The organism is Nostoc sp. (assembly GCF_036917435.1).
Taxonomy (GTDB): Bacteria; Cyanobacteriota; Cyanobacteriia; order Cyanobacteriales; family Nostocaceae; genus Nostoc.
Map to the genome: position 1 here is coordinate 1 of NZ_JBALDM010000039.1, position 57,119 is coordinate 57,119.

Here is a 57,119-nt window from a genome sequence, read left to right on the forward strand (position 1 = left end):
AATGGAGTTCAAAGGTTCATTAATGGAGTTCAAAGGTTCATTAATGGAGTTCAAAGGCTCATTAATGGAGTTCAAAGGCTCATTAATGGAGTTCAAAGGCTCATTAATGGAGTTCAGAGGTTCATTAATGGAGTTCAAAGGCTCATTAATGGAGTTCAAAGGCTCATTAATGGAGTTCAAAGGCTCAATGAGATTTACTCCTAACTATTTCTGCGGCCAACGCCAGTTATAGCGATTCCATTCGTACATTCCTTGAATTTCATACTCAGCGCCGTTAAAGAAGCGGACAACGCAGTTAGTAGAAGAATCATCATCATTGCTAATTTTATTGACTTTAATCACCATACAAGGAAACCATTCACGCTTACAAGGGCCATCTTCTTGCACCCATTCCCAAAGTGCATTAGAAACTTCAATGCGATCGCCTACTCTTAACTTTAGTGCATCCTCAAAATAAGAATACTTATCAAAATGGCATGACTCAACCCGATTCAGCCACTGTAAACCATAACGTTGCCGAATAAACTGTACTGTTCCAGAGTCATTATCTAGCAACCAGTCGTTGAGCAATTGCACTTTCCAAGTGCGGTTAAGTTGTTCTTCGTCTTTAACAAACTGTAAAAATGCTTCTAATTCCTCTGGGTTAAGTTCATCTAAGGGGTTAGCAATATCTGACACCCCGAAAGCACAACTTCCCTGAATTTGCTCGATTACTTGCAGTAATATCTGCTTCTGCGTGTCAGTGAGAGGACAGCTTGCTGCATCACAATCATTAAAGGCTGCGAGCATAGATGCTTCAATCTCATCTGGAGTCATAAGTTAATAGCAATTGAGGGTTTATTTCCCTAATTATTACAAAGGTTAAATTAAAGTCTTCAATCCCTTGTAGTTAAATTCAGGTAAGCTGAGATTATAAGTTACATATTCTTGGATTTAGTAACGAGGTCTTCTATGCGGTTGCGCTCACTTACGGTTGTTTTGATTTCCTGTGTCATCGTGTTTCTATCATGGGTGATAGCTCCCCCTGCTGTAGCGTTGACACAGATTAAATTATTTGATGTTAGTTATAAGGATTGTCCACCAGAACTAGCACAAGGGGCTGTGATCAGTAGTGGTAGCGCAGCTGCTAATTGTTTTATTGTCATTGGCAAGGCAGAAAATAGCACTAATAAAACAGTCTACGACGCAGATATTTTTGGACGTATCTATGATGCCAATAACGACTCGGTGATGCAAAACCGTACTCGTTTAGGTTCTATTGCTGAAGTACCAACAGGTATTAGCGATTTTGAGTTGAGAATTTCTGTACCTGCAAATCAGCCTACTCCGTTGAAGCTGAAGCAGTTTAAAGCAGCTGGATTTAGCGGTCAAGTGCGTAGGTAGGCTTGACTTCACATATTATATTTATTTACGGCGAGCTATTTATCCGCAAAAATCTTTAGTGTACTTTAGTAGACTTTAGCTATTAGTCTTAAACTAAAGTTCAAGGCTGGTTATGAAGTTAGCGGTGTATACACAAGTGCTATCTGCAAAGGTTTCAAGCCTTCTAGACCCAATAAATTGTCATTACGAGTGCAGCGCTAGCGAAGTCCTCAAGAAAGGGCACAGCAGTGCTGTGCCCCTACGAAAGATGTGGTTTTTGAATAATCCATGTTTGGTATTTCCTCTAAATGCGTAATACATTTCACGAAAACCTTGATACAGATAGATTTGATAGATTTCTCGTAGGGGCACGGCACTGCCGTGCCCTTACTAACTTGTGTATACACGCCTTAATAAGAGGAGGAGAGGTTTTGCTTCAGCAAAGCCGGGGTGAGGTAACGCGGATCGTGATGGGAAGTGAGTCAACTCAAGATCGTTTCTTCACAAGGCTTTCATGTTAAGTTGACACCAATGGCAAGATGCCTACCCCACAAAATGGGATAATTTAAGTAGGTGGGCAAGAATAAATCAAACTATGTTAGGCAATGTAAAATTAATTAAATTGGCTTGTAGTAAGGGCTTTAGCCTTGAGAATAGGGCTAAAGCCCTTACTACAAACCTTTAATTATTTACGCCCACTTACTTATTTCTTGGATAATTCTTTAACATTAAAAAATTCTCGGTAAGCGTCACTCAATCTAGAGGTTTTTTATATGATGAAACAGAGATGGGCAAGCATATACAAATGCACTCAGCTACTTTGGAGTGTTTTGTTGGTGTTGGTAATTTGGAATCTACCCCAATCTGCTTTGGCAGATGTCAACCCACAGGAGATAAATGCAATTATTCGCACACGAGATATTGCTCTGCAAGCCCTAAACACTCGTGATTTTGCCAAAATACAGCCTTACTTGCACCCAAATTTCACAATTACAACACTTGATAACCAGATTTTTCACACAGTTGCTGAGTTTGACAAGTACTGGAATCAGCAGTTTTCCAGTACGATTACAGATATCAAAATGCAACTAAAGGGAGATACGGTTAGAACATTTCTCACTCCAGAGATAGATGTTGCGTCTGGAGAAGCGATCGCATCTTTCTCTTTTAAAGATGGCAAAGCGGCTGATATGGTGTTGCGCTGGACAGCAGTGCTGCAAAAGCTCCAAGATAAATGGATGATTCAATCACTACATTTTTCCTCCAATATGCTGGATAACCCGGTGTTGAATGCTGCTCAACAATTGGGGCGGATTCTAGCAATTGCAGCCGGGGTAGGCGGTTTCCTGCTGGGGGCAGTGACGATGTTATTATTACGACGCAGGAATAAGCCACAAACCGAAAGAATATAACAAATAAAGTGGGAAGAAGCACCATTAGCTTTCATCGCCGTCTCAAAGCAACCCTAGTAGTTTTATTAGTCTGGGGTGGCGTGAGTTTACTGCACTGGCTACCAAAAACACAATGGTTGATGTTGGGATTAACGGTAATCCTAACTGTGCAAACGTTACGGATGCTGTTAGCGAAACCAGAGGCGGCGGTGATGGAAAATGAGATTTATTTACCGCCAGTCTCAATTTTAGTTCCGGCTAAAAATGAAAGTCCAGTCTTGGCTAATCTAATTTACAGCCTATACCAATTGAATTATCCCAGTGATTCCCTAGATATCTGGATTGTTGATGATGGCAGTACCGATGCAACCCCCCAGATATTGAGGGAATTACAAACTCAATTTCCAGCTTTACAAGTTCATCGACGGGAATCAAAAGGTGGTAAATCAGGGGCGTTGAATGCGGTTTTTCCCTTTACGGAAGGGGAGATTATTCTAGTCTGTGATGCGGATGCTAAATTACCTGCCAACTTTCTCCAGCAAACAGTACCTTTGTTTCAGAAGCAAGCGATCGGTGCAGTGCAAGTCAGAAAAGCGATTTCTAATGCTAATACTAACTTCTTAACCCGTTGTCAGCAGATGGAAATGTGCTGTGATAGCTTTCTACAAACCCATCGCATTGCTATCGGTGGAATGTCTGAACTACGCGGTAATGGGATGTTAGTTCGGCGGGAATTGTTAGAAAAGTGTCAAGGTTGGAATGAAAACACTGTCACCGATGATTTGGATCTTTGCTTCAAACTCTATTTAGCAGGTGCAGAAATTGAGTTTGTGACAGTTCCATCAATTCAGGAAGAAGGTGTCACTACTTGGGAAAAACTTTGGTATCAACGCTGTCGTTGGGCTGAAGGTGGCTATCAGCGTTACCTAGATTATTTCCCTCAAATTCTGACTTTAGGTTGGGCAAAAGAAATTGATTTATTATTGTTTTTTTTATTACAATTTCTGCTGCCAATTGGATTAATCCCCGATTTACTTTGGACAATATTTTATAGCCATCATCCCGTTCTGTTTTCATTGCAAACACTACTCAGTATTATTCTGACAATTGCTTTTATTGCTGGACTTTGCCAATTTCAAAATTTACGAGGATGGTCTTTAGTTTGGGCAACAATTCAAGGGTCATTATACATGGTGCATTGGATTCCTGTGATGATTGTAACCACTTTCAAGATGTGTGTGCAAAAAGAGCGATCGCGCTGGGTGAAAACTGAACATCGGGGACGAACAGTTTAAGCAAGTAGTATATTTAACATTTGTAAACTTAGATAACCTGGCAACTTTAGTTCCTGTGTCACAAATAGTTTCCAAGACAGAGAAAGATGAGATAGTTATCTTTGGTTATGACCATGCGTTAGGTTTTTTCTTTGACAAGTATGAGAAGGATGATTATCTTTTCCCGGTTCTTGAACTTGATCTCCAGCCTATAATGGCAATAAATTCCCATTTTAGAGTAACAGTATGCCACTAAATGAACTGCTTCCTGCTGTTAGTCAACTATCACACCAAGACAAATTACGCCTTATACATTTTCTATTGCGAGAGGTTGCTAGAGAAGATGGTTGCGAGTTAGAACCAACCGATGAACAAGATCGAGAAAACTTACTCCTAAAGCAACTAGCTTCTACTGAAGCAGTTGTCTGGTCTCCCTACGAGGCTTATGAAGCTGCTGAAACATTGTCTGAACTTCTTAAGGCGGCAAAGCAGGAAGGAAATGCTTAATAGTAATAGCAAAAGATTTCCTTTTATTGAGCGGAAGAATAGTTTCGGTATATCCAGCATAATGCCCTATTTGCCACTAATGTTGACCTTCAGAAACCGGTCTTTGGAAGTTATGGCGTTACTGGATACAGGTGCAAGTGTCAATGTTTTACCTTATGAAATTGGTCTGCAACTAGGGGTAGTTTGGGAAGAGCAAACAGTTCCAGTCCAGTTAACTGGTAATCTGGCTCAAATGGAAGCACGCGGTTTAGTGCTATCAGCTACAGTTGCCGAGTTTTCACCCGTTCTTTTGGCATTTGCTTGGACAGAATTTAGGGAAGTACCTCTGATAGTCGGACATACAAATTTTTTTGCAGAGTTTGATGTATGTTTTTACCGCACAGATTTAGCTTTTGAAGTACATCCAAGAAAATCATAGCGGTTAGAAAAAACAAACAATTATGTTAGATTTGCTGATTCAAAACGGGTTAATTTTCGATGGCTTAGGCTCTCCACCTATGCGCGGAGATATCGGCATTCAAAACGGCCGGATTGTCACCATTGCACCCTCCTTAGCTACCCCAGCGCGGGAAGTGGTTGATGCTTCTGGGTTATGGGTGACACCTGGATTTATAGATATTCATACTCATTACGATTTAGAGTTAGAAATTGCACCGGGATTGAGCGAATCAGTGCGTCATGGTGTTACCAGCGTGGTTATTGGTAACTGTAGCTTGTCTGTGGCGATCGCAGAACCCCAAATCCTAGCTGATATTTTTCAGAGGGTAGAGACACTTTCCCATCGGCTGATTGAAAAATGGTTGAAAAAGTCGGTTTCCTGGCAGACACCAGCAGAATATTTACAGCACTTGCAACAGTTATCCCTTGGCCCCAATGTTGCCCCCATGTTTGGACACAGTGCCTTACGCGCTCATGTAATGGGATTAGAACGCAGCTTAACCGTTCAGCCGACAAAATTTGAACTAAAAGTTATGCAGCGCATAGCCACAGATGCAATAGATGCTGGCTTTATTGGCATTTCTATTGATATGTTTCCCTGGCATCGGATGAGTGGACAATGGCAAGGTTGTACAATTCCCTCTCAACACGCCAAATTTAAAGAATATGCAATGTTAGCAGACTTGTGTAGGCGGTGCGATCGCGTTTTTCAAGTCACACCCAATTTACAAAAGCTATCTTCCTTTGCAGAGATTCTGCGGATGGGTTCAGGGATTGGACAAAAACCACTGCGCCTAACAGTTCTCTCAGCCTTAGATGCGGTACACGATCGCAACCTATGGCGAATATTTTCCCCCTTACTTTTTATTTGGAATCGGCTTCTAAATGGGAATGTGCGCTTTCAAACCCTAACGGAACCCTTCACCATTTATTCTGATGGATCTGTGACTCCCTTATTTGAAGAATTCTCCACAGGCGCACAACTCAATGGCTGTAAGTCACGAAACGAAAGGCAACAACTATGGGCATCAGAAATTTTTCGTCGTCAGTTTCGCCAAGAATGGCTGAGTAAATGGCGTAAATCATTCCATCGTCAGTTAGATTTGATGGAAGTTATTGATTGTCCCGAAGTAAGTTGGCAAGGGTTAAGTTTTGCCCAAATTGCTCGTCAAAAGCAACAAGAACCAGTGAATTTATTTATCTATGCATTACAAAAATACGATACAGATTTACGCTGGGTGGCCACAGGAGCGAACGATCGCTTAAAACCCCGTTTAGCGATGATGAAGCATCCCTATATTTTGCCTGGTTTTACCGATGCTGGCGCTCACGTCCGTAATCTGGGCTACTATGATGGGGCATTGTCTTTGCTCAAACAAGCAGTTACAACGAAGTTCCTTTCACCGGAAGCTGCAATTCACCGCGTTACCGGAGAACCTGCTGGTTGGTTTCGTCTGGATACGGGAGTTCTGAAAGTTGGTGCGAAAGCAGATATAGTTTTACTCGATCCCAATGCTTTAAATCAGCCAATTAGCCCGCAGGTGCAGATATCAGATCCCGTTTTAGATGGTGAACCTCGGATGGTTAAACGTGGTTCGGATGAGATTGTGCAAGGGGTTTATATTAATGGGGTTCGGGTTGTTTGCGGGGGTGAAGTGAGCGATCGCTTGGGGCGGGAAAAGTTGGGAAATGTTTTGTTTCCTTGTTGAATTATGTCACGCTCCAGACGCAGAGAAAAGTTGCTTTTATTTCACATCAGCAATGACTTGCCCAATATCTTGAGGGGTTGCACCTGTTGCTAACATTGCCCGGATCAACAATTCAATTGATACTGAAGCATCGCCATTTTCAGCTTTAGCAATACGAGGTTGACTGGAACTAATCTTAGCAGCGAGTTCACTTTGAGTCATCAGTTTTTGCCGACGCTCTTTCAAGTTTTGGCTGAGAGCGAGCTTAATTTCAACAAATATAGTTTCTTCGGGTGTTAACTCCAAAAAATCTGAAACTGTGCCAATTTTCCACCCTTTAGATTCTAAACGTTCTCTTTTATATTGATCCATCACATTACTCCTGTTGATCGTTATCGTATTTGCTCAGACGCTTTTTGCAAACCTCAATTATCTTCTTGGATGTTGTTCTCGTTGTTTTATTAAAGACTTCAACAATCAAGATTGCATCGTCATCAATTCGATAAATAATCCTCCAGTTTTTATCTACATCTCGAATACGTAATTCATGACAGTGAATTCCTATACTTGGCATAGGGCGTAAATGTGGCAACCCAAGGGATTCACCTTCCTGTAATTGCCTGAGCAGAACACCCGCTTCGATGCGTGCTTCTTGACTGAAAGGTGGGGTTTTAACTTCACCATGCAGCCAAACTAAAGGCTTACTTTGATCTCCCATGCTGTATTTATATCATATCTGATATATCGCTCCATTAAGTTAGAGATTAGATTATGGGCAAACTACATTGATGTTGTATTGGTCATAGCTTCTAAATTTATGTCAGATTACTTATTTTCCCAATTTAAAGCCAACGAATTTGAAGCCTTGCATAAGGAGTTATCTAAAGTTCTGGATATTTCACAAGATAAATTACAAAATCTCTATGAGAAGATGCTGCAAGAATTTGAATTAGAGGGCTATCCCAAGGATCAGAGGCTTCCCAGAAATATTTTTCACTCTCACGATGAAAGTTTTCAGAAATGCTACGAAGAAGCTTTAGTTATTGGAGTAGATATTCCAAGTGTCCTTGAAAAGAACAATAATATTTCAAATAAGAAAACAGTTGTTCTCGTCGGACAAGATCCTTTAAGAAAAAGTGATAAAAAAGTAGAGGAAATTAGTATTGGAACACCCTACGCTCTGCATTTGAAAAATTGTCGTGAGGATTTGCCTAATACAAGGCTATATTTTGATTTGATCAAAGTCTTACTAGATGCAGGATACCGAGTCTACCTCACAGACATTTTCAAAGTATGGGTAAGTGAGGCTAGTTGTGATGACGGTATTCATCTGAGTAAGAAAGATCGGACTCGCTTCATTCAAGTTCTGAAGGCAGAGTTAGAAATTTTTGAGCCGCTTGCGATCGTTACCTGGGGACGAGAAGCAAGTAGCGCCATTAGAAGTATAAAATTAGGAGTTAAACACCTTGAGTTTCCTCATCCTAGTGGTGCGGCAAATGGTGCTTGGGGTAGACTAATGGGTAAATCACCAACACGAGAAAACCGGATTAATTACTGGCATAAAAAAATTTTTGCCCACTTATCAGGGTTGTAGATAAGGTTAGTTGCCAGTGCGATCGCTCTTCCTGCACGCTATCTCAACAAAATATGACGCACTATTTTTGTGAGAGCGATGCCTACAGGGGGCGTAAAGCGATCGCTTTATTCAGAACAGGTATCACTTTGCTATATTAGATTGTGCCTCACCAATAATCATTGCTAAATAACTTGTAAAATTTAAACAGCGAATAATTCCTCGATTCTTATGAGTGAAAAACTTAAGACCGAAAAAGGCAAGCTACAGGCAAGCACTAGTATAGAGACAAATCAAGAAACAGAAAACGAAAAAGTTCTATGTTCTCATTGTCAGCGTACTGCGACGAATGGGATTAAATGTAAAGGTATTTGTGTGGCTGACAATGACTATTAAGGCATAAATATATTTCTTTTTCACACTCCATCTTATGAGTAATATCAATTCTAATACTCAACAAAGTTTGAGAAATCGTATTAATAATCAAATTCTGGATCATCCTTTTACAGATTACTGGGATATTTTTATTCTTAAACATCAACATCCAATTAATATTGCTCTACACATTCTAGGAATATTCTTTTTTTACATTTTACTTTTTTATACTTGGAAATTGAAAAACTTTTGGTTACTATTGGGATTACCATTAACTCAATTGTTAGGATTAACCGGACATTTTTTATTTGAGCGTAGCCATATTGATTTACAAGATGCTCTATTCTCTTGGCGAGCTTCTTATTGTTTGGGTAAAATGTTAATCAGGATTTTAATGGGCAAATATCAAGATGATATTCGCCAACGGCAAGAAATATTGAATAATTATCTATCAAACAATTATGCAAGTATTTAACAACTGGAATGTAATTGCTAAGGGTTGGTATATTGCCTGTCCTAGTCATGAAATCCCTAAAAAAACAGCAAAATCTGTAGAATTATGCGGTCAAAAAATTGCCATTTTTAGAGGTGAAGATGGGCAAGTACGGGCTTTGGATGCTTACTGCCCTCATTTGGGGACAGATTTAGGAATTGGCAAAGTTGATGGTAATTGGATTCGTTGTACATTTCATCATTGGGCATTTGATGAAACAGGGGTTTGTCAAAATATTCCCTGTCAATCAGAAATTCCTAGTCAAGCTAAATTACAAAGTTATGCAACAGAAGAGAAGTATGGATTTATCTGGATTTATCCAGATGCTAAAGCCCCGGAAGGAGTAGTTTATTTTGATGAATTGAAGGGCAAAGAAATTGTTACACAAGCAGATATTCCGTTTGAAAGAAATTGCCATCACCATATATGTATGATGAATGGAATTGATGCTCAACATTTAAAAACAATTCATCATTTAGACATCAAAATGGATCTGTCGCTACATCGCAGCGAATTAGGGACGCAAATTGACTTTACAATGCAGGGACAATTCCCAAAAACTACATTTCGAGAAAAGTTAGGTCAAAGATTTCTAGGTTCTACATATCAGTATTCAATGCGTTATGCTCATGGTTGCATTGGGTTGTTAACAATGATGAAGGATGTTAGGCTTTTTCCGCCACTGTATATGATATATGCTTATACTCCCATTGCACCTGAAAAAACGAGAATTCAACCGATTTATGTAACTGAAAAGCGTCAAGGTATTGTGGGATATCTGCTAAGTCAGTTTTTGCTATTCTGTACTCGGTTGGCTTACTATATGCTCAGAGATGAAGATGGTAAGATTTACGACAATATTCGCTTTAATCCGAAGTTGCTCCTTAGTATTGATCAGCCATTAGCTCAATATATGGAATATGTGAACCAGCTAAAACCGTCTCGATGGTCAAAAACTAATAGTAAGCTGGGGTAAGATCCCAGATCCCCGACTTCTTTAAGAAGTCGGGGATCTGAGGAGTCTGGGGATTTGAGTATTATAAATAACCATTCTGGAATCTGTCACATTACACAGTAAATTTACTAGTTGGGTCTATAAAGTGTAAATTACAAACATCATACAAACCGAGTTTAGGTAATTTCCGAATAATGAAGAGTTTGCTGATTCCGGTTCAAAAGTTGCAATTAAGCGATCGCACTGCCATGTATGCGTTGCTGCAAAATCACTTCCAAGGTATAACCTGGGATGGGTTTCTAGTCGATCTAGAGCGCAAAAACTGGGTTTTGTTGTTGAGAGATGAAACATCCAACGCACTCAAAGGATTTTCAACTCTGATATTATGTCAAAAGACTTTTTTGGGAGAAAAAATTAGTGTGGTGTATTCTGGCGACACTATTGTTGATCCTAGTGCTTGGTCAAGTACAACACTACCACGCAGTTGGATTGCCGCTATCAATTTTCTGCGTCAACACTATGCAGAAAATAAACTTTACTGGCTGCTAATTTGCTCTGGTTTTCGCACCTATCGTTTTCTCCCTACTTTTTGGCAAGATTTCTACCCCCGTTATGATGTCACAACACCTGCCGATGTTAAGAATCTAATGGGGAATTTAGCACGCGAATACTATGGTAGTTTATACCAAGAAGTAACTGGTATTGTCCATTTTCAGCATCCCCAAATTCTGCGTGAGGGGTTGATTGAAATCCCCACAGGAAGACAAACTAACCCCCATATCCAATTTTTTGAAGAAAAAAACCCAGGTTATCGATTAGGTGATGAATTGGTTTGTTTAACTGAAATTAACTATGACAATCTCACTCGTGCTGGAAAACGGATGTGGGAGTCAGAACCATCGTTAAAACTTGTGCAAGATTGTGTTTTAATTTAAATTTTATGCCATCTACAAACATACAATCAAACTTTAACAATTCAACTCAATTTATAGAGGGATGGTACTGGGCATTACCATCGAAAAAATTAAAAATTGGTAAGATAAAAGCTATAAGTTTGCTAGGTAGAAATCTGGCAATTTATCGCGGAGTTAGTAGTCAGGTAGTAGCTGTAGATGCTTATTGTCCACACATGGGCGCACATTTAGCAGAAGGGAAGGTAGAAGGTGATGGAATTCGCTGCTTTTTTCATAATTGGAAGTATGACAGTCGCGGAATTTGTGTAGATGTTCCTTCTCTCGGAAAACCGCTACCTGTGTGTATTAAAACTTGGCACACGGCGGAAAAATATGGCATGATTTGGGTTTGGGTGGGAGAAGAAAAGCCAAGTTCGCTGCCCTTTGTACCAGAATTAGAACAGGTAGATTGCGATTACATATTGGGCGCTCGGTTTGTCAAAAACTGCCATCCCAATGTCTTACTAATTAATGCGATTGATGCTCACCACTTTAATACAGTACACAATCTGCCTTTAGAGATTGTATTTGATTCTCAAGACGTAAATAACAACGCTATTACTTTTAGCAACACTACACGGGGAGGTGATGATTCTTGGTTAATTCGCCTGATTCGTCCTCTATATCGCAACGAAGTTACTTATAGTATGTGTTACTGGTATGGCAGCACTGGCACTGTGACGCTAGGGCCAGATTTCCTGCACTTCTATATTATATTTACGCTGCGAATGATAGAAGGTGGTAAAACTGAAGGGCAAACAATTCTTGTGACTCCTAAGCGTTCGGGGTTTTGGGGATGGGTTTTAAATCGTGGTTTGTTAAGCTTAACTCAGCAGGTTGGTAATTATTTTGCAAAAGGGGATACGCAGGTATTTCAGACAATTCAGTTTGATTTGAAGACTCCGACTAAAGCAGATCAATCTATTCTGGAATTTATTCAGCACGTTAATTACCAGAAAGCTTTAAGCTGGGGAACTTGGGATACTGTTAATCGCTATGAAGATGCAGTTAATTATTGAACGAACCGCCAAGTACGCCAAGTACGCCAAGAGAGGAGGAGTAATCATTCAGCGCAAACTCATGGACAATTGGTATAGCAGTCCTTAATGGTTCGTAAAATTTTTTCCTTCTTCTCTTGGTGTACTTGGCGGCTTGGCGGTTCGATAATGTTTATACTCAAATAGAATTGCTATATAACCTTGAATTCACTTTAATTTAACAGGAAAAAAATGGATTTTAAATACAATATTGTCGGTTTTGATCTACCACATACAAATTCTCATGACAGTTTACAACGGATATTAACAGCAGCGTTACCCAATCAGAATCATTATGTTAATTACCCACAGTTAAATTATTGGAATGCTGATTTTTTCAAGTTACATCAAGTCAAAATTTTTCAAGAATCTAATATTACTGAACAATCTGCTATTCTGGATCTTGCGAACCGCAGTTTGTTAGAAGAATCATATTTCATTGAGAAAGCAGGCGTTGGCTATATGGCAAAAATGGTACTGTTAGCAGAAACAGTTGAAGAACGAATGCTTTATGGACTGTTTACGGCTGATGAAGCTACCCACCTTCACCAAATTAGCCATTTTTTACCAGAAATGGAAGTAACTCGCATGAACGATCCGTTTTTGCGCTTACTATCAGAAGTGGTTGAAAGTGCAGATAAAACAGTTTTATTGTTTCTGTTGCAAGTGATTTTAGAAGGATGGGGTTTAAGCCATTATCGGCGTTTAGCGAAGGAATGCCGCCATCCAGTTTTAGCAGAACTTTTTGCCAGTTTTTTACAATCGGAATCCCGTCATCACGCTACGGGAACCACCTTGTTTAATCAAATTTCAGTTTCAGCATTGAGTCAAACAACAATTCTTGATGTCTTGTCACAATTTTTGTTTATGGTACAGGTGGGGCCGCAAAGCGTACTAGCAGCAGTCGAACAAGTAAAAGGACATCTGACGCGATCGCAAAAAATCCAAGTTCTAGAAGAACTGGATACCGAAAATCATAGTGGAACGCGATTACAAATATTGCGATCGCTCATGGGGATAAAATCAGCCCAGTCTATCCTGCAAAATTTAGAAGAACGGGGAGCCTTTCAACCCCTTCCCGCCCATCAATGTGTGTAATCAATATTAATCTTATCTCTGCGTTAAATTAAAACGGATATGGAAAAAACTATTCATCGCAAGTTACAAATTAATCATACCCGCAACAAACAGCAAGACCATACTGCTTTAATGGATGAAGCTGTTACCAAGTTTTGCTATGAAGATTGTCAAAACGAGTATTGGAACCCAGAAGAGTTTTCCCTACTATATGGTACACCTTTATGGGAACAGTCCAGCCAACATCAGCGTATAATTTTAAACCAACTTTACTGGGTAGCTTACTACTCACAAATTGTTTCTGCTGAAATTGCCACTATCTTTTTCAATCAAACCAGTGCAGCCGGACTTTACGCACAAGAGGATTTTCGCTTAATCTGCGACACATTAGACTTGGAATCTGCCCAAGAGCGATCGCACATTAACGCCTTCCGCACAATTGCCAAGCAGACTGAACAAGCTTTGTTTGGGGAACTTATATTTACCTACCACATGCGCGGCCCTTTTACAGAAACGATGGTTTATGCTGACACCAATGCCCTAAAAACTTGGTGGAAAAAAATTCAACTTCAATACTTTGGGCTGATTTCTGCAAATAATACTTTTTTGGCTTGTCAGTATTTCACAGTCCGGGGAGTGCGGACACTAAACGGCAAATTGGTACAGCACAAACTCAGCAATTATTATCAAAAACATCCTCATCCTGAAGCTGCGCCAATTCCGGCTAAAGTCTCTTATTATCACTTTATGGATGAAAGTTTTCACTTCAATAGTTCGACAATTATATCTCACGATGTTGTTACTTGCCTGAAGCCACCAACTGCATTTGAGCGACTAGTAGCTAACTTGGGCTTATGGGGATGTCAGCGCGATCATTTTCATTTTTCGGCTGCAATTAACGGGATTTTCTGGTACGATCCGGCGCTGTATGGCAAGATTTATCAAGTGCTGCGATCGCCAATTTTTGAGATGAGTGATAGGGATGCTAAAGAAATGATGCGGCGTTGTTTTACAGAAGAGTCAGAAGGGTTACAGCGCAGTTTTTCAACTCATCAAGAGGCGATGAAATCTTATCAGGTGTATGTTGAAAAGCTTGATTATCTTTGGCAACGTAATCGGAATATGTCACTGATGGGTACTAATTCAGTTTCTCGATATTTGGTAACTCAAAAAAAGGCATTTCAAGGGTTTGAACAGTATTCCACTGATAATTGGCAAAGACTTGTTGCAAATGAATAGAATATTAAAAATAGGGTAAATTCAGTTTGTGTAAATTAAGAGTATAATAGATTACTCTGATTTTATTTGCATTTCGTTAAGAGAATAATTGATATATAATAATATCCAAAAAAAGATAAGGTTCAAATGCTCCAAAGACTGTATATACACAACTTCAGATGCCTAGAAAACTTTGAACTGACCATAAAGGGGATGCCATCTGCTCTCTTGATTGGAAAAAACGGTTCAGGTAAATCAACTACTGCTTATGCATTAGAGGTACTTCAGAAAATTAGTCGAGGTACAAATAGAGTTGGCGAACTTGTCAAGCAGAAGGATTTCACTCGTGGAAGGTCTGATGTTCCGATCCGGTTTGAAATAGAAGTATTACTTCACGAGAAATTATATAAATATATCCTTGCCTTAGAGTTGCCGGAAAAATTTAAAGAACTTCGAGTTTTTCAAGAACAACTGCTAGTTTCAGGAGATCCAATTTACTCTCGAAAAGAAGCTCAAGTCACTCTTCACACTAGCTCACAAAATCGTGAGGCTCAGTTCCTGGTGGATTGGCATCTTGTTGCTCTTCCAGTCATTCAGGAGCAATCAGAAACAGATCCGCTTCGGATTTTCAAGACTTGGCTTGCTCGTATGATCATTTTAGCCCCGATCCCAAGCTTAATGACAGGAGAGTCAAACGGCGATACTTTAGAGCCAAAACGGGATGGTTCAAACTTCGGAGAGTGGTTTTCTGGGTTACTCAGTCGCTATCCTGCCGCCTACACACAGATTGTTCAATATCTCCTTAAAGTTATGCCTGATATTAAGGATTTTCTGAATGAATTAATCGGCAAAGACTCCAAAAGCATGATTGTTCGGTTTCAAGAAAATAATGCGAATTTGAGTGTTGACTTTGAAGCCTTGTCTGACGGTGAAAAATGCTTTTTTCTTTGTGCTGTTGTCTTAGCTGCAAACGAATCATACGGCCCACTTTTTTGCTTTTGGGACGAGCCTGACAACTATCTCGCTATATCAGAGATTGGACATTTTATAACATCACTGCGAGGCTCATTTAGGAATGTTGGCCAAATTTTGGTGACATCTCATAATCCTGAAGCAATCCGAAAATTTTCAAATGAAAATACCTTTGTACTTGATCGAAAAAGCCACTTAGAGCCAACTTTGGTCAGATTGCTCAGTGATCTATCAATTCAAGGCGATCTTGTAGATGCCTTGATTCGTGGCGATATAGAACTATGAGCATAAATCACTATCAGCCACACGTTTTTGTCTTGCCTGAAGATGATGCTAATCGCCAGATTGTGAACGGATTTATTCTTGATCTAAACCTCAATAGCCGCGCTATTCAAGTCCTGCCGCCTGCTGGTGGTTGGAAAAAAGTGGTGGAGAAATTCACGAATGATTATGCCTCTACAATGCGGCAATATCCACAAAGAATGATAATTTTGCTGATTGATTTTGATGAAGATAAAGATAGATTAACTTATGTAAAACATCAGATTCCAGATGATTTAAAAAATAGAGTATTTGTTCTTGGAGTGTTGTCTGAACCAGAGAGTTTAAGGAGAGATATTAACAAGAGTTTTGAAAAGATTGGAGAAGCCCTTGCCAAGGATTGCTCTGATAAAACGAATGAATTATGGGAACACGATCTTCTCATACATAATAATACTGAGTTAGATCGTCTGATTTCATCTGTCAAACCATTTCTGTTTAATTTAAAATAATGTTGGTGAATGGTAGATACCCGCTACAAAATTAATATTTCCAAAAGTCGTGAGTCCACTAATATTTATATATGTCTAACTTTTGTAAGATATCTTTTCCAGGAACTGATTACCCTCCCCTGACTCTGCAACTATATCAAAATTTGTCTGAACATCTCACGATTCAGAATTCACCTGTTTTGTTTGGTTGTCGGACTGGTATTTGTGGCACTTGTTTGGTTGAGGTTGTTGGTAATATTCCTCCTCCTAAACCTGATGAGCAGGAAATGTTGGAGATGTTAGCAGCTAATCATCCTCATGCGCGGTTAGCTTGTCAGGTTGATGTTACAGATAATGTTGAAATTCGCAGGTGCTGTATTGGCTTCTGAGGTTGCCATAATTTAAATACGATCGCTCCCACCCACTATGCAATTTGCAGACTTTTGGTATATTGTCGCACTCAGCAAGCAATTACAACCTAACAAGGTATTATCACGTAGCATTTTAGGAGAATGGTTAGCCATATTTCGCGGTGAAGATGGACAACCCGTAGCTTTGCGCGATCGCTGTTTACACCGCAATAGCCGTCTATCATCAGGTAAAATCTGTAAGGGTACTTTACAATGTCCCTATCATGGTTGGGTATATGACGGCGTTGGAAACGTTATTGCAGTTCCAGCCGAAGGAGATGATTTCAAACCTTCCTCACAGCGTCGAGCCAAGTGTTACGCTACCAAAGAACAAGATGGCTATGTTTATGTGCGGTTAGCCGATACGCCAAGCGTTGCCCCAAGTATTGAGACTGAACCCTTTTCTATGCCTCACTACGGACAAACCGGATGGGAAACGGTGCGGGTAATTAACCGTTTTGCTAACAATGTGACTAATTGTGCAGAGAACTTTATTGATATTCCCCATACGGCTTTTGTTCATCCTGGGGTTTTCCGTACTTCCCGCCAGCAAAAGTTAGAGATGACTGTAGAACGCTGCAATGGCTCGGTTTTGGTGGAGTATCGCAACGAAAATAGTAATTTGGGATGGTACAGCCGTTTTCTGAATTTGCAGAATGCAGAGATTAAACATAGCGATCGCTTTTATATGCCAAACATTACTTCTGTAGAGTATAAGATGGCACATAATCGCCATTTGTTCATTACCAGTCAATCTATTCCAGAAAACGATAATTCAACTCTAGTTTATACAGATGTCACCTATAACTACGGTATTTGGAATAAGTTAGCACGTCCCTTTGTGCGGTGGACTGCTCAACACATTATCCGCCAAGACGTGGAAATTTTGGGTATTCAAGGGGAAGCGATCGCTAAATACGGGACACAATTTTATAATACCCCTGCGGACACAATTCATATATTTGTAGAGTCAATCATAGCGGCTATATCTCGTGGAGAAGATCCGCGTTTATTGCCAAATCAATCAGTAGAAGTTACATTTTGGGTTTAAGAATAATTTGTAATTACCCCCCTTAATCCCCCCTTGTAAAGGGGGGAGATCAGAAAATCCAGTTCCCTCCCCTTATAAAGGGGAGATCGGAAAATCCAGTTCCCTCCCCTTTATAAGGGGAGGGTTAGGGTGGGGTAAAACCCCTTTTCAATATCAGTATGAGCAATCACAAGTGGAAATACAAAACTTTGCACAACTACTAATTTTTGGTTCTTTTATCGCATTAATTGGTTGGACTATTAGCAATCACCTTGGACGAACTGAACTTAAAAGAAAAACTCGTGAAGATTGGTTGCTAGATGGTACAGGATTAACGATTCAAGGAATTTTAATTCCCTTACTACAAGCTACTTTAGTTTATTCGCTATATCAACATTTATTCCCTGTGCAACAAGGAAATTTAAAACTATCATTAATACCGACTTTTATCATCAGTTTTGTTGTAGTTGATTATTTATATTACTGGAATCATCGTTTATTACATACTAAATCGTTGTGGAAAGTTCATCAAGTCCATCATACTGTTACTCAGATGGATGTATTAGGAACTTCTCGCAATACAGTTTGGACAAGTTTGTTAATTGTTTATTTATGGATACACACTTTATTTGTATATCTGTTAGCCGATCCCACAGGTTATTTACTTGGAGTCAGTCTAACTTCTGCCTTAGATTTATGGCGACATAGCCGCTTGATGATTCCTGCAAATACCAGGCTATATCAACTTTTATCTACTTGGTTAATCTTACCACAGAATCATGCTTGGCATCATTGCCGCGAAATCCACAATTATAACTATGGGGCTAATCTGAAAATTTGGGATAAGTTACATGGCACATATTATGAAAGCGAAAAGTTGCCATCTATAATTGGAATTCCTATCTCATTGAACTTGTTCCAAAAACTTTTATTGCCATTTTCATGACAGTTATAAGTAAAATTCTTTCGTTTTTTCCCACCTTTATATTATTGCTAACTGGTGCAGCAATAATCTACCTCGCTTATTCACCCAATATCTTCAGTATTCTGGCGGTGTTGCTTTCTATTTATGGGCTACCAGTGCTAGTTTACCGCTTGCATGAATGGGTTTATCCTGTGCGTGAGGGTATTAGTTATCTACTAGGTAAAGAATATAGTCCCTGGTGGGGTAGTCATCAAATCCAGGTAATTTATATTGCAATTCCGGTGTTAGAAGCAGTGCTGCGACTGATTCCAGGGGTATTTTCCTGTTGGTTGCGATTGTGGGGTGCTAAAGTGGGGCGAGATGTATACTGGACAACAAGATTGGAGATTGCCGATCGCAGTTTATTAGAAATTGGCGATCGCGTCGTTGTCGGGCATGGTGTCGGTATCTATTGCCACATCATTAAACCCCGCAAGCAAAATTTAATGCTGTATGTTAAAAAAGTCCAGATTGGCAGCAATGTTTTTGTGGGAGCAGGATCTAATCTTGCTCCCGGTGTAGTCGTTGCTGATGGTTCTTATTTACCAGCAGCCACCAAGCTTTATCCTAATCAAAAGGTGCAATAATGCGTCCGATTATTCAGCTTTTTGGGCAAATCCTCGCGCCAACTGCGAGGCGATTTTATCGAGCTTTGGATAACCCAGAGTTAATGCAGACATCTGTAAAAAGGGAAATTTGCGATCGCCTAATTAAAAGCGAATATGGTAAAACTCTAGGGATTCATTCTCTAGACGATTGGCAGCGTGTACCAATTGTAGATTATGATGCACTCGAACCCTGGTTAAATCAGAAAAATCAGCAAATTGCCCTCACTCCCGAACCCATTTTGTTCTATGAAAAAACCTCTGGTAGTAGTGGGGCTGTAAAATTGATTCCTTATACTCAATCTTTGCGGCGATCGTTTAATCAGATGTTCTGTGTATGGGCGCACGATTTGATTGTACATGGCCCGAAATTTTCCACAGGCAAGATTTATGCTTGTATCTCGCCACAATTAGATGTAGCTGATAATCAAAGTTTACAGAACGATTTAGATTATTTAGATGGCTGGTTGCGTTGGTTTTTGCGTCCTTGGTTGGTGATGCCAAATAAACTTAATCGGCTGCATGACGCGAACTTATTTAAACATCAACTAGCTTTAGCATTATTAGAGACTGAAAAACTAGAAATTATTTCTATTTGGAGTCCTAGTTTTCTGCAAGTACATTTAAAATATATTCAAGAAAATCAGGATTTATTGCAAACGGAATTACACAACCGGATTTCACATCAACGGCTGCAACTCCTCACCAAAAGTAATATTCCCTGGATGCAACTCTGGCCAAATTTGAAGCTGATTTCTTGCTGGGATAGCGCCAATGCAGCAGATCAAGCTCAGGGATTACGTTTGCAATTTCCAGGCGTATTAATTCAAGGTAAGGGACTACTAGCAACCGAAGCCCCAATAACGATTCCCTTGATTGTCGCTGGGGGATGTGTGCCGGTTCTTGATGAAGTTTTTTTCGAGTTTGAGGATGATACTGGTTGCCTGTATGCTTTGCATGAACTCAACACTGGCAAGGAATACACAGTTATTTTATCGCAGAAAGGGGGATTGTATCGTTATCGCATTGGCGATCGCATTCGGGTAACTCATTACTATCGCCACACTCCCTGTTTAGAGTTTCTGGGACGACATCAAGCCATTAGTGATTTGGTGGGCGAAAAGTTGCAAGAAACCTTTGTAAATAATGCTCTAACTCTGTTGAACTTGCAAGAAACTAATTTTAAAAGCTTGATGCCAATTGCCGATCCTCCCCACTACATTTTATTATTAGATTCGGCAAAAGAAACTCCAGAAATTATTGCAGAACAATTGGATCTGGCTCTATCAAAATCATATCAATACCAGAGAGCTAGAGCCATCGGTCAACTTGCACCACCACAGGTTTTAATCTCTAATCAAATTCCTGAAGTGTTAGTTTCCCATCGTATCCGCACTGGAAGTATTTGGGGAGGTATTAAGCATCCAATTCTGGCAACATCACCTATTAGCAATGAACTTTTACAAGAATTGAAATTGCAAATTACCCAAAAATAGCTAATTCACAACGAACTATTAAGTAGATAGGCGTAATTAAATACAACAGCAAACCTCACCGTCAATCCCTCTCCAAAACATGGGCTACGGTGTACACACAAATCATCGAATTACCCAAAACAAAAGAAAAACCTCACCCTGTCCTCTCCTTATCCTTAATCCCTCTCCTTAATAAGGAGAGGGACAGATTTTGCACAGCAAAATCAGGGTGAGGTATCTCCAGGGCTCCGCGATAAATCTTAAAACGCCGTCAACAAACACTTGTGTGTACACCGCCTTATTAAAGAGAGGGAAACCGGAGGCAGGATGAGGTTTTATAACAAATGCGATCTGAAGTATGAGAATTATTAAATGCTCTTAGCGTAGTCGTATTTGCCGCCACGTTCAAGAGCGCGTTCATAAGCAGGTCGTGCATGGATGCTATCGATAAATTGCTTAATCTGAGGTCGGCTTGAAATGAGTTCGGCTTGCGTAGAGACTATTTCTAGAGGAAAGCTCATTTGGATATCGGCGGCGGTGAATTCTTCGCCTACAAACCACGTACTCTTGCCAAGTTCAGCTTCGATATAATCAAAGTGAAGTTTGATTTGGGGTGCAATAAATGCATCTTTTACGCTGCTGTCTCCTATACCAAAATTGCTAAAAACAAGGTTCATCACCAGAGGAGGCATTGCTGAACCTTCAGCGTAATGTAGCCAATAGGTGTAACGCAGACGTTCTGGCGTACCAGATGGCGGGATTAGCCGACCATTGCCGTAGCGATTTACTATGTATTCAATGATAGCTCCCGACTCAGCAACAGTATCTTCTCCATCCGTAATCACTGGTGATTTGCCGAGTGGATGAACTTCGCGCAGTGATGCTGGTGCTAGCATCGTTTTTTGGTCGCGTTCGTAGAACTTAATTTCATAATCGACACCTAATTCTTCAAGCAGCCATAGCACACGCTGCGATCGCGAGTTGTTAAGATGATGAACAATAATCATAAGAGCTACTTTTTTACAATTGGGTTGACAAAAGTTTTTGCTTATCTTAACCATGACTTACGCAAAAAATAACCCAAACCTTAAGTTTCCGGTAGGGGCAATTCATGAATTACCCCTACCGCGTCTAGTTTTACGTAAGTCCTAATTAACTTATCATCATTTCCTCAACTCTTCATCTATCTGGTGGTTTAGGGCTTTTGCCAAAAAGTGATCGATAATTCAGATTTTTATTGGCTACAAACCCACAATCATAAACAGGGGTTGCTACTGCATTTCCTGATGATTCCAGCTTTAACTTGCAAAAATTAGCTGGCATCAGCTTTGTTGCGAACAACATTAGAAAGTTTGATGGTGTAGATGAATATAGGAATAATCGAGTCTTACAGTAACGGGTTTTTAGAAGTTGTACCAGAAAGCGATTATTGGCAAATTGTAGCTATACACATCAATGGCCAAGCCTATTGCCCTACTGCTCGACTTTATCGTTCAGAAAAAGTAGCATTAGCAAAAGCTGCACAAATTTATGATTGGCTAGCTAACCACGAAGGAGAAATTAGTGATGGGGCTTGTAACTGCTCTGAATTGAAACTCATTTTATGGCAGCAACCAAAAGTATCTTAATTTTTTAATTTTGTAGAAGATGCAACAGTCAGACTCAGAGAAATTCAATTTAATTAATAAAATCACGACTTTCATTCACAAAATTACGACTTTCATTCATAAAATCACGACTTTCATTCATAAAATCACGACTTTCATTCATAAAATCACGACTTTCATTCATAAAATCACGATTTTCATTCACAAAATCACGATTTTCATTCATAAAATCATAATTTTTGCGATAAATACTGAGTTCCACATTTTATTAGATACTAATTTATGAGGATTTTACTGGACTAAAATACGGCTTTAGTAAGCCAAACTAGCTCTAAAGCAGATTGAAACCAATACATTTATGACTCGTCAAAAACGTACATACCGGGTTCTAGAAAAAGCTGAATTAAGAGCGGCGGGACTTAAAGCAATTGATCCCAGCATCGATTTTGGAGATACACGCAACTTGCAGAATATGATACAGCTAATTGAGCAATATCGTACCAAGATAGATGCTTATAATACTGCTCTAGCTGTGATTGACTCTTCTAAAACTCAGATGGATGAATTGGATAAAAGCTTAGGCGATCTAACTGAGAAAATGCTGATTGGAGTTGCTTTTAAATATGGCAAAGATAGCAGTGAATATGAAATGGCGGGTGGTGTTCGTAAAAGCGATCGCATTCGTAAAAGCAGAGCAACGCGTTTAAAGGGCGCAGACGAATCAAGCACTGAAAACACTAAAACTGCATAGTATTAGGTGCAAAATTTTATTTACAGCAGTTTTTGTGTATTTGAATCACATCTATTGTAAAGGCACAGCATTGCTCATAGGTGTAAAGGTACAGCATTGCTTATAGGTGTGAACTTAAGAGGATGTTTTAAAAGTGATTTGCTGTAATTTTAGGCACTTTTAGATCCCTCCTAACCCCCTTTAAAAAGCTACCGTGTATACACAAATCGAATTACCCCCCTTAATCCCCCCTTATAAAGGGGGGAAACCGGAAAATCCAGTTCCCTCACCTTTATAAGGGGAGGGTTAGGGTGGGGTAATTTGACTATTACCCTACTTTTTTCCACGGAAGTTTGACTGTAAATCGACTACCTTTCCCTAACTGACTTTCAGCATGGACAGTACCACCGTGCAACTCGACAATTTTTTGCACCATCACTAATCCTAAACCCATACCTGCGGAACGACGAGTTGAGGCATTTTCAACCTGCACAAAAGGCTGAAATAATTTAAACAGGTCATCGGAAAGCATACCAATACCTGTATCTACCACACTAAAAAAGATATACTCATTTGTAGAAGTTGGCTGGACTTCAATCCAAACTTTGCCGCCGTCGTGAGTAAACTTGATAGCATTGCTCAACAGGTTGATAAATACTTGACGGATGCGGCGCTCATCAACTTGGATTGGTTCGAGTTCTTCAGGGATTTGTACACGCAGTTGGATATTTTTTTGTAACGCTAAATTTTTGACGAAACTGAGACTAGAGTCACATAATTCTGGAATCGAAGTAGCAGTTAGTTGCAGTTGTATCTTGCTGGATTCAATATCGGTAAGTTCAAGAATTTGGTTGATCAATTCTAGTAAATTCTTCCCGCTAGATTCGAGAGTATTTAGAAACTGGCGCTGTTCTGCGGTTACAGTACCGTAGACTTCATTTTGGAGTGCTTCTGCAATTTCAATAATAGAACTTAAGGGAGTCCTCAGTTCATGGCTCATGTTTCCTAAAAAAGTTTTTTTGGCACGATTTGCAACTTCAGCAGCTTCTTCAGCTTCACGTAGAGCGGATTCTGCACTTTTGCGATCGCACACTTCTATACTCAAAGCGACAAATTCTGCAATTGAGCTAACAAAGTTTTGCTCGCTCAGTTCCCATATTCGAGGATTATCAATCTGTTCGTACAAAACTATTCCCACCACTTCGCCCCCAACCCAAATGGAGGTATTAATTAGGGATACAATATTTTTCGGTTCTAGCTGTTCATCCCATAATTCTTGTATCCGTAAATCGGTGCTAGCATCGGTAACGGCGATGATTCGGGCAGATGTCAAAGATTTAAAATAGATGGGATAATCTGCGCGATCGCGTTCTACACCCGCCGAATGTTTCTGATTGCTACGTTCGTAGAGACTTAGACATTGTAGTTTGGTGCGTTCTCTATTAAATAACCACACACCCACTCGCTCTACTTCTAAAGCATTTGCGGCTTTCTCCGTGATAATTTTAAATACCGTTTCTAGATTTCCTTCTGAAATTGCCTTGTGATTTGCCAGTTCCGCCAATGCTCGATTATGCTGTCCTAGTTTTTGCTCGCTGTTAATCCGTACTTGAATCTCTTGCTGTAATTCTTGAGTTCGCTGTTTAACTTGCAATTCCAACTCTTCATTTTTAACAATCTGTGCAGTAAAGGTTTTTCGTAAATGTTGCATCATCTCGTTGAAAGATTCACCCAGCACTTCTACTTCTTTAATGCCTTGGATCACTAATGAGTCTTCACCGTTGGCAAAATCAGCTAAATCTTTTGTCGCTGTGGTGAAGTAGATAATTGGCACAGTTATCCAACGAGCGGCGATAATTCCTAGTAAAGTGGCTAATCCTAATGCTCCCAGACACACAAAAATTGTAGTTTGAGTGTTGCGATCGATTTGTCCCATAAAGTCTACTTCTGGGACAGCTACTACAATTAACCAGTTAACATTTGGTTCGCCTTGTAACGGTCTAATTTCTAAAAATTGTCGTTTGCCGTCAAAAGAGAAATCTAGGTGCTGTAAACTCTGAATTTCGTCAAAGTTACTAAATTTAGTTTCTAAATATTTCGCGCTGGCTTGAGTCAAAGCATTCCCGCTTTGGGAAGCTGCTAACCGAATCGGTTTACCATTTTGGAGGCGGAATGGTTCTTCCGTTGTGGAACTTGCGACTAATAGCCCCGATCGCTCGATAATAAAAACTTGCCCAGACTTGCCAACTTTAATATTTTGTAGCAAATCCCCAATTTGTGATACATGAGTTAGGGTGCTATTGACTCCGAGTAACTCACCTTGGGAGTCATATATAGGTTGAGATGCGCTAATTAAAAGGGTTGGTTCGGTAATGGAAGTAAAAATCGGACTAAAGCTGAATTGTTTGGCAGTAACTCCTGCTTGATAACTAGGACGCGATCGCGCATCATAGTTTTTGATGACTTCTGGTAGTTGAGTACGTTGACCTTGAGAGTCTATTTTGTAGGTGTAAAGGTCGTAACCAGTTGACTTATCGGCTTTTCTGAGTAAATATTGGCGATCGTTGAGCTTTTCTACCCCTAAGTGTTCTTGCTGTTCGTTACTTGCCGTTAAAACAACAGCATTAGGAAAAATCTCTAACTGCTTGATTAAATATGACTCCCAGGTTGCCAGATTTTCCATCTTCAGCAACCCGATATCAATGACATTTTGATTACCGCGCAGTACTTGACGCGGGGTTGAGAGATAAGCCTGTAAATTTTGCTCTACTCCATTAGCGACTTCATAACGCAATTCGCTAGCTACCTCATTGACTGCCTTTTGCTCATTGCGGATTGATAAGTATGCAGTAAATCCCACAGCTAGGAAGATTTGCAGCACAAACAACGCTACGAGGATGCGACGTAGGGGCACACCTTTAAATAGGGAAAAAACACCACTTTGCCCAGCATTTTTGTTCATAAGCCCACTCTCCCTTCCTGTCCTTTAGTAGTGAGTACAACACCTCGACTTCTCTGGCCTGCGGGCTTATGCATAGTTTGTACTCGGTCAGATCAAGTGCCAATATACCACTTCTGGTAAAAGAACTAAACGTTAAGGACTTAGATTTACTCATCTAGACGGAGTGCGATCGCATTCAGTAATCCCTTAAAGTCTGATTTGCTGTGAATATCAGGGGTGAGAGTGTTCATATCTTTGAGCAGATTGGTGAGTTCTGCGATCGCGGCAAACATCTAACTTTTTGTATTTAACTTTAATATTGTTATGTAATCTTATGTAACTTGATAGCTATAGCTTTCCATATTACCCAGCCTTTATCCCAGATTCTTGTGTATAAATATGCCAGAAACTAAATCAAGTCCTCATACACATACAAACACATCAACCAAAGCTGATACCTTAGCTGCATCTGCGATCGCCTCTTCTACTTCTCAAGAAATCTACGACGTTGTAGTGGTTGGCGCTGGGCCTATTGGGTTAGCAACTGCCATTGGCTTACGTAAACGTGGAATTGAAAATATTCTTGTCATCGATCAAACTCGCGCCTTTCGTCAAATTGGGCAAGTATTGGATCTTCTCCCCAATGGATTAAAAGCTCTCAAATATTTAGATCCTAACGCTTACGAAGAAGTCAAAAAAGCTGGACTTGGTTTATTGAATTCCAAGCAGTCTAATGACCAGAAAACTGTCGAACCTACTCAAGAGCAACAACCTCCAAAGACTTCACCAAAATGGATTTACAAAAACTTAAATGGAGAAATAATTCGGTCAACTTCGCTTAGTTTCGATGACTGGTTTAAAGATTATGGTGAGGGTCGAGTGTCAATTTCTTGGTACAATTTGCAGACAACCCTCAGACAGCTACTTCCAGAAGACCAAGTTAAAGCTAATCACCGTTGTATTAATGTTGTGAATGAGCCGGAAAAAGATTGTGTCCGTATAGATTGTGTAGGCAATACACAAATAGAAACTAACCCCTATGCCTATTGGACAGATGGGCAGAAGCATAACGCTCCACAGCCCCAAAACTTAGATATTTCCCACCAAGAATTAGCAACAAAATCAATTAGAGCTAAACTAGTTGTTGCCGCCGATGGAATTAATTCTACAGTTCGTAGGCTGCTTTACACAGATGGTCAATATCATGATTTTGCCCAACCTGAATATTCTGGATTTGCAGCTATATTCTGTATGGAGATAACTGACGCAACAAAGGAATTATGCACGAGGCTAGAAGAAGATTTCTTTCAAAAATCACCAGTTGTCACAATCACTAATGATGAAATATCTGGAAATTCTGTTTGTATAAATAACATTAGGCTAATTTTATTTCACAGACAAACTGGTGAACTAGGGTACATAATACATCTTGCTTTGCCTTTAGAATCGTTGCAAAGAAAATCTGAAAGTTCTTTAATTGACTTAGCTTTGCAGGAGTTGGAGAAAGCAGGTTTCCCTGATACACTCAAGCAATTAGTGCGTATATCTCCCCCTGACAAAATGCAGCAGCGTCCATACTACATTCACCGCGCTAGCATTTCAGATTCTTTACAAGTTTCTAACCCAACTGACCTCAATATAGAAGCAAATCCTGCTACAATTCCACCAGCCTGGAGTGTAGGGCGAATCGTCTTAGTTGGCGATGCCGCACATGGAATGCCTCCCTTCATGGCTCAAGGAGCTAATCAAGGATTAGAAGACGCACTAATAGTTACAACACTCATCGCTAAAATTGCTGAGAAAAATAACTGGAACGATCTGCAAGCTATAGCCAAAGCCTTCGATAAATACGAACATCTTCGTCGCCCATTGATAGCATACGTCCAAAAAGCAACATTGCAGCGATCGCCCTACTCGTCAGATAAAGAGTGGCAGGAGTACAGCCAACAGGTGTATCGCCGCAATTTCGACCAAATAATAGAAGCGTTGTAGTTAACCGTCAGTGAAAAATTTTGATTACAATGCAGATGTCCACTAGGCGGCGTGCTGTCTATCCACGTAAATCCAGAAGATAATCGATGAGTAATCAACTACAAGACTACAATCCTAGCGGCGTAGGTGAAATAAATGGCAACCTCTTGGGTTTGCCTTGTGATTATGAATCTGCAAACCTGATTGTCTTTGGTGTGCCGTGGGAAGTCACTGTTTCCTATGGTGCAGGTACTGCTAACGGCCCTCAGCGAATTCTCGATGCTTCAACTCAACTAGATTTGTTCGATTTCGATAACCCCAATGGTTGGAAGCAGGGAATTTTCATGGTGGAAATTCCCCAAGATATCTTAGAGAAGAATACATACTACCGCGCCTTGGCAGCAAAAATTATTGAACGATTAGCCCAAGGCAAAGAACTTTCAGATGCACCAGATTTAACACCTGTCCTCACAGAAATTAATCAGGCTGGGCAACAGGTTAATCAATGGCTGTTTGAAAATTGCCAAGAAGCAATTAACAAGGGTAAGGGAGTTGCAGTTATTGGAGGAGATCACAGTTCGCCGTTGGGTTATTTCCAAGCATTAGCGGCTAACTACACCAACTATGGCATTTTGCATATTGATGCCCACGCAGATTTACGCGATGCTTATGAGGGATTTGAGTTTTCCCATGCGTCGATTATGTTTAATGCGATGAAAATACCGCAAATTTCCAAGCTAGTGCAAGTGGGTTTGCGTGATATTAGTCATGATGAAGTGCAAATGATAGACCAATCTGAGAGTCGCATCATTGCATATTACGATCCAGCCATTAAACAAAAGCTTTACTCTGGAACAACTTGGCTTGATTTATGCCGAGAAATTATCAGTCATTTACCTGAGTTTGTTTACATTAGCTTTGATGTCGATGGTTTAGATCCCAAACTCTGTCCCAGTACAGGTACTCCTGTTCCAGGTGGGCTAGAATTAGAGCAAACATTTTTTCTATTTCGGGAATTAGTCAATAGTGGTAGAAAAATTATTGGCTTTGATATCTGTGAAGTTGGTGATGCCGAGTGGGATGGTAATGTTGGAGCGCGAGTAGTTTATAAGCTGGCAAACTTGATGGATTTGTCAAAACAGAATTCGTAATTGGAACAAGAATTTTCGAGTTAAAAGCCTGAAAATTGGAGTTCATAAATCGATAGTTCTACCTTTTAATGACGATTTGCCAATTGCTTTAATCTAGCCCTACTTAATCATTCGTGAGAGATACAGCAGATTACAACTTGGTGAGGTACAGATCATCGTAGGGGCACAACATGTTGTGCCCCTACCCGTGTACTTCATTTACCTGCAATACCCTGTAACATCCCCGACTTTTTTAAGAAGTCGGGGATGTGTGATTTTAATCCAGGGTATTAATCATAATTCTTTCTTTAGGCTTTTATCATTGAAGAGTTAACTGTATATTCATATACAGTTAAAAAATTTCAGGAATAATTAAACGCTCATCAATATCAAATAGGGCACAATATACGGCGTATTGCGGGTAAATAAAGTATACGGGTAGGGTGTTATGTCCCTACGATAATCTGTACCTCACCAAGTTGCAATCTGCTGTACAACTAACTCTTTAGAAGTCTTGACATCTTCACTTTTTAAACTATTCATCTTGCATATTCTGAAAGAAAGTTATAAATTATTATAATGTAGGGGAATAACCTGACCTCTTAGTGTCAAAAACTAATCCTGATCAAGTAAATATACTGCGCTAGTTTTAACTTCATGCAAACCCTAAACAGCACTGAAGATATGTTTTTATTTGGTAAAGCAAAGATTCCGGGCATGAAACGGAACAATAAATAAGTAAGTGGGTCAAATTAAATATAAAATATCACCCTGCCTCCGGCTTTCCTCTCCTTACTAAGGAGAGGGATTGAGAGTGAGGTTTGATCTTATATTTAATTACGCCTACCTACTTAATCTAAAAATATATCTTATGTGACTTTTTTGAATAATCATGTTACTGCTTGCGGTGAAGAACAAGAACTATAACTCACCAAAAGAGTAATTGATTATAGCGGTTCCCATTCAGATGCAGTACAACATTAATCCCTAAGTGTAAGGGCACAGCAGTGCTGTGCCCCTACGGGTGTATCTCACTCAATCGAGAACCGCTATATAAACAAATTAACAATAAATAAAGCTGTATAAATGTCAGCAGATTTATTCATTGTTGGTTGTTTGAGTAATTTTCTTCAAAATTATATTTGCTATTCAAAGAATTGTTTTTGTTATGCTGAGAATAGCAAAAATCATAAATGAAGACGCATCTACCACAAATTCACAACCTAAATGGAGCTATTCTGGCGATGCACCTTAACGAATTAGAAACTACTGAAAATTTAAAAGAAGTGGAAGAAGCGTGGCAAACACTAGAAAAATCAATTCTCTATTATCAAGGTCGCCCTGTTGGTACTGTAGCCGCTTATGATTCGTCTGTAGAGGCGCTCAATTATGACCAGTGCTTTGTTCGGGATTTTGTCTCTGCTGCTCTAATTTTTCTAATCAAAGGTAGAACAGAGATTGTTCGCAATTTCTTAGAAGAAACCTTAAAGTTACAGCCTAAAGAAAGGGCATTAGATGCCTATAAACCGGGAAGAGGATTAATACCAGCTAGCTTCAAAGTTGTATCAGAAAATGGACAAGAATATTTAGAAGCAGACTTTGGCGAACATGCGATCGCTAGAGTTACACCTGTTGATTCTTGTTTATGGTGGATTATTTTATTGCGTGCTTATGTAATCGCCACAGAAGATTTTTCTCTGGCTTATGAACCTGAATTCCAAAATGGTATCAGGTTAATCATGGAAATCTGCTTGGCAAATCGCTTTGATATGTACCCAACGCTGTTGGTTCCAGATGGTGCTTGTATGATCGATCGTCGTATGGGCATTTATGGGCATCCTTTAGAACTGCAAGTTCTTTTTTACACAGCATTGCGTGCATCTCGTGAACTGCTAATTTGTCAAGGGAATTCTGATATTGTTGCAGCCATTGATAACCGATTGCCTCTTTTATGTGCCCATATTCGCCAGCATTATTGGATAGATATTAATCGCCTGAATGAAATTTATCGCTTCAAAAGTGAAGAATATGGCAAGGGTGCTGTGAATTTGTTCAATATATATGTAGACTCTGTTCCTTATTATGAATTAGATAAGTGGCTACCAAAAAAAGGGGGTTATTTAGCCGGTAATGTTGGGCCATCACAACTAGACACTCGCTTCTTTTCACTCGGCAACTTAATGGCGATTATTTCAGACTTAGCTACCGAACAACAGTCACAAGCGATTATGACTCTCATTGAGAAACGATGGGATGATTTGGTGGGAGATATGCCGATGAAAATTTGTTTCCCAGCTTTGGAACATGAAGAATACAGAATTGTAACTGGATGTGACCCCAAAAATATCCCCTGGTCGTATCATAATGCTGGTAGTTGGCCAGTTTTAATGTGGATGTTAGCAGCTGCGGCTGTGAAAACTAACAAAATAAGTCTTGGACAAAAGGCTATTGAAATTGCCCAAGGACGGCTGAGTACAGATCAGTGGCCAGAATATTATGACGGTAAGAAAGGGCGACTGATTGGGAAACAAGCTAGAAAATATCAAACTTGGACAATTACTGGATTCTTATTGGCAAAAGAACTAATGGCAAACCCCACTTATTTACCATTAATTAGCTTTGGTAAATTACCAGCAGAACAGGTTTCTAGAGCATGTGAGCTTGAGATTGCTAGTCTAGAGGGTTATATGCAATAATTCGTAATTCGTAATTAAAGACAATTCCAAACAGGAATTTTGACTAAACAAAGGTGATTCAACCCAAAAATTACGAATTACGAATTAATGGGGAGTTAGAATACAAAAGCCTCCTGACTCCTGATTCATGTTTCCATGACAAACCCCCGTCAACTAGCTTTTATCGCCCTGCGAGATGTTCATAAGGGGGCTTATGCTGATGTTGCCCTAGATAGAGTACTGCAAAAATTTAATTTGGCTGATTGCGATCGCCGCTTACTGACAGAATTAGTTTATGGCAGCGTCAGAAGGCAGCGCACTCTTGATACTCTCATCGATCAATTCGCTAAAAAGAAATCTCACCAACAACCCCCAGAACTCCGCACCATCTTACATCTAGGTTTTTACCAGCTGCGCTATCAAGAACGTATTCCCGCTTCAGCTGCTGTTAATACTACCGTCCAACTCGCTAAAGAAAACGGTTTTGCGGGACTCACAGGTTTTGTCAACGGTCTATTACGCCAGTATCTCAGAAGAGTAGGGGGAGCAGAGGAGGAGGGGAGCAGGGGAGCAGGGGAGACAGGGGGACAAGGGGACAAGGGGACACAGCAAATAATCAATCCCCAGTCCCCAGCCCCCAATCCCCAATCCCCAATCCCCCATTTTGATCCGTTACAACTTCCAGAAAACCCAGTGGAACGCTTGGCTATTTTACACAGCTTTCCTGACTGGATTATTCAAGTCTGGTTAGAACAATTGGGTTTTGAAGAGACAGAACAACTGTGTGAATGGATGAACCAATCACCAACAATTGATTTGCGTATCAACCCACTTTGCACTTCCATTGACGAAGTTGAGGCGGCTTTGCAGTCTGTTGATATTTTGGTGAGACGGATTCCTCATTTACCCCAAGCTTTACGATTTATTGGTAATACTGGCTCAATTCAAAAACTACCTGGTTTTAAAGAAGGTTGGTGGACTGTACAAGATAGTAGCGCCCAATTGGTAAGTCATTTGCTCGACCCCCAACCAGGTGAGGTAATAATTGATGTCTGTGCTGCACCAGGGGGTAAAACAACCCATATCGCTGAGTTGATGGCAGATAACGGGAAAATTTGGGCTTGCGATCGCACTTCTTCTCGTCTTCGTAAACTCCAAGAAAATTCTCAACGTCTAAATTTACAATCTATTCAAATTTACACTGGCGACAGCCGTCATTTTAACCAATTTTACAACACCGCAGACCGGGTATTATTAGATGCTCCATGTTCTGGATTAGGAACCATGCACCGTCATGCTGATGCTCGTTGGCGACAGACACCAGAATCTGTCCGGGAACTTTCGGTGCTGCAAGAAGAATTATTAACACATACATCTAGTTTTGTCAAAGCTGGGGGTGTACTAGTTTATGCCACTTGTACATTGCATCCAGCAGAAAACGAAGAAGTGATTTCGGCATTTTTAGCTAAGTCACCTGACTGGCAAATTGAGTCTCCAAGAGGCGTTGAGTTGCCTGTTTCTGCATATAGCACCCCTCAAGGTTGGTTTAAAGTCTGGCCTCATCGACAGGACATGGACGGCTTTTTTATGGTTCGCTTAAGAAAAACCAATAATTCCGAATGAATACTGTTTAGGATTGTACTATTTGGTGGAGGTCTTAATCTACCAGAGGAGGCAGCAATGGTTAGCCCTTCCAATGTCAAAAACTTAGTTAAAATCCTGATTGGAGCCGCCTGGATTGATGGCAGAATCCAGCCGGAAGAACGGCAATATCTCCGCGAAATCGCTCAAGCAAAAGGTTTAGCTAACGACCCAGAAATTAAACCTTGGCTATACGAATTAGTTCCCGTACAGCCAAAAGAATGCTATGACTGGGTGCGGGAGTATTTAGGCGATCGCCCCAGTCTCGAAGATTGTGAAAATCTGATTGAAGCGATCAGTGGCTTAATTTATAGCGATGGTGAAGTTGCCGTCGAAGAAGCTAGACTCTTGACGGAATTGCAAGATATAGCGAAGCCGAATGATTCAACTCAACCGACTCAGGCTAAAATTCTCAAACAAATTCAAAAGCTTTACCGTCGTTGGGTTGATGTGCAAAACTAACAGGGAGTTATGAGTTGCCAAAACCCGAAAAATCGGGTCTTTAGATGATTTTTAAGTTTGGCAATTAGACTCATCACTCCTCACTGCTTATGACTTCGGTTCATCCAGAGAGATATAATTAATCGCTGAACTCTTTATAAAATAATATGTTTAGCGATTTTTGTTTTCTTTATGTCAGTTTTATGGAAGAACGAAAGACCATATAAACAATAGTTCAGTAAAATTACTCAAGGTACTACCAAATAAATAAACTATATTTCATACTTAGTAGTTGTATGTTATTTTTATGCGTAGATACTTAATATTACTATTACTATTATTAGTTAGTTGTTCTCCAAAGAAGAAACTAGATACATTTGAATCGGTTGTAGAATTTCTAATAAATATTTCAGATTATAAAACGAAAGAAGTCTATAGTCAGTTATATACAATAGATAGTGCAAAGCAACAAGGTAAAGAGTATTGTGCAAAATTAGATAGTGGATTAACGCGATCGCAAATAGACGATGAAAAAACTTCTAAATTAGTAGAGAATAAAAAACTAACTCGCGATCAACAAGTAGAAATATTACAAATAGATGACATTATTCATGATACTGCTATTGAATTTTATTGTCCTAAATATGAAAAAAAAAGTTTAAAAGATAGGATCGGTAAATAATAGCAAGAAAAAATATAGCGGTTCTCAGTTGAGTAGGTACTGAACCCCACCCCCAACCCCCTCCCCGCAAGCGATGAGGGCATTGATATTTTTTATGTCAGTTGAAAACATAAAAAAGTTCCAAGTGATTTTAGATCGCCGGAACTTTTAATATGTAAAGATTTTATTGACTAATGACTAAATTATGACTTCGGATCACCCAGACCCGGAGTTTCTTCTTTATCAACTTTAGGCACAAAATTAGGACGCTCTTTGCTTTCCCAACCTGCGGGGCGTTTAGAGTTGTACCAAGCTATTGAACCAATGGTTACAGCAGCAATAAAACCGACGACATACACCAAAGTGAAAGCATAAGGAAACTGTCCACCACCTGTTGCGACTGAATCTGCTGCCTGCATCAATATATGCATGAGTATATTCTCCAATATTAAGTAACACTACTTGACACACTATAGAATTAGCGTATCACTTGACATCCTCCCCTAGTTTAGTTTGAGTAACTTCATATTGCATAGAAAAGGGCAGGGAGATGAGGGAGATAGGGGAGATGAGGGAGATGAGGGAGATGAGGGAGAAGTTACAGTAAGTCTTTTCCCAATTCCCAATTCCCAATTCCCAATTCCCAATTCCCAATTCCCAATTCCCAATTCCCAATTCCCAATTCCCAATTCCCAATTCCCAATGCCCAATGCCCAATTCCCACTAATCATTAATTAGAAGGTCTAAGTCTCTCGCGCCAGGATGGTTGTGGTGATGAAGAACCTGAACTACTGTCGGGAGAGGAAGAACGCCGACTTCTTCGAGGCGCGGAAGAATCAGATTCTACTCTTCTAGAACGCCGTCGGGAAGTAGATGATTCTGAAGAAGAGTTGCTGGAACTTGATTTTTCGGTGCGCTCGCGCCTTCTCCGTTTTGAGGTAGAATTGCTCGATTGCTGTTCTTCTTGAGAATAGCTCCTCCTCCTCCGTCTTTTAGATGAACCGCTATCCTCAGAATTTCTAGCACTTTCTCCTTCTGAATCATCATTAGAGTCAAGAGAACGATTCAGCACTTGTTTCGGCTTGATGGACTCAGCTTTGATAGTACCTTTACGACCTTCTAACTTGGGGCGTTTGGGAAATTTTTCTACAGGCATCCCCTCTACGGCTTTTTCCATAAATTCGTGCCAGGTGTAAGCAGCGCTGCCACTGCTGCCGTCTGTGGGACGGTTATTATCATTACCTAACCACACCCCTGTTACTATCTGGGGAATATAGCCAATAAACCACAAATCACGGGCTTCATCGGAGGTGCCGGTTTTGCCAGCAACTGGTCTATTATCTAATTGAGCAGCAGCACCAGTCCCTTCTTCTACGACGTTCCGTAGCATCCAAGTCATGATGGCGGAACTTTCAGCGTCAAGGGCGCGTTCAGACTTGAAATTAGCTGACCAAATCACCTTACCTTGGCGGTTGAGGATGCGGGTAATACCATGAGGCTCTGTGTGTAATCCCTGAGTTGCAAAACTGCCGTATGCGCTGGTTAATTCCAGCAAATTTACTTCATTTGAACCGAGAGCCAAAGAATAAGTGGGTTTAAGTTCAGATTTTATTCCCATATCATGGGCAAGTTTAATCGTTGGCGTAAATCCCACATCAATCAACACCTTCACCGCAATGATATTGACAGAACGAGTGAGAGCATCTCGGATGCTCATTGAACCGTGGAACTTTTCACTATAGTTTTTCGGTTCGTAGCCATCTACAACAAAGGGTGCATCCTGGTAGCTATCGTAGGGGCTTTTACCGCTAGCGATCGCAGTGGCATAGACAAACCCTTTAAATGTCGATCCTGGTTGGCGTTGTGCCTGTGTAACCCGATTAAACTGGTTTTTACCAAAGTCTTTCCCCCCAACCATCGCCTTAATTTCACCGTTCCGGGGGTCAATGGCAACCATTGATGCTTGTTTAAAGTTCTCCCAGCGTCCTTGATTTCGCAGTGTTTTCGCCACCGCTTCCTCTGCGGCTTTTTGCCAAGCCGGGTTCAGCGTAGTTTCCACTACTAATCCGTCACTTGCCAGCACCTTAGCAGAAACGTATTTCGGCAATTCTTTTTGAATGTAGCTGGTAAAGTAGGGTGATTCTACTTGGACTCGCTTAGGTAAACTGCTTTTGAGGGTTAATTGCTCCTGAAGGGCTGCTTGCCTTTGCTCTGGTGTAATAACTCCATCCTCTTGCATCCGTTGCAATACCAGATTTCTCCGCCGGATTGCCGCTTGGGGATTCTTGTCTGGGGCGTATAAGCTAGGTGCAGGAGCTAATCCGGCAATCGTTGCCATTTCTGCAAGAGAAAGCTGATCTGGTGATTTACTAAAGTATACCCACGCGGCATCTGCCACACCATAAGCTCCACCTCCCAAATAAACCAGGTTCAGGTAACGCTCTAGAATCTGATCTTTGGTTAATTCATGCTCCATTTTTTGAGCTAGGCGGACTTCCTTGAGTTTGCGCCAAATTGTCTGTTCTTGTTTCAAAAAGAGAATCCGCGTTAGCTGTTGGGTGATGGTGCTACCACCTTCTACCACACCTTGCGATCGCAAATTATTCAAACTCGCTCTCACAATTCCCTGCGGATCAAATCCATTGTGTTGTTTAAATCTTCTATCTTCTGAGGCGATGAAAGCTTTTTTTAAATTATCTGGTATTTGTTCTAGCTTTAGCTGTTCTCTAGTCGCTTCACCTTGTTGTTGTAATATGGTGCCATCAGCAGCTTTAATGGTCAGTGTTTGCTCTCTCAATACAGCGTTTAGTTCGGTCTGACTTGGCAAAGTGCGGTCTATTAGATTGATGCCGTAGATAAAGGCAACTATCCCACCACCTACACCCAAGCCCGCCCAAAACCATAAGCGACGATAGAGTGGTTTACCGCCCGTTGCCCGATTGGCCTTCATCCTAGATGGTAAAATTTTCATTTGCTCAGTAACTGCCTCGCCTGCGCCAGATGTGCCGGTGGTAAGCTCTCATTTGTTCCTCCTCATTCAGAGTCACTCAAGTTAGTTGGTCTTCGCTTGAACCAGGAGGTAAGCTTCCCCACGTCAGTTCCTCGCTCAAAGTAGTAAATATATATAACCACCATCAATTAGCTTTTGGGTTATAGCACCACCATTGTGTTAGTATAATATCCCATAAATAATTAACTATATTCACCATAAAATAATGTTTTTTAAATTTGGTTAATTTAGTTTTGTAAAAATATTGCAATTTTGCTAATTATTCGGAATATAAAGCTATTGGCATTTGCTGGAACAGTGCAGAAGAGCATCGGCAAAAACAGCCAAAAAACAGGTCATTTCAGGAGAGTACGATGCCTGGGTTGGACTACACCTACACTAAGCCCAGAAGAAGCGCTATTGCCCTTGGTAGTAATATCGGCGATTCCCTGACAATTTTAGAAGCAGCGATCGAAACTTTACTCAAAACGCCAGGTATTCTTTTAGAAGCCAGATCCAATTGGTACAAAACTAAAGCTGTAGGGCCACCACAGCCGGATTATCTAAATGGCTGCGTCACATTGGTGGTAGAGATGCTACCCCAGCAACTATTAGAAATTCTGTTAGGAATTGAACAACAATTTGGGCGTGTGCGTCAAGAACGCTGGGGTCCACGAATCCTGGATTTAGATTTGTTATTATTTGATGACTTTATAGTGGATACACCAAATCTCCAAATCCCCCATCCACGAATGCGGGATCGGGCGTTTGTGTTAGTACCACTGGCAGAAATTGCCGCAGATTGGCTAGAACCACTATCCGGGTGTGTTATTAAAGAACTGCTGAAAGAGGTAGACTGTTCTGATGTGCATTTATTGATGGGCAATTAAAATTACCATTCTTAAAAGCAAGAGAACGCTGATTTCACTTCTGTATTCTCAGATAATCAGATTTTACTATGCCATTAGGTAGAGAATTACCACAACTACTAAGACAACGCCTGTTTCATAAAGGGCGCAAGTTTGATTTTGAAGTTAATCGCTTGCGTTTGCCGAATAAATCGGAGGGAGAATGGGAATGTATTCGTCACCCTGGTGGTGCCCTAGCTGTGCCGGTGACACCAGAAGGCAAACTTGTATTGGTGCGCCAGTATCGTTTTGCAATTCAGGGACGGATATTAGAATTTCCGGCAGGAACTTTAGAAGCGAATGAACAGCCTTTAGAGACAATACAGCGCGAAATCGAAGAAGAAACTGGCTATACTGCTAAAAAATGGGACAAATTAGGCGAATTTTTCCTAGCGCCTGGTTATTCTGATGAGATTATCTATGCTTTTCTGGCGCGAGATTTAGAAAAGCTGGAGACACCACCAGCACAAGATGGAGACGAGGATATCGAAACTGTATTTTTGACTCCCGAAGAATTAGAGAAAGCTATTCTGGAGGGAGAAGCGGTAGATGCTAAATCAATTGCTAGCTTTTTTCTGGCGCGTCCATTTTTAGCTTAAGGGACTTCCAAATAAAAAAATATCCAACTATTTATTGTGGGGTGGGCATCTTGCCCGCCTTAGATTAGGGGCGGGCAAGATGCCCGCCCCACAAGATTGAATAATTTATTTATTGGAGTTCTCTAACTATCTGCTGCTTGCATAACTCTACTATCAATAGGTAGTGAAAAGTCACGTGACCATTCATTCCAAGAGCCAAAATAATTTCTGGCAGAAATTCCTGCTTCTTCTAGAGCTATCAATGTATTAGCAGCCCTTGAACCCTTAAAGCAGTAAATATATACAATAGACTCTGAAGTAATACCTAGAGACTGACAAATTTCTAGAATTTCATTTGGCGAACGGAACGTGGGGATTTCCGATTCCGAATTCATCAGCCGATGCCATTCTAACCAGACTGAGTTAGGGATTCTGCCTTTACGAGGACAAAAATCAGGATGGTAGGGAGAAGAACTCAGCCCTAGCCATTCATTGCGATCGCGCACATCTAATTTTATAATTGCTGGATTGGTAATTGCTTGCAACATCTCGGCAGTAGTCACCATTATGTCAGCATTAGGATGCAATCTAAATATGCTGCTTTCAGGTAAGGGTACTTCATCGGTAGTAGGTAATCCTTCTCTCAGCCATGCTCTATACCCTCCCTGTAAAATAGATACCTCAGTGCAACCCAAATACTTTAGCAAGAAAGCTGCTCGACAAGATTGACCATAACCTTTATTTAGAGCATCTTCATACACAATTAATCGTTCTATACCCGATATTCCCAACTTGCTCATAATTTCTGCAAAATACTCTTGTAATTCCTTTAAACCTGCTGGTTCAGAATTCTCTAAAAGATAGGTGAAAAAATCTCTAATATTTATGGATGTAGGAATATGAGAAATAGCATAATCTTCAGGAGTTCGTGTATCGATAATGACAGCCCGTGATGACTTTTCTGCCAAGAGGGACGTGACTTCTTGAGGAGAAATGAGGAGTTTTGTATTCACGCTTTCATGCTTCTGTTATCGTCCTATTAGGCATTATCGCCCTCGATAGATTTGCATTTTGGAATACAAATCACAGAAGAGTGAATGTTGAATGTTACGAGATAACTTTTGTGGTTGTGTTGTTTTAAAAACAAAGTAAGATTAGCATCCTATAAAATAATACCTCCTTGTCAAATTCCCTACATTTATGGTGATTATCCTTTTACTCGTTAAATGGGATATCTTAGTGATTCCTATGTCAATCAATCCGGATCTCATTAACTTATTCGGAAAATCTCTGTAAATAAATCCAACACTATCCTCACAACACTCCATGAAACTACGCTGGTTGTTACTTAGCCTTACAAGTATTCTTTTACTGTCGTCCCCAGCAAAAGCGAATCCCAACATAAATCAAGTTGACAATATAAATGACTGGCGTGCAAATCAATCTAATTTACAACTCCCAAAACTTAAATTTATTCCTCCGGTTCCTCTAGACGAGCCTGTAAAGCCAATAAATAATTCTAAATTCACAGGTATAGTTCCTCTAGGGCGCGAGATATCAGAACTGAAAACTCCTATTAAAGCATTAATGGCTCGCTATAGATTCCTCACTCCCGGAATCTTTTTTATGGACTTACAAACAGGAGATTATTTTAGTTTTAATGGTGATAAAGCTTTTTCCGCCGCTAGCACAATTAAGTATCCGATTTTGATTGCTTTGTTTCAGGAAGTAGATGCAGGAAGAATCAAACTAAATGAAACTTTGGTAATGCGACAGAAAGAAGTCACTGGTGGTTCTGGAGATATGCAGTATCAACGAGTGGGAACTAAGCTGAGTCTCTTGCAAACTGCAACCAAAATGATGACTATTAGCGATAACACCGCTACAAATATGATTATCGATCGATTAGGTGGTGCATCTAAATTAAATCAAAAGTTTCGTACTTGGGGTTTGCAAAGTACTGTAATTCACAATATGCTCGGAGACTTTAAAGGAACTAATAAAACTAGTGCAAAAGACTTAGTAAGATTGTCAGCTTTGGTTACAAATAATCAGTTAATTTCTGATACAAGTCAATCTCAAGTTTTAGGCATTATGGTTCGTTGTCACAATAAAAGCTTGCTACCATCAGGCTTAGGTTATGGTGCAAATATTGCTCATAAAACAGGGACTCTGCGGTTTGTACTAGGCGATGCAGGTATCATTGAAACCCCATCAGGTAAGCGTTATTTAGCAGGGATTTTCGTGCGTAGACCGAATAATGACAATAGAGCTAAGGATTTTATTCGCCAAGTTTCTCAGGTGATGTATGGCTACTTCGATCAACCAAAAGTTACTTATTTACCTTAATTATTTGTTGGGTATGAAGCAGAAATTCTAAATTTTTACTTTAGTTATAGAATTGCTTATACAAACATCAATCCTGAAGACTGGCAATATTTAAAACTGGGATGTTGAATAGCCCGTTATAGACATCGCTTTTTGAACTGCCAAGGTATTATGTAGTCGAATACCGTGCAGTATACAGTTTGAGGTTTTGCATGAAAGTAGCAGTCTTCAGTACAAAAGTCTACGATCGCAAGTTTTTGTCAACTGTAAATTCTCCCACACAACACGAATTAGTGTTTTTTGAACCCCGTTTAAATCGGGATACAGCTATCCTCGCCGCCGGATTTCCGGCGGTTTGCGTATTTGTACACGATCAGGTTGATGCCGCAACTTTAGAACTTCTCGCCTCACGGGGAACTCGGCTGGTTGTGCTTCGTTGTGCAGGGTTTAACAATGTAGATTTACAAGCCGCAGCAGATTTAGGAATTACCGTTGTACGTGTTCCTGCCTATTCGCCTTATGGAGTAGCAGAACATGCTGTGGGATTGATTTTAAGCCTGAATCGCAAAATTCATCGGGCTTATAACCGTGTCCGAGAAGGCAATTTTTCCCTAGATGGACTGTTGGGATTTAATTTACACGATCGCACAGTGGGGATTGTCGGTACTGGCAAAATCGGTCTGATTTTAGGACAGATTATGAAGGGGTTTGGTTGTAACTTACTCGCTTACGACGTTTATCGCAATCCAGAATTAGAGGCGCTAGGTGGAAAGTATGTAGAATTACCTGAGCTATTTGCCAACTCTGATATTATCTCTCTACATTGCCCTTTAACTCCCGAAACGCATCACTTGATTAATGCTGAGGCTATAGAACAGATTAAGTCAGGCGTGATGTTAATTAATACTAGCCGAGGTGCGCTGATTGATACCCAAGCAGTGATTGAGGGATTGAAGTCTGGCAAGATTGGCTATCTTGGTGTGGATGTTTACGAACAAGAATCGGAATTGTTCTTTGAAGATTTATCTGGCGAAATTATTCAAGATGATATCTTCCAACGTCTGACAACGTTTCCCAATGTACTCATTACCGGACATCAAGCCTTTTTTACAGCAGAAGCACTCCACAATATTGCAGAAACAACTTTTGCTAATATTGCTGATGTTGAAAATGGTCGTCCTTGTGCTAATGAAATTCGCGCTCAACCGTCAGCTTAGGCAATGATTGGCGATCGCAAATACTTTAACCTAAAATCACCAGTCAATCCCGATCATCAGGCAAATTCTCCATTTCCTCAACAATTAGCATCTGAAAATCTTCATCACAATGATTATGCAGATGAACCGCAGCAGCTAGGAGTTCTGCGAGAATTTCAGCTTGTTGGTTAGCAGTTAAACTAGGTAACTGTAACTGGTTAACTAAGGCTTGTACTTTCAGGCACTCTGTACTTAATTCAGCAATCAAGGTGCTGAGGGTTGAATTCGTGACTGCAAGAGAGCGATCGCTAATCTGCATATTCATTGTCCTAATCTTTTACGCGCTTGTTGGATTGCCTTATCAAAAGCACGAATCTCTTTTTCCCAATGCTTAATTAAACCTTCATCAGGAAAACTCTTCTCTGATTCCAGTCTAATCTTTTCTTGATGTTCAGTAATTCTTTGATCTAAAGATTCAATCGCCTTTTGATGGTGTTTCTTACTCATCACTCCGAACGATAGGCAACGCGGAGACTTTGGACTAGAATCACCAAAGATGCGATCGCCATCAACCCACCCCAAAACCAGTAAGGTAAAAGCAAATATCGCTGCATTTGCGCTGTGTCAGAGAGTCCAAGGGGGCCAGCAGAAGTACTAAATAGATAATCAAGCTGATGGTAGGTACTCACACAAGCTTGTACACCCAAGAATTGAATAGCAAATCCTTGCGCCCAACGAGGTGCTTTCAGGGCGATACCCAAGATTATTAAACCCAGTAAGGGTATTGCTATCAATCCAAACCAGGAACGTACCCAAATTAATGTAGAAAATAGCAAAAAACTTCCTAAAATTTTTAAACTTAAAGAAGCTGCTGTAAAACTGCGGGAAGCCAGAATTAAAGCTGCACCGGCAAGAGGTGGCCCCATTGGGCCTGCTGCTGCGATTATTGCCGAGCCAATTGGCCCCAATAACGACCGGATGCCATAAGTTGCAACACCAGAACCATTGCTAAAAATCTGTAATTTCTGAAACTGTCCCCCTAGTAGGAGTGCCATTAAGCCGTGACCCATTTCATGGAACCAGGTTGCCAGAATTGTAAATGGGTATAAGATATAATCACCTCCTGGTACTTGCCAGAGTAAAGCAGTTGCGATCGCTGCTGCAATTAGCCAGGTTAGACCCATGCGTTCTACAACTGGCGGGGCTTCTTTGGTAAGTAAGGGTTCAAAATTCTTGCTCGGTTCCCTCATAAATCACTCTATTTTGGATTTTAGATTTTAGATTTTAGATTTTCTAGAAAATTCAAAATCTAAAATTGACAGTCTATTTTATCTATCCTAATGCACTTAAACTTATAAGCATTTAAATTACATATAGTCAATAGCTAAAATACTTGCTGCGCTTGGATTTATTTATTTTTTAATCCAAGCCAATATCAGCAAGCAAGGTGAGAAGTTGCTATGCGGTAAACTCTTGAATAAAATCATGAACCTGTTGTTCCAGGAATTGTGTAAAATGTTCTCTTGACCAGATATTAAAACTCTTCTTACAAATGAAGGGTTTTAGAATGCCCCGAAAACTTTCAGTTAATCTGAAGATGATAGGGTTATATCTCTTGCCAAAGTACTAGCACATCTGAATATCGCTTCGTTTTCTTTCTTTTCCCTGATTTTGGGGTAAAACGTAAGGTGGGAGCGATAAACATTAACACGGCAAAACTTGTAAAAGTATGCACGGATTGCTAAGACGTGCCTGGACGCAGAGGGTTAAATGCGCCGTCGTACCCCTGTGAAGCGTCAAGAAATAGCTGATTAAATCGAATTTTAAGCGATTTAATCATATATTTTGTAGCAGATACTTGTGGAAAAGAAAATGCTAGGTGTAAGTGTTGTTATGAAAGTTGGCGATCGCGTCCGCGTTAAAGATTCGGTAGTAGTGTATCATCATCCTGAACACCGGAATCAGGCTTTTGACATCAAAAGTACAGAAGGTGATGTAGTAGGTATTGCCACCCAATGGCGAGACAGACCCGTAAGCGCTAATTTCCCGATTGTAGTCCAGTTTAGTAAAAAGTTTAAAGCCCATTTACGTGAAAACGAGTTAGAAATCATCTAAATCACTTATCGCCGGCGAAACCACTGAAAAATATTCAGTTCGCCGCGCATTCTTTTCAGTTCTTGGCGGTTCTGTTCTGCTATTGCGTAATACCATTCACAATAACGCTGGAACTCTGACCGTGACCGAACTTCATGGTAGAATTGGTGGGTTGTTTTGTAACCAGCAAAACCTTCCTCAACTTGGTGTTGAGGGGATGGCATAATATAGGGTAAGTTTTTAGTCATTAGTCATTAGTCATTATTAAAGCCAACCGCGTAAGCGATAAACTAAAGAACCAATGTACTCTTTTAAAGCAGTGGTAAATTGGTGCAAGTTGTCGGTATCAGGTAATAAATTCAGTATAGCGGCTTTGGGACTGGAACCAAGTTCTTGCAAGTCACCCTGAGTAACTAAAAAGTCAGTGGGTGCAGGAATGACATTAATTCCTTGACGCTGGAAAATGTTAAGCGATCGCGGCATGTGCATTGCCGAAGTAACTAATAATACCTGCTTTATGTGACGAGATTCTAAAATTTTTCGGACATTTACAGCATTTTGATAAGTATTGAGAGATTCAGGTTCCTGAACGATCGCGTCAGATGGAATACCAATAGATGTGAGTATTGTTGCCATATCTGCCGATTCTGGTGAACCGCTACCACGCCAATCAATGCGCCCCCCGCTAAGAATGATTATAGGCGCTTTTTTTTGGCGATATAGTTGTGCGGCATAAATCACGCGATCGCCTGATTCACTCAAATCAACGGTAGGTCTTGGGAAAAAAGCTGGTTTAGTTGCACCACCCAAAACCACAATTGCTTCTGCATTTGGTATTTGGGCGAGTGGAAGATTTTGCCATTCTAGCGATCGCACTAACGATTTAGCGATCCAAGCATTACTACAAAATAGCAATAAAGTTAGAGCAAAAGCAATTGCGATCGCCGCAGTACGCGGTCGTTTCCACAAGGTTACTAATGCTATCACCAAACTGACACAGGCTAATCCTAGTGGATAAAAAAATAGCGGTAGTAATTTCGATAGATATAAAAACATATTATTGGGGAATTGGGAATGGGGCATAGGGCATGGGGCATGGGGCATAGGGCATGGTAACTGAGAAATAAGCAGGGGAAAGATAACTATTGATTATTGATTATTGCCCAATGCCCAATTACCAATTACCAATTCCCAATTACCAATTCCCAATGCCCAATTCCCAATTCCCAATTCCCAAATTACTACCTTTGCCAAAACCTGAAATTGAAACTACTTCCAGGAGGGCGACGGTAACGGCGGGCCGTTTTTCTTGTTTGCCGTTTGTTGATCCTTTCATTCGTTGGTTCAACTTCACCCTCTTCTGATTCTTCAACTTGCAACTGAGTTCTAGTTTCTTCCTTACTTCCCCACCAAGCAGTAATCCAGCCTCCAGCTAAACCACCTATTCCACCTAGCAAAATACTCATGGGTGGTGGATATCCCAAATACACAAAGCCCAGCATAAAAAATAACCAGTATTTAAGTCCGGCATCAACACCATCAGAGGAGGCTACATTTGGTGCTTGGGGACTATTATCAGTTACATTCGTGATCCAGCTGAGGATGAAACCGCCCATGATTCCTAAGAAGATGCTCAGGGCTGGTGCGGAGCCTGTCATTATTAATATAAATGTTAAAAATGCCCCAAATAACAACTGAGAAAAGAAGCTGGGAGAAATACTCAAAAAATCGTTCTTTTTGTCTGCCATATAGTAAAAAAGGCTATTAACTACTAGTCTGTCAAGCTAGTAATGAAAAGTTTGTAGTAAGCACTTTAGTGCTTATAAAATAAGGACTGAAGTCTTTACTACCAACTTTGTTACCCATCAATTTAAACTTGACAGACTACTACATACTAATTCGTAGTTCGTAATTTTCGATTCAATTACGAATTACTTGAGTTGTATCAAAAATCTTTACGTAGGCTTGTTCCTCTTCAGTGAAAGGTTCAGCTTGTTTGACTTGTGAGGCTAATAAATCGGCGGTGGCATCAGCAATATCACCAGTGCGGTTGTTCAGCCGCTCTGTTAGAACTTCTAGCGGTGCTGTGCATTGGATAATCTGAAGGGGAATTTCGTGTTTTGTAGCTTTAGCGATCGCTTCTTGCCGCAACTGCTGTTTATCATACTTGGCATCCAAAATCACCGAAAACCCTTGTTGAGCCAGGATAATACCCAATTCCAACAACCGTGTGTAAGTTTTTTCGGTCATCTCAGGCGTATATAAATCATCGCCACCTTTTTCCCACAGAGGAATTCCGCCTAAATGTTTCCGCACTGCATCAGAACGCAGATGAATCGCTCCCTGTTGACGGGCTAAATGCCTTGCTGTGGTACTTTTACCAGAACCCGACAACCCCGACATCAAAATTAGCTCTCCAACCTTTGGTTTAGTATACTCCCAAGCCTGTTTGTAATACTCACTAGCGGTTTTTGTCGCCTCTTCCTTTACCGTCGCGGGTACACTCGGATCGCCTAGCAAAAATGATGTCACCTTTGCCCGGACATAAGCCTGACGACTTAAATATAAAGGCAGCACCTGTAAACCTTCCCAGTCTCCAGTTTGCTCTATATAGGCATTCAAAAACGCATTACCCAAGTCTTTGCGTTGCCGCGCTTCCAAATCCATCACCGTGAACGCCACATCATACATCACATCGACAAAGCGAAATGGCTCATTAAACTCAATGCAATCGAACAGCAAAATTTTATCGTGCCACAGAGCAATATTTCTCAGGTGTAAATCCCCGTGACATTCACGAATATGATTGTTCTGAATTCTGCTAGCAAATAATTCTGGACGTTCGGCAAAAAAATTATCTGTATATTGCTTTGTTTCTGTAAATTGTTCCTGAGTCTGGGGGCCACCAATATAATTCTCAGTTTGCTGATAATTCTCATCAAATGCAGCCCGGACATTTGGCACTTCACCAAAACTGCGAATATAATCATTCGTCTGTGATTCGGCATGATATTGAGCCACCACCCGTCCCAACTCATCTAGGAGTGTCTCATTTAACTTACCCTGTTCAAAAAATGTACTCAATAGCGACTCTTGAGGAAACTGCCGCATTTTCAGCGCATATTCTACAGCTTCGGTAGTTCCCCCTAACTGATATTGCTCATTTACCAGAGTTATGGGCAAAACTTCTAAATATAGTTCACCAGCACCCCTCTGATTTAACCGCAACTCTTCGTGACAAAAATGCTGCCGCTTCTCTAAGGTGGAAAAATCCAAAAAGCCAAAATTCATCGGTTTTTTCAGCTTATAAGCGTAATCCCCAGTCAGCAGCACATAAGAAATGTGAGTTTGAATTAGTTCAATGGGTTCCGTTACCGCATGGGGATAAAAACCAGGCTGCAACATTTGCTGAATTAAGACTGGAAGAGTCGCTTCTGTCATTTCTATTCCTCTGCGCTCTCTGCGCCTCTGCGGTTCAAATACAAAAAAACCAGGAGTCGCCCCCTGGTATCATCAAAAATTATTACATAGTTTACCTAGCTTAAGAAGCCGTTTCAGTTGCAGTTGCTGTCCCAGCATCATCAGCGCTAATTTGCGGTGGCAAAACGCTCACAACAAGTCTTTCCAATTCAGCTAGAGGTGTCACACCTTCAGGAAAGGCTATATCACTAATACTCAAACTGTCTCCAATTTGCAGGTTAGTAACATCGATTTCGATTACATCCGGGATGTTTTCTGGCGCACAACTAACTTGCAATTCGGAGATAACGGTGTCTAACACACCACCATCTTGTTTAACACCAATAGCATTGCCCACAAAACGCAGCCGAACGCCTACAGTGGTATCGCCGTGGCCAGCAACCGCGAAAAAGCTGAGGTGGTAAGGTGTACCTTTTGCTGGATGGATCTGAAGTTCTCTCAGCAGGGTTTTGCCGCGCCAAGGTGCATCAGCAATGTTTAATTCAATCAATGTATTGTTGACTGAAACTCTTTTGAGCAAACGCTCAACAGTTTTAGCATCAATAGTCAAAGAAATGGACTCTGTACCCTTATGGCCGTACAAATTGGCAGGTATCAATCCAGAACGGCGCAAAGCTCTTGGCTTGCTGCCTTCTGGACGTTTTTGAGATTCGACTGTAATAGCCATACAAGTTGTCCTTTATCATTTGTCATTTGTCAGTTGTCATTAGTCATTTGTCATTTGCTAATGACTAATGACCAATGACTAATTTACGCACTCAGCAGGGTAGCAGGTGTGCCGTCAGCGTGCAATAAAGCGCGTTTGGGGCCGTGGATGGGGTCTTCTACGATTATGGTTTGATCGCGGCTTGCTCCTAGTGAGACGATCGCGATCGGGACTTCCATTAATTCGGCGAGGAATTTTAGATAGTCCAGTGCTTGCTGTGGCAAGTCTTCCAGGCTGCGGCATTCGGTTGTTGACACTTTCCAGCCTGGTAAGGTTTTGTAGATGGGGCGACATCTAGCAAATTGACGGGAACTGGTGGGGAAGTTTTCGCTGCGTTGGCCATCAATGTCATAAGCTACACAAACTTGGATTTCCTCTAATTCATCGAGGACATCCAGCTTGGTAAGCGCCATGCAATCCATGCCGTTAATCCGCACTGCATAGCGACCAATGACCGCATCAAACCAACCACAGCGACGTTTGCGTCCGGTGGTTGTGCCAAATTCGGCCCCGCGATCGCACAACAATTCACCCAACTCTCCATGCAATTCTGTGGGAAATGGCCCCTCTCCCACCCGTGTCGTGTAAGCTTTCGACACGCCAATTACCCGGTCAATCATTGTCGGGCCTACCCCTGTACCAACGCAAGCCCCCCCTGCCACAGGGTTAGAGGAGGTTACATAAGGATAAGTTCCATGATCTAAATCAAGGAGCGTACCTTGTGCGCCTTCAAACAAAATATTGCGTCGTCGCCCAATTGCATCGGATATTTTTAACGATGTATCAACAACGTGAGGCCGCAAACGTTCTGCATACCCCAAATACTGTTCAATTACCTCTTGTGCATCTAGAGGCGGCAAGTTGTAAAGCTTTTCTAAAATGACGTTTTTATAATTAATCGTCCACGCCAACTGCTCACGCAGTTCATCCGGGTTCATCAAGTCTAAAACTCGGATGCCTATACGTTCAGATTTATCAGCATAAGTCGGCCCAATGCCCCGACCTGTTGTGCCGATCTTATGGCTTCCCCGTCGTTCTTCAGATGCCTGGTCAATCAACCGATGATAAGGCATTGTGACGTGGGCTGTCTCAGATATCAGCAGGTGGTCAGTGGAAATATTTAGTTCTTTTAATTGGTCGAGTTCTGCAATCAAAATCTGTGGATCGATTACTGTTCCACAGCCGATAATGCAATCGGTATTTGGATACAAAATACCAGAGGGAATCAGGTGCAGCTTAAAGGTTTGGCCTTTAACTACAATCGTGTGTCCAGCGTTGACACCCCCTTGGTAACGAACCACAACATCTGCGGAACGACTGAGTAAGTCAGTTATTTTACCTTTTCCTTCATCGCCCCATTGGGCACCTATGACAATGACGTTAGCCAAGAGCTTATATTAAGAAGTAAAGTTTCCACAAACTATAATTATTAACATATTGCTTTAACCATGTCAAGCTGATTGCAGAGGAACCCGGCAAATTCCATTGTAAATTTATCGTGTAACCTGACTTATGACAGCGATTAGCATCAATATCACATCGCAAGGTGTGAGGGCACGGCACTGCCCATCGGTGTCAACTTAAGCTCAAAACTTTGTCCCACAGACGTTTTCCCCCCTTAATCCCCCCTTATAAAGGGGGGAAACAGGAAATCCGGTTCCCTCCCCTTTATAAGGGGAGGGTTAGGGTGGGGTAACGCGGATCGTCATAGGAAGTGAGTGAACTCAAGATCGTTTCTTCACAAGGGTTTTACGTTAAGTTGACACCAGTGGGCACTGCCGTGCCCCTACGGGTGTGTCTCACTCAACTGAGAACCGCCATAACTGCATTGATCGCATGAATGCTCAAAATGAATTTATATTAAAAATTAGCGGATTTATTTGTGAGTATTATGTATAAATCATTATCCCAAGAAATCCATAAATTTACAACTACAACAGATTGTATTTTGTTACCAGTGTTATCAAAATTCTTAAAATATTCTCAGTATTTGTTTTTAATTTTTAACCTTAACTGATGGAGGTTATCTAGGGCAGAAAGGGCGATCGCATGATCAAAAAATGGTATAGAGTCCAAAAGCTAAAAGCAATATTTGTCCTAGCGTTGGCAGTTATATTTACTAATGCTGTAGTTTCTTATAGCAACACTGTTAAGCTGATTCATAACCAGCAATGGGTGACATCCTCTTATGAAGTTATTACCCAAGTTGAAAGTATCCAATCTATACTCAAAGACACTGAAACAGCACAACGTAATTATCTAATTACAGCAGATGCAGATGATTTAAAAACTTATCTTGCAGCTAATCAGCAAACTAATTATAATATTCATATTCTCAGTAAATTAACTCCTAATAATCATCAAAAGCAGCAGTGGATTTCTTTGCTGAAGCTAAAAATTACCAGTAAGCTCAACATTCTGCAACAAGAGATTTATCTCAGACAAAACCAGGGATTTGAAGCAGTTCGGCAGCGAATCTTATCTGATAAAGACAAGCAAAGTAGCAAAGAAATCCAACAACTTATTCACGACTATTTAGAGGTAGAGCAAAATTTATTACGGCAGGGAATGCAGCAGTCGCAAGCAATTTCCCAAAAAGCGGTAGTTACATTTTTTATCGCTGCTATTGTGGATTTGGTGCTGGTGGGGCTGCTGTATGATTTGTTGTGGCGTTATATTAGGCAACTTCAGCAGACGGAATTGGCCCTACGCCAAAGTGAAAACCGTTTACGAGCCATGATAGATGCAGAACCAGAATGCATCAAGTTAATTGCTAGGGATGGCATCCTTTTAGAAATTAATGCAGAAGGATTGGCAATGATGGAAGTGGAAAGTGCTGATGTCTTAATTGGTAAACCAATTGATGCCGTAATTGTGCCAGAGTATAGGGCAGCTTTTGCCAACTTCCATAAAAGTATCTGCCAAGGTAACAAGGGGACTTTAGAGTTTGAAATTGTCGGATTTAAAGGTACTCGTCGCTACATGGAAACTCATGCTGTACCACTGCGTAACGAATCTGATGGCACGTTTATTCATTTGGCACTGATGCGAGATATAACCCAGCAAAAACAGGCAGAACAGAAAATCCGCGAACAAGGGTTGCTGCTGGATGTATCAACTGAGGGGATTTTGGTACGAAATATCCACAACCAAATCTTGTTTTGGAATCAAGGTGCTGAACGTCTGTACGGCTGGAAGGCTGAGGAAGTTGTAGGTAAGAATGTTTTGCAACTTTTGTATAAAGATATTTCACCACAGTTAGAAGATGCTTACTTGAAGGTGATGAATACTGGTGAGTGGCGAGGTGAGTTGCATCAACTAACAAGAGAAGGTAAAGTAATTATCGTTGAAAGTCGGTGGATACTGATCCGAGATGATAATGGACAACCCAAATCCATTTTGAGTGTGAACATTGAGATTACGCAGCAGAAACAACTAGAAGCTCAACTTCTGCGATCGCAACGCTTAGAGAGTATCGGTACGTTAGCTGGCGGTATCGTCCACGATCTCAACAATATACTATCCCCAATTTTAATGTCAGTTCAACTGTTGCAGAAGAAATTGCCCGATTCGCAGAGTCAGCAAATACTGCAAACTTTAGAAAATAATGTTAAACGCGGTGCTAATTTGCTCAAGCAAGTGTTGTCTTTTGCACGGGGGATTGAAGGCAAACGGACAATTGTGCAAATTCAGCCTTTGATGGCAGAAATTGAGCAGATTATCGCTCAAACGTTTCCCAAATCGATCATCTTTCAGGCAGATATCGCTAAAAATCTGTGGTACATCCGTGGAGACATAACTCAAGTACATCAGGTGCTGATAAATTTAGTAGTTAACGCCCGCGATGCCATGCCCAATGGCGGTATATTGAGGATTGCGGCAGAAAATATGGTGATTGGGGAACATTCTGCACAGATCAATATTGATGGTAAAGTGGGTTCTTATGTTGCGATCGTGGTAACGGATACTGGTATGGGCATGTCGTCGGAAGTCCAAAAACGGATTTTTGAACCATTTTTTACCACCAAAGAGGTAGGCAAAGGTACAGGTTTAGGACTTTCCACGGCGTTGGGTATTGTTAAGAATCACGGTGGTTTTGTTAATGTTTACAGTCAGGTAGGCAGAGGGACTCAATTTACAGTGTACTTACCTGCCTCAACATTCAGAGACACACATTTGCTGTCTCAAGAACTGGAATCAGTTAGAGGAGATGGTTAATTTATTATGGTGGTAAAAGGATTACAGACTAGAAAAAATCCTATTAACCAAAACTTTCTGCTGATGTTGAAAATTGGTTACTAGAAATCAAAAATATCAGTTAAAAAGTATTTGAGTCGAGAATCTTACTTTTTAATTGCTGTATTTACTTGATTTTAAAGTACAGTTAGGCTTTATAAATCCAAATTACCAATCGCGGTAAAGTTTTTCTGTGTAGAACATAATCTCTTCATTTGGCAATCTAATTTTTAATTTTTTCCGAGGATACAAACTTTCAACTGCACCTGTATCCTGTTCAATAACAGTCGCTGCTGCTTGTAAAACTGAATTTTTAAACAGAAACTTCATCAAAGGATTGACAACTTTGGCATATATCAAAATAAACGTCTTGGTGATTTTTTCTGTTTCAGGATAGAGAATATGAATTTGAGCAATATCACCAATGGGCGTTTTAGCAAAAAAACCAGTAGTTGAAGGAAAAGCGTATTCGAGTGTGTTATTGAGATTTTTTGGAAAAATGCCTAAAATTGGGTTTTTGATAATTTCTGCTAGTGTATTATCATCTCTCCTTAAATCTTGTTTAATTGTGGTATAGTATCCTTTTTCTTCAAAAGAAGTAACATGACAATATTTAATTTTAAATAGTTCTTTATGAGTCCCATTTTGATGGTTGTAGTCATAGTTAACCATCAGGTTACTCAAAAAGTCACCCTGAATACTTTTATCCCCTGTTACTCCAAGAAAATCGTATTCATCAACAATTTTTTGATGCAAATCTGGGATGGGTAATCTTGGCTCAAATCCAGCATAAGTCCAGATACAATTATTACTAATAATTAGCTTTAATGGTTTGGTAATAGGTTGATTTTCCTTGTTTTCTGATTGCTGTAGTCTGCCTTCTCCATCAAATTCTAGTGCATGAAAAGGGCAAGTAATAGTATTTCTCTCTTGACAAACCCAGCCATCTGATAAGGGGGCTTGCATGTGTGGGCAGATGTTATCAAGGGCAAAAACTTCACCTTTATGATTTTGCCAAATAACATAATCCTGTCCGTTTAAAGTAAGTTTATTAGGTTTATTCACTCCTAATGTAGATTTGTGCGCGATTAACCAAGGCGCACCAGGTAAAACTGGTTTCATTTTTCCTCCAAAATATTGATAATTGATTTAAAAATTGCTAGATGTGTTAGTAAAAGGTAACGAAATTTTGAAACTTAAAAGTTGTAGACAAGTTGATGTCACCTGTCGGAATGTGAATTGAGATGATTAAAGTCTTATCTGCAATGGACGAACTAACAGTACCGAGCATTGACTCGGCTAACTTTGGCTACTACATGGATTAGTTAGACAATTAATTAACTAATTATTTAGTTAATAGATATTAATGTAATAAATTTCATCTTCTATGTCAACTACTAAGCAATTTTTTAGTTAATATATTTTGGTTATGATCGTGGAGAAAAGTGGGTCGTTCAACGGAGTCAAAATTCTCATCTGGAAAGCCGCGTCAGGTGCGCGATGCAGAAGCGACGAAAAAGCAGATTCTCGATGCGGCGGAAGCGGAGTTTGCCAGAAATGGACTCAGTGGGGCGCGGACAGAAGCGATCGCTAGAGGTGCAGGTGTCACCACAGCGATGATTTACTACTACTTCCAGAGCAAGGAAGGGTTATATGAAGCTGTTCTGCAACGTCCGGCAGTGGAGATGCACGAAGGGTTCGAGCAGCTAAATTTGGATCAATTCCCACCAGAGGAGGCTTTGAAGCTGCTAGTTAAGGGAGCGATCGCTTACGAAGCTGCTCACCCGCACCGGGGAATGCTTTGGTTTCAAGAAGCAAACCAAAATCAGGGAAAGTATTTCAAGCAGGCGAATTGGCAAGAAAATTTTAGCTATCTCATCAAGATTTTAGAGCGGGGGATGGCCGAAGGATGTTTCCGTCAGATCGATCCATTTCTCACAACTCTGCATATTATTGGGGTTTGTAATATGTACTTCAACGCTTACGAAAACATCAAGCATACTAGACCTGATTTGCAACTGCTGAGTCCAGAAATGATTGAGCAGCATACTCAAGCAGCAGTTAATTTTATTTTGGCTGGTGTGCGACGTAGTGAGGATTAGGGATTGAATATCGGGAAACTGCGAGCTATTGATAAACCCAAGCGCTTAGGTTATATCTGATAAAATTTAAGATAATGCCGACAATTTTAAGAAAAGGCGGTTTTGAGGTTCGTATCTACCTTAACGATCACATTCCTGCTCATGTCCATGTTTTTAAGGGGGGCGGAGAGGCAAAAATCAATATAGGAGATGAAAACCTACCTCCAGAGTGGGTTTGGGTATCCCCAGGAATGAGTGATAAAGATGCGGTGAAAGCCTTACAGTTAGTTGCGGATCACCAATTGGAACTACTAAAAAAGTGGCGAGAATATCATGGTTAAAAAAATTGCGCCTACAGAAGAATTAAAAGAAAAGTTATTTAATGCGAGAGCAAAATCAGATGCGATCGCCACATCTGAACCACGGGCTACTCGTGCTTTTTATGACGCTTATTTAGGAATGATTATAGTTATTTTGTCCAACAAATGTATGTTTGGGTTCCCTTCAGAGGTAGGAGAAGGATTGGCGGGTGCTTCGGTTAAAGATTTAGCAGAAGTAGAGGTAACACCTTCTGGTGAAGGATTACACTGGAAAACCCTAGATGTAGATTTGAGTATTCCTGCTTTGATGAATGGAATATTTGGAACCAAAAAATGGATGGCTGAACTTGCCAGAAAGGGTGGAAGTTCCACTTCTGCTGCAAAATCTGAGGCATCTCGACTTAACGGGACAAAGGGCGGTCGCCCTGGAAAAGAAATTATACTGGCTACTGATGAAGCTTGATATATTAATTCACTCCAGTGATCATAAAGCGATCGCATCGAAAGCTGTAGTTTTGCCGCAACGACTTGTTATTTAGAATGGGATAGACATCATCTGATTGACCCATTCCTCAGCAGCAGAAGCTTCCCAAACGAGGATGAGTGCTTCAATTGCATCACTGACTGACAAATTCTGGGAAAGAATCAAAACTCCAGAACTGGTTTTTGACATTATGAATTCACCAAACTCAGAAGGCATGGTTTTACGGTCGTGAGTCACAAGGAGTCTACCATCCTGTGCTGCGATCGCCAATACTTCTGAATCTTTCTTACCTTCGAGCAATGCTATATAAGCTGATTGAAAATCAAGATTTGGTTGTCTACGTATCGTACCAGTTACAATCGCTTGGCGTAGGTCAGCATCTGCTTGAAATCTAACTTTTGTCATGCCTCGCTATGCTTCTGTATTTGATCAGTTTTTAATTTTTGATACAGAAGCTGATTTTTCTCTCTAAGAGACTGTTGCAATTTGTCAAACTCTTTTTCACCTTCTTTTAAATACGCATCAATTAGCTCTCGGTTGGCAAGATAAAAAGTAATAGCACCATAAACCTGCTCCAGCGAGAGTAATGGAAAGTTTTGGGTAATGCTTTCAGGAGACTCACCATTCAAAAAGGCATACACAACTGAATCGAGAGAGATCCGAATCCCTTCGATCCAATATCCTCCATCTCGTTGTTCGATATATGGCTTTGCTCTCTTCAGTGCTGCTGTCATAAAACTGTTTGCGACTCTTTAATTTGATATTAAGCGATCGCATCTAAAGCAAGCCTGTGGAGTAACCTAAATTTAGAAAAGCCTTGAGATTATCGCAAAACCCAAAGGGTAAGTTGTTAACAAGTAAAAAGCAAAAATTAAGAAACACTTGCGGTATTAAAATTGCAACGGACTTACCACAAGCGTTTCTCTGAGGTAATGCTGCGTAACAAGATTTTTTTAAAAATCAAATTGGATTGCTATACCACTCCTCTCTTTATGGTAGCTAACTTCATGTGCTACTTTATCTGAACCATGAAGTGGCTGCGTTCCAAAGGTTACTCGCAACATTACCAGCACTAGTAATAACTTTCCGGGCAGCACCTATAGTTGCCCCCACACTTGGATCGATTAATGTGATTACTGTTTCAATTCCACTCAGAATTTTATCAACTATACTTGTGTTGAACTGTTTTCCCTGATTACTGAAATTCTCTACTGCTTCTTCCCTCTCCTCAACGCGTCTTTTCTGTTCCTCTAAAATATCTTTTTCTTTTTTTAATGATTGTGCAGTAGCTTGTGCAGTAGCTTGTTTTAGGTGTTCTTGTTCCCGTAATGATTGTGCATTAGCTTGTTTTAGGCGTTCTTCTTCTTGTCGTA

62 protein-coding genes (1 of these 62 running past the window's edge) are annotated in these 57,119 nt (G+C 40.5%); 39 read left to right on the top strand and 23 right to left on the bottom strand.

Annotated features, from left to right (window positions below):
- Positions 1-232, top strand: a 232-nt coding sequence (locus V7K98_RS18620; protein WP_335024406.1) for a hypothetical protein, incomplete at its 5' end; no start/stop codon positions are given.
- On the opposite strand, the gene V7K98_RS18625 is transcribed toward V7K98_RS18620, so the two are convergent.
- Positions 205-816 carry a hypothetical protein gene (locus V7K98_RS18625; RefSeq protein ID WP_335024408.1) on the bottom strand — a complete coding sequence of 204 codons (612 nt, stop codon included), beginning with the start codon at positions 814-816 and terminating at the stop codon, positions 205-207. The two genes, V7K98_RS18620 and V7K98_RS18625, sit on opposite strands and share 28 nt — an antisense overlap.
- A 135-nt stretch (positions 817-951) precedes the next feature.
- Between V7K98_RS18625 and V7K98_RS18630 the strand changes: the two genes are divergently transcribed.
- From V7K98_RS18630 to V7K98_RS18655, 6 genes are all read left to right on the top strand, one after another.
- Positions 952-1,383: a biotin carboxylase gene (locus V7K98_RS18630; RefSeq protein ID WP_335024410.1), complete on the top strand. Its 432-nt coding sequence runs from the start codon at positions 952-954 to the stop codon at positions 1,381-1,383.
- 752 nt (positions 1,384-2,135) lie between these two features.
- Positions 2,136-2,774, top strand: a complete 639-nt coding sequence (locus V7K98_RS18635; protein ID WP_335024412.1) for a YybH family protein — start codon at positions 2,136-2,138, stop codon at positions 2,772-2,774.
- Positions 2,775-2,782: 8 nt separating this feature from the next.
- On the top strand, positions 2,783-4,048 hold the full coding sequence (locus V7K98_RS18640; protein ID WP_335024414.1) for a glycosyltransferase: 1,266 nt from the start codon (positions 2,783-2,785) through the stop codon (positions 4,046-4,048).
- 225 nt (positions 4,049-4,273) lie between these two features.
- Entirely contained in the window at positions 4,274-4,534 is a 261-nt protein-coding gene (locus V7K98_RS18645; RefSeq protein ID WP_335024416.1) for a hypothetical protein, read from the top strand.
- Positions 4,527-4,952, top strand: a complete 426-nt coding sequence (locus tag V7K98_RS18650; protein ID WP_335024418.1) for a retroviral-like aspartic protease — start codon at positions 4,527-4,529, stop codon at positions 4,950-4,952. The genes V7K98_RS18645 and V7K98_RS18650 overlap by 8 nt, the downstream gene beginning before the upstream one ends.
- A 22-nt stretch (positions 4,953-4,974) precedes the next feature.
- Positions 4,975-6,681 (top strand): N-acyl-D-amino-acid deacylase family protein, encoded by a 1,707-nt coding sequence (locus V7K98_RS18655; protein ID WP_335024420.1) that lies wholly within the window; start codon positions 4,975-4,977, stop codon positions 6,679-6,681.
- 36 nt (positions 6,682-6,717) lie between these two features.
- On the opposite strand, the gene V7K98_RS18660 is transcribed toward V7K98_RS18655, so the two are convergent.
- A complete protein-coding gene (locus V7K98_RS18660) occupies positions 6,718-7,032 on the bottom strand; it encodes a helix-turn-helix domain-containing protein (protein WP_335024422.1) in 315 nt (104 codons plus the stop codon).
- Between the two features lie 4 nt (positions 7,033-7,036).
- Complete coding sequence (locus V7K98_RS18665; protein ID WP_335024424.1) at positions 7,037-7,378, bottom strand: type II toxin-antitoxin system RelE/ParE family toxin; 342 nt, start codon at positions 7,376-7,378, stop codon at positions 7,037-7,039.
- Positions 7,379-7,477: 99 nt separating this feature from the next.
- On the opposite strand from V7K98_RS18665, the gene V7K98_RS18670 reads away from it, so the two are divergent.
- The 14 genes from V7K98_RS18670 to V7K98_RS18735 all read left to right on the top strand — a co-directional run bounded on the left by V7K98_RS18670 (position 7,478) and on the right by V7K98_RS18735 (position 20,570).
- Positions 7,478-8,254: a uracil-DNA glycosylase family protein gene (locus tag V7K98_RS18670; RefSeq protein WP_335024426.1), complete on the top strand. Its 777-nt coding sequence runs from the start codon at positions 7,478-7,480 to the stop codon at positions 8,252-8,254.
- A gap of 409 nt (positions 8,255-8,663) precedes the next feature.
- On the top strand, positions 8,664-9,083 hold the full coding sequence (locus V7K98_RS18675; protein WP_335024428.1) for an Mpo1-like protein: 420 nt from the start codon (positions 8,664-8,666) through the stop codon (positions 9,081-9,083).
- Entirely contained in the window at positions 9,070-10,077 is a 1,008-nt protein-coding gene (locus tag V7K98_RS18680) for an aromatic ring-hydroxylating dioxygenase subunit alpha (protein WP_335024430.1), read from the top strand. Before V7K98_RS18675 ends, V7K98_RS18680 begins: the two co-directional genes overlap by 14 nt.
- Positions 10,078-10,250: 173 nt before the next feature.
- Complete coding sequence (locus tag V7K98_RS18685; RefSeq protein ID WP_335024432.1) at positions 10,251-10,991, top strand: hypothetical protein; 741 nt, start codon at positions 10,251-10,253, stop codon at positions 10,989-10,991.
- A 5-nt stretch (positions 10,992-10,996) separates the two neighbouring features.
- Positions 10,997-12,028, top strand: coding sequence for an aromatic ring-hydroxylating dioxygenase subunit alpha (locus tag V7K98_RS18690; protein ID WP_335024434.1), 1,032 nt, complete (start codon positions 10,997-10,999; stop codon positions 12,026-12,028).
- Positions 12,029-12,238: 210 nt separating this feature from the next.
- The gene (locus V7K98_RS18695; RefSeq protein WP_335024436.1) at positions 12,239-13,144 is read left to right on the top strand and encodes a ferritin-like domain-containing protein; all 906 of its coding nucleotides are present in this window, start codon (positions 12,239-12,241) and stop codon (positions 13,142-13,144) included.
- Between the two features lie 39 nt (positions 13,145-13,183).
- Entirely contained in the window at positions 13,184-14,362 is a 1,179-nt protein-coding gene (locus V7K98_RS18700; protein WP_335024439.1) for a P-aminobenzoate N-oxygenase AurF, read from the top strand.
- A 126-nt stretch (positions 14,363-14,488) separates the two neighbouring features.
- Positions 14,489-15,598, top strand: coding sequence for an AAA family ATPase (locus tag V7K98_RS18705; RefSeq protein WP_335024441.1), 1,110 nt, complete (start codon positions 14,489-14,491; stop codon positions 15,596-15,598).
- The gene (locus V7K98_RS18710; protein ID WP_335024443.1) at positions 15,595-16,086 is read left to right on the top strand and encodes a hypothetical protein; all 492 of its coding nucleotides are present in this window, start codon (positions 15,595-15,597) and stop codon (positions 16,084-16,086) included. Before V7K98_RS18705 ends, V7K98_RS18710 begins: the two co-directional genes overlap by 4 nt.
- Positions 16,087-16,157: 71 nt before the next feature.
- Positions 16,158-16,454: a 2Fe-2S iron-sulfur cluster binding domain-containing protein gene (locus tag V7K98_RS18715; protein ID WP_335024445.1), complete on the top strand. Its 297-nt coding sequence runs from the start codon at positions 16,158-16,160 to the stop codon at positions 16,452-16,454.
- 37 nt (positions 16,455-16,491) lie between these two features.
- Positions 16,492-17,526, top strand: coding sequence for an aromatic ring-hydroxylating dioxygenase subunit alpha (locus V7K98_RS18720; RefSeq protein WP_335024447.1), 1,035 nt, complete (start codon positions 16,492-16,494; stop codon positions 17,524-17,526).
- A gap of 172 nt (positions 17,527-17,698) precedes the next feature.
- Positions 17,699-18,451, top strand: a complete 753-nt coding sequence (locus V7K98_RS18725) for a sterol desaturase family protein (RefSeq protein ID WP_335024449.1) — start codon at positions 17,699-17,701, stop codon at positions 18,449-18,451.
- On the top strand, positions 18,448-19,056 hold the full coding sequence (locus tag V7K98_RS18730) for an acyl transferase (RefSeq protein WP_335024451.1): 609 nt from the start codon (positions 18,448-18,450) through the stop codon (positions 19,054-19,056). Before V7K98_RS18725 ends, V7K98_RS18730 begins: the two co-directional genes overlap by 4 nt.
- Complete coding sequence (locus tag V7K98_RS18735; RefSeq protein ID WP_335024453.1) at positions 19,056-20,570, top strand: GH3 family domain-containing protein; 1,515 nt, start codon at positions 19,056-19,058, stop codon at positions 20,568-20,570. Before V7K98_RS18730 ends, V7K98_RS18735 begins: the two co-directional genes overlap by 1 nt.
- Before the next feature lie 347 nt (positions 20,571-20,917).
- On the opposite strand, the gene V7K98_RS18740 is transcribed toward V7K98_RS18735, so the two are convergent.
- On the bottom strand, positions 20,918-21,556 hold the full coding sequence (locus V7K98_RS18740) for a glutathione S-transferase family protein (RefSeq protein ID WP_335024455.1): 639 nt from the start codon (positions 21,554-21,556) through the stop codon (positions 20,918-20,920).
- A gap of 357 nt (positions 21,557-21,913) precedes the next feature.
- On the opposite strand from V7K98_RS18740, the gene V7K98_RS18745 reads away from it, so the two are divergent.
- A complete protein-coding gene (locus tag V7K98_RS18745; protein ID WP_334855762.1) occupies positions 21,914-22,177 on the top strand; it encodes a hypothetical protein in 264 nt (87 codons plus the stop codon).
- A gap of 49 nt (positions 22,178-22,226) precedes the next feature.
- On the opposite strand, the gene V7K98_RS18750 is transcribed toward V7K98_RS18745, so the two are convergent.
- Positions 22,227-22,418, bottom strand: a complete 192-nt coding sequence (locus tag V7K98_RS18750) for a hypothetical protein (RefSeq protein WP_335024457.1) — start codon at positions 22,416-22,418, stop codon at positions 22,227-22,229.
- Between the two features lie 96 nt (positions 22,419-22,514).
- Between V7K98_RS18750 and V7K98_RS18755 the strand changes: the two genes are divergently transcribed.
- A complete protein-coding gene (locus V7K98_RS18755; RefSeq protein WP_335024459.1) occupies positions 22,515-22,907 on the top strand; it encodes a hypothetical protein in 393 nt (130 codons plus the stop codon).
- A 307-nt stretch (positions 22,908-23,214) separates the two neighbouring features.
- Here the strand turns inward: V7K98_RS18755 and V7K98_RS18760 are convergent, their stop codons facing one another.
- Positions 23,215-25,848: an ATP-binding protein gene (locus tag V7K98_RS18760; protein WP_335024461.1), complete on the bottom strand. Its 2,634-nt coding sequence runs from the start codon at positions 25,846-25,848 to the stop codon at positions 23,215-23,217.
- Between the two features lie 146 nt (positions 25,849-25,994).
- Entirely contained in the window at positions 25,995-26,120 is a 126-nt protein-coding gene (locus tag V7K98_RS18765; protein WP_335024463.1) for a hypothetical protein, read from the bottom strand.
- 106 nt (positions 26,121-26,226) lie between these two features.
- Here V7K98_RS18765 and V7K98_RS18770 point away from each other — a divergent pair, with 106 nt between their 5' ends.
- From V7K98_RS18770 to V7K98_RS18795, 6 genes are all read left to right on the top strand, one after another.
- Positions 26,227-27,819, top strand: a complete 1,593-nt coding sequence (locus V7K98_RS18770; RefSeq protein WP_335024465.1) for an FAD-dependent oxidoreductase — start codon at positions 26,227-26,229, stop codon at positions 27,817-27,819.
- A gap of 86 nt (positions 27,820-27,905) precedes the next feature.
- Positions 27,906-28,949, top strand: coding sequence for an agmatinase SpeB (gene speB / locus V7K98_RS18775; RefSeq protein WP_335024466.1), 1,044 nt, complete (start codon positions 27,906-27,908; stop codon positions 28,947-28,949).
- Between the two features lie 1,223 nt (positions 28,950-30,172).
- Entirely contained in the window at positions 30,173-31,624 is a 1,452-nt protein-coding gene (locus V7K98_RS18780; protein WP_335024534.1) for a glycoside hydrolase 100 family protein, read from the top strand.
- A gap of 135 nt (positions 31,625-31,759) precedes the next feature.
- Positions 31,760-33,226 (top strand): 16S rRNA (cytosine(967)-C(5))-methyltransferase, encoded by a 1,467-nt coding sequence (locus V7K98_RS18785; protein ID WP_335024468.1) that lies wholly within the window; start codon positions 31,760-31,762, stop codon positions 33,224-33,226.
- A gap of 57 nt (positions 33,227-33,283) precedes the next feature.
- Entirely contained in the window at positions 33,284-33,706 is a 423-nt protein-coding gene (locus tag V7K98_RS18790; protein ID WP_335024471.1) for a tellurite resistance TerB family protein, read from the top strand.
- Between the two features lie 286 nt (positions 33,707-33,992).
- Positions 33,993-34,367: a hypothetical protein gene (locus V7K98_RS18795; RefSeq protein ID WP_335024473.1), complete on the top strand. Its 375-nt coding sequence runs from the start codon at positions 33,993-33,995 to the stop codon at positions 34,365-34,367.
- A 182-nt stretch (positions 34,368-34,549) separates the two neighbouring features.
- Here V7K98_RS18795 and psb35 read toward each other — a convergent pair whose 3' ends face one another.
- Positions 34,550-34,777, bottom strand: coding sequence for a photosystem II assembly protein Psb35 (gene psb35 / locus V7K98_RS18800; protein ID WP_335024475.1), 228 nt, complete (start codon positions 34,775-34,777; stop codon positions 34,550-34,552).
- A gap of 97 nt (positions 34,778-34,874) precedes the next feature.
- Between psb35 and V7K98_RS18805 the strand changes: the two genes are divergently transcribed.
- Complete coding sequence (locus V7K98_RS18805) at positions 34,875-35,084, top strand: hypothetical protein (RefSeq protein WP_335024477.1); 210 nt, start codon at positions 34,875-34,877, stop codon at positions 35,082-35,084.
- On the opposite strand, the gene V7K98_RS18810 is transcribed toward V7K98_RS18805, so the two are convergent.
- On the bottom strand, positions 35,077-37,317 hold the full coding sequence (locus tag V7K98_RS18810; protein WP_442940424.1) for a transglycosylase domain-containing protein: 2,241 nt from the start codon (positions 37,315-37,317) through the stop codon (positions 35,077-35,079). The genes V7K98_RS18805 and V7K98_RS18810 overlap by 8 nt on opposite strands.
- Before the next feature lie 392 nt (positions 37,318-37,709).
- Between V7K98_RS18810 and folK the strand changes: the two genes are divergently transcribed.
- Positions 37,710-38,225 (top strand): 2-amino-4-hydroxy-6-hydroxymethyldihydropteridine diphosphokinase, encoded by a 516-nt coding sequence (gene folK, locus V7K98_RS18815; protein WP_335024479.1) that lies wholly within the window; start codon positions 37,710-37,712, stop codon positions 38,223-38,225.
- A 68-nt stretch (positions 38,226-38,293) separates the two neighbouring features.
- Positions 38,294-38,842, top strand: coding sequence for an NUDIX hydrolase (locus V7K98_RS18820; protein WP_335024481.1), 549 nt, complete (start codon positions 38,294-38,296; stop codon positions 38,840-38,842).
- A gap of 122 nt (positions 38,843-38,964) precedes the next feature.
- Here the strand turns inward: V7K98_RS18820 and V7K98_RS18825 are convergent, their stop codons facing one another.
- Entirely contained in the window at positions 38,965-39,834 is an 870-nt protein-coding gene (locus tag V7K98_RS18825) for a sulfurtransferase (protein ID WP_335024483.1), read from the bottom strand.
- 313 nt (positions 39,835-40,147) lie between these two features.
- Here V7K98_RS18825 and V7K98_RS18830 point away from each other — a divergent pair, with 313 nt between their 5' ends.
- Both V7K98_RS18830 and V7K98_RS18835 read left to right on the top strand, forming a co-directional pair.
- The gene (locus tag V7K98_RS18830) at positions 40,148-41,170 is read left to right on the top strand and encodes a serine hydrolase (protein WP_335024485.1); all 1,023 of its coding nucleotides are present in this window, start codon (positions 40,148-40,150) and stop codon (positions 41,168-41,170) included.
- A 191-nt stretch (positions 41,171-41,361) separates the two neighbouring features.
- Positions 41,362-42,366, top strand: coding sequence for a 2-hydroxyacid dehydrogenase (locus tag V7K98_RS18835; RefSeq protein WP_335024487.1), 1,005 nt, complete (start codon positions 41,362-41,364; stop codon positions 42,364-42,366).
- A 43-nt stretch (positions 42,367-42,409) separates the two neighbouring features.
- Here V7K98_RS18835 and V7K98_RS18840 read toward each other — a convergent pair whose 3' ends face one another.
- From V7K98_RS18840 to V7K98_RS18850, 3 genes are read right to left on the bottom strand one after another with little or no spacing between them, the layout of a single operon-like run.
- Positions 42,410-42,670 carry a hypothetical protein gene (locus V7K98_RS18840; protein ID WP_335024489.1) on the bottom strand — a complete coding sequence of 87 codons (261 nt, stop codon included), beginning with the start codon at positions 42,668-42,670 and terminating at the stop codon, positions 42,410-42,412.
- The gene (locus tag V7K98_RS18845; RefSeq protein ID WP_335024491.1) at positions 42,667-42,852 is read right to left on the bottom strand and encodes a hypothetical protein; all 186 of its coding nucleotides are present in this window, start codon (positions 42,850-42,852) and stop codon (positions 42,667-42,669) included. Before V7K98_RS18845 ends, V7K98_RS18840 begins: the two co-directional genes overlap by 4 nt.
- On the bottom strand, positions 42,852-43,595 hold the full coding sequence (locus tag V7K98_RS18850; protein WP_335024493.1) for a M50 family metallopeptidase: 744 nt from the start codon (positions 43,593-43,595) through the stop codon (positions 42,852-42,854). The genes V7K98_RS18845 and V7K98_RS18850 overlap by 1 nt, the downstream gene beginning before the upstream one ends.
- Positions 43,596-44,238: 643 nt before the next feature.
- On the opposite strand from V7K98_RS18850, the gene V7K98_RS18855 reads away from it, so the two are divergent.
- On the top strand, positions 44,239-44,460 hold the full coding sequence (locus V7K98_RS18855; protein WP_442940425.1) for a ferredoxin-thioredoxin reductase variable chain: 222 nt from the start codon (positions 44,239-44,241) through the stop codon (positions 44,458-44,460).
- A 5-nt stretch (positions 44,461-44,465) separates the two neighbouring features.
- On the opposite strand, the gene V7K98_RS18860 is transcribed toward V7K98_RS18855, so the two are convergent.
- The 6 genes from V7K98_RS18860 to V7K98_RS18885 all read right to left on the bottom strand — a co-directional run bounded on the left by V7K98_RS18860 (position 44,466) and on the right by V7K98_RS18885 (position 50,013).
- Positions 44,466-44,687 carry a hypothetical protein gene (locus V7K98_RS18860; protein WP_335024497.1) on the bottom strand — a complete coding sequence of 74 codons (222 nt, stop codon included), beginning with the start codon at positions 44,685-44,687 and terminating at the stop codon, positions 44,466-44,468.
- Positions 44,688-44,703: 16 nt separating this feature from the next.
- A complete protein-coding gene (locus V7K98_RS18865) occupies positions 44,704-45,495 on the bottom strand; it encodes a YdcF family protein (RefSeq protein ID WP_335024536.1) in 792 nt (263 codons plus the stop codon).
- A gap of 185 nt (positions 45,496-45,680) precedes the next feature.
- On the bottom strand, positions 45,681-46,187 hold the full coding sequence (locus V7K98_RS18870; RefSeq protein ID WP_335024499.1) for a hypothetical protein: 507 nt from the start codon (positions 46,185-46,187) through the stop codon (positions 45,681-45,683).
- A 172-nt stretch (positions 46,188-46,359) separates the two neighbouring features.
- Entirely contained in the window at positions 46,360-47,880 is a 1,521-nt protein-coding gene (locus V7K98_RS18875; protein WP_335024501.1) for a bifunctional aminoglycoside phosphotransferase/ATP-binding protein, read from the bottom strand.
- A gap of 100 nt (positions 47,881-47,980) precedes the next feature.
- Positions 47,981-48,586: a 50S ribosomal protein L25/general stress protein Ctc gene (locus V7K98_RS18880; protein WP_335024503.1), complete on the bottom strand. Its 606-nt coding sequence runs from the start codon at positions 48,584-48,586 to the stop codon at positions 47,981-47,983.
- Positions 48,587-48,669: 83 nt separating this feature from the next.
- On the bottom strand, positions 48,670-50,013 hold the full coding sequence (locus tag V7K98_RS18885; protein ID WP_335024505.1) for an adenylosuccinate synthase: 1,344 nt from the start codon (positions 50,011-50,013) through the stop codon (positions 48,670-48,672).
- Between the two features lie 661 nt (positions 50,014-50,674).
- On the opposite strand from V7K98_RS18885, the gene V7K98_RS18890 reads away from it, so the two are divergent.
- Positions 50,675-52,843 (top strand): PAS domain S-box protein, encoded by a 2,169-nt coding sequence (locus V7K98_RS18890; protein WP_335024507.1) that lies wholly within the window; start codon positions 50,675-50,677, stop codon positions 52,841-52,843.
- Between the two features lie 186 nt (positions 52,844-53,029).
- Here the strand turns inward: V7K98_RS18890 and V7K98_RS18895 are convergent, their stop codons facing one another.
- Positions 53,030-53,983, bottom strand: coding sequence for a Rieske (2Fe-2S) protein (locus tag V7K98_RS18895; RefSeq protein WP_335024509.1), 954 nt, complete (start codon positions 53,981-53,983; stop codon positions 53,030-53,032).
- A gap of 323 nt (positions 53,984-54,306) precedes the next feature.
- On the opposite strand from V7K98_RS18895, the gene V7K98_RS18900 reads away from it, so the two are divergent.
- The 3 genes from V7K98_RS18900 to V7K98_RS18910 all read left to right on the top strand — a co-directional run bounded on the left by V7K98_RS18900 (position 54,307) and on the right by V7K98_RS18910 (position 55,725).
- A complete protein-coding gene (locus tag V7K98_RS18900) occupies positions 54,307-54,963 on the top strand; it encodes a TetR/AcrR family transcriptional regulator (RefSeq protein WP_335024511.1) in 657 nt (218 codons plus the stop codon).
- A gap of 74 nt (positions 54,964-55,037) precedes the next feature.
- Positions 55,038-55,283, top strand: a complete 246-nt coding sequence (locus V7K98_RS18905; protein WP_334719289.1) for a DUF4160 domain-containing protein — start codon at positions 55,038-55,040, stop codon at positions 55,281-55,283.
- Positions 55,276-55,725: a DUF2442 domain-containing protein gene (locus V7K98_RS18910; RefSeq protein ID WP_335024513.1), complete on the top strand. Its 450-nt coding sequence runs from the start codon at positions 55,276-55,278 to the stop codon at positions 55,723-55,725. The genes V7K98_RS18905 and V7K98_RS18910 overlap by 8 nt, the downstream gene beginning before the upstream one ends.
- Before the next feature lie 72 nt (positions 55,726-55,797).
- Here the strand turns inward: V7K98_RS18910 and V7K98_RS18915 are convergent, their stop codons facing one another.
- The 3 genes from V7K98_RS18915 to V7K98_RS18925 form a co-directional block, all read right to left on the bottom strand.
- The gene (locus tag V7K98_RS18915) at positions 55,798-56,151 is read right to left on the bottom strand and encodes a DUF5615 family PIN-like protein (protein WP_335024515.1); all 354 of its coding nucleotides are present in this window, start codon (positions 56,149-56,151) and stop codon (positions 55,798-55,800) included.
- A complete protein-coding gene (locus V7K98_RS18920) occupies positions 56,148-56,480 on the bottom strand; it encodes a DUF433 domain-containing protein (protein WP_335024517.1) in 333 nt (110 codons plus the stop codon). Before V7K98_RS18920 ends, V7K98_RS18915 begins: the two co-directional genes overlap by 4 nt.
- Positions 56,481-56,763: 283 nt before the next feature.
- Positions 56,764-57,119, bottom strand: partial view of a GTPase family protein gene (locus V7K98_RS18925; RefSeq protein WP_335024519.1) — the 3' portion only. Its footprint extends 1,033 nt past the window's final position; only the last 356 of its 1,389 coding nucleotides appear in the window; its start codon lies off the right edge, out of view — the gene reads right to left on this strand; it ends in the stop codon at positions 56,764-56,766.

Bases quoted from the DNA above. Each gene is read 5' to 3' on its own strand.
- V7K98_RS18820 (WP_335024481.1), top strand. From the start codon at position 38,294: ATGCCATTAGGTAGAGAATTACCACAACTACTAAGACAACGCCTGTTT.
- V7K98_RS18745 (WP_334855762.1), top strand. From the start codon at position 21,914: ATGAATATAGGAATAATCGAGTCTTACAGTAACGGGTTTTTAGAAGTT.
- V7K98_RS18795 (WP_335024473.1), top strand. From the start codon at position 33,993: ATGCGTAGATACTTAATATTACTATTACTATTATTAGTTAGTTGTTCT.
- speB (WP_335024466.1), top strand. From the start codon at position 27,906: ATGAGTAATCAACTACAAGACTACAATCCTAGCGGCGTAGGTGAAATA.
- V7K98_RS18920 (WP_335024517.1), bottom strand. From the start codon at position 56,480: ATGACAGCAGCACTGAAGAGAGCAAAGCCATATATCGAACAACGAGAT.
- V7K98_RS18670 (WP_335024426.1), top strand. From the start codon at position 7,478: ATGTCAGATTACTTATTTTCCCAATTTAAAGCCAACGAATTTGAAGCC.
- V7K98_RS18755 (WP_335024459.1), top strand. From the start codon at position 22,515: ATGACTCGTCAAAAACGTACATACCGGGTTCTAGAAAAAGCTGAATTA.
- V7K98_RS18875 (WP_335024501.1), bottom strand. From the start codon at position 47,880: ATGACAGAAGCGACTCTTCCAGTCTTAATTCAGCAAATGTTGCAGCCT.
- V7K98_RS18735 (WP_335024453.1), top strand. From the start codon at position 19,056: ATGCGTCCGATTATTCAGCTTTTTGGGCAAATCCTCGCGCCAACTGCG.
- V7K98_RS18630 (WP_335024410.1), top strand. From the start codon at position 952: ATGCGGTTGCGCTCACTTACGGTTGTTTTGATTTCCTGTGTCATCGTG.
- V7K98_RS18860 (WP_335024497.1), bottom strand. From the start codon at position 44,687: ATGACTAAAAACTTACCCTATATTATGCCATCCCCTCAACACCAAGTT.
- V7K98_RS18685 (WP_335024432.1), top strand. From the start codon at position 10,251: ATGAAGAGTTTGCTGATTCCGGTTCAAAAGTTGCAATTAAGCGATCGC.
- V7K98_RS18730 (WP_335024451.1), top strand. From the start codon at position 18,448: ATGACAGTTATAAGTAAAATTCTTTCGTTTTTTCCCACCTTTATATTA.
- V7K98_RS18720 (WP_335024447.1), top strand. From the start codon at position 16,492: ATGCAATTTGCAGACTTTTGGTATATTGTCGCACTCAGCAAGCAATTA.
- V7K98_RS18705 (WP_335024441.1), top strand. From the start codon at position 14,489: ATGCTCCAAAGACTGTATATACACAACTTCAGATGCCTAGAAAACTTT.
- V7K98_RS18740 (WP_335024455.1), bottom strand. From the start codon at position 21,556: ATGATTATTGTTCATCATCTTAACAACTCGCGATCGCAGCGTGTGCTA.
- V7K98_RS18830 (WP_335024485.1), top strand. From the start codon at position 40,148: ATGAAACTACGCTGGTTGTTACTTAGCCTTACAAGTATTCTTTTACTG.
- V7K98_RS18865 (WP_335024536.1), bottom strand. From the start codon at position 45,495: ATGTTTTTATATCTATCGAAATTACTACCGCTATTTTTTTATCCACTA.
- V7K98_RS18835 (WP_335024487.1), top strand. From the start codon at position 41,362: ATGAAAGTAGCAGTCTTCAGTACAAAAGTCTACGATCGCAAGTTTTTG.
- V7K98_RS18850 (WP_335024493.1), bottom strand. From the start codon at position 43,595: ATGAGGGAACCGAGCAAGAATTTTGAACCCTTACTTACCAAAGAAGCC.
- V7K98_RS18890 (WP_335024507.1), top strand. From the start codon at position 50,675: ATGATCAAAAAATGGTATAGAGTCCAAAAGCTAAAAGCAATATTTGTC.
- V7K98_RS18675 (WP_335024428.1), top strand. From the start codon at position 8,664: ATGAGTAATATCAATTCTAATACTCAACAAAGTTTGAGAAATCGTATT.
- V7K98_RS18695 (WP_335024436.1), top strand. From the start codon at position 12,239: ATGGATTTTAAATACAATATTGTCGGTTTTGATCTACCACATACAAAT.
- V7K98_RS18785 (WP_335024468.1), top strand. From the start codon at position 31,760: ATGACAAACCCCCGTCAACTAGCTTTTATCGCCCTGCGAGATGTTCAT.
- V7K98_RS18780 (WP_335024534.1), top strand. From the start codon at position 30,173: ATGCACCTTAACGAATTAGAAACTACTGAAAATTTAAAAGAAGTGGAA.
- V7K98_RS18645 (WP_335024416.1), top strand. From the start codon at position 4,274: ATGCCACTAAATGAACTGCTTCCTGCTGTTAGTCAACTATCACACCAA.
- V7K98_RS18765 (WP_335024463.1), bottom strand. From the start codon at position 26,120: ATGTTTGCCGCGATCGCAGAACTCACCAATCTGCTCAAAGATATGAAC.
- V7K98_RS18680 (WP_335024430.1), top strand. From the start codon at position 9,070: ATGCAAGTATTTAACAACTGGAATGTAATTGCTAAGGGTTGGTATATT.
- V7K98_RS18880 (WP_335024503.1), bottom strand. From the start codon at position 48,586: ATGGCTATTACAGTCGAATCTCAAAAACGTCCAGAAGGCAGCAAGCCA.
- V7K98_RS18840 (WP_335024489.1), bottom strand. From the start codon at position 42,670: ATGAATATGCAGATTAGCGATCGCTCTCTTGCAGTCACGAATTCAACC.
- V7K98_RS18715 (WP_335024445.1), top strand. From the start codon at position 16,158: ATGTCTAACTTTTGTAAGATATCTTTTCCAGGAACTGATTACCCTCCC.
- V7K98_RS18690 (WP_335024434.1), top strand. From the start codon at position 10,997: ATGCCATCTACAAACATACAATCAAACTTTAACAATTCAACTCAATTT.
- V7K98_RS18625 (WP_335024408.1), bottom strand. From the start codon at position 816: ATGACTCCAGATGAGATTGAAGCATCTATGCTCGCAGCCTTTAATGAT.
- V7K98_RS18700 (WP_335024439.1), top strand. From the start codon at position 13,184: ATGGAAAAAACTATTCATCGCAAGTTACAAATTAATCATACCCGCAAC.
- V7K98_RS18650 (WP_335024418.1), top strand. From the start codon at position 4,527: ATGCTTAATAGTAATAGCAAAAGATTTCCTTTTATTGAGCGGAAGAAT.
- V7K98_RS18790 (WP_335024471.1), top strand. From the start codon at position 33,284: ATGGTTAGCCCTTCCAATGTCAAAAACTTAGTTAAAATCCTGATTGGA.
- V7K98_RS18915 (WP_335024515.1), bottom strand. From the start codon at position 56,151: ATGACAAAAGTTAGATTTCAAGCAGATGCTGACCTACGCCAAGCGATT.
- V7K98_RS18870 (WP_335024499.1), bottom strand. From the start codon at position 46,187: ATGGCAGACAAAAAGAACGATTTTTTGAGTATTTCTCCCAGCTTCTTT.
- psb35 (WP_335024475.1), bottom strand. From the start codon at position 34,777: ATGCATATATTGATGCAGGCAGCAGATTCAGTCGCAACAGGTGGTGGA.
- V7K98_RS18810 (WP_442940424.1), bottom strand. From the start codon at position 37,317: ATGAAAATTTTACCATCTAGGATGAAGGCCAATCGGGCAACGGGCGGT.
- V7K98_RS18665 (WP_335024424.1), bottom strand. From the start codon at position 7,378: ATGGGAGATCAAAGTAAGCCTTTAGTTTGGCTGCATGGTGAAGTTAAA.
- V7K98_RS18635 (WP_335024412.1), top strand. From the start codon at position 2,136: ATGATGAAACAGAGATGGGCAAGCATATACAAATGCACTCAGCTACTT.
- V7K98_RS18910 (WP_335024513.1), top strand. From the start codon at position 55,276: ATGGTTAAAAAAATTGCGCCTACAGAAGAATTAAAAGAAAAGTTATTT.
- V7K98_RS18855 (WP_442940425.1), top strand. From the start codon at position 44,239: ATGAAAGTTGGCGATCGCGTCCGCGTTAAAGATTCGGTAGTAGTGTAT.
- V7K98_RS18905 (WP_334719289.1), top strand. From the start codon at position 55,038: ATGCCGACAATTTTAAGAAAAGGCGGTTTTGAGGTTCGTATCTACCTT.
- V7K98_RS18760 (WP_335024461.1), bottom strand. From the start codon at position 25,848: ATGAACAAAAATGCTGGGCAAAGTGGTGTTTTTTCCCTATTTAAAGGT.
- V7K98_RS18655 (WP_335024420.1), top strand. From the start codon at position 4,975: ATGTTAGATTTGCTGATTCAAAACGGGTTAATTTTCGATGGCTTAGGC.
- V7K98_RS18660 (WP_335024422.1), bottom strand. From the start codon at position 7,032: ATGGATCAATATAAAAGAGAACGTTTAGAATCTAAAGGGTGGAAAATT.
- V7K98_RS18845 (WP_335024491.1), bottom strand. From the start codon at position 42,852: ATGAGTAAGAAACACCATCAAAAGGCGATTGAATCTTTAGATCAAAGA.
- V7K98_RS18770 (WP_335024465.1), top strand. From the start codon at position 26,227: ATGCCAGAAACTAAATCAAGTCCTCATACACATACAAACACATCAACC.
- V7K98_RS18895 (WP_335024509.1), bottom strand. From the start codon at position 53,983: ATGAAACCAGTTTTACCTGGTGCGCCTTGGTTAATCGCGCACAAATCT.
- V7K98_RS18710 (WP_335024443.1), top strand. From the start codon at position 15,595: ATGAGCATAAATCACTATCAGCCACACGTTTTTGTCTTGCCTGAAGAT.
- folK (WP_335024479.1), top strand. From the start codon at position 37,710: ATGCCTGGGTTGGACTACACCTACACTAAGCCCAGAAGAAGCGCTATT.